General features: G+C 64.4%; 67 protein-coding genes (2 of these 67 running past the window's edge). 63 read left to right on the top strand and 4 right to left on the bottom strand.

The window, feature by feature from the left end:
- The 51 genes from ACX3PH_RS01450 to rplQ all read left to right on the top strand — a co-directional run.
- Window positions 1-2,984, top strand: the 3' portion of a protein-coding gene (locus ACX3PH_RS01450) for a DNA-directed RNA polymerase subunit beta' (protein WP_459088634.1). It extends 898 nt beyond the left edge of the window; 2,984 of the gene's 3,882 nt are visible here — the last part of the coding sequence; its start codon lies off the left edge, out of view; its stop codon occupies window positions 2,982-2,984.
- A gap of 231 nt (window positions 2,985-3,215) precedes the next feature.
- Complete coding sequence (locus ACX3PH_RS01445; protein WP_459088632.1) at window positions 3,216-4,106, top strand: endonuclease domain-containing protein; 891 nt, start codon at window positions 3,216-3,218, stop codon at window positions 4,104-4,106.
- A 224-nt stretch (window positions 4,107-4,330) separates the two neighbouring features.
- Window positions 4,331-6,004, top strand: a complete 1,674-nt coding sequence (locus ACX3PH_RS01440) for a GspE/PulE family protein (RefSeq protein WP_459088630.1) — start codon at window positions 4,331-4,333, stop codon at window positions 6,002-6,004.
- 3 nt (window positions 6,005-6,007) lie between these two features.
- Window positions 6,008-7,891 (top strand): type IV pilus twitching motility protein PilT, encoded by a 1,884-nt coding sequence (locus tag ACX3PH_RS01435; protein ID WP_459088628.1) that lies wholly within the window; start codon window positions 6,008-6,010, stop codon window positions 7,889-7,891.
- Window positions 7,891-9,120, top strand: coding sequence for a type II secretion system F family protein (locus ACX3PH_RS01430; protein WP_459088626.1), 1,230 nt, complete (start codon window positions 7,891-7,893; stop codon window positions 9,118-9,120). Before ACX3PH_RS01435 ends, ACX3PH_RS01430 begins: the two co-directional genes overlap by 1 nt.
- Window positions 9,121-9,279: 159 nt before the next feature.
- Entirely contained in the window at window positions 9,280-9,732 is a 453-nt protein-coding gene (locus tag ACX3PH_RS01425) for a type II secretion system protein (RefSeq protein WP_459088624.1), read from the top strand.
- A 95-nt stretch (window positions 9,733-9,827) separates the two neighbouring features.
- On the top strand, window positions 9,828-10,256 hold the full coding sequence (locus ACX3PH_RS01420; protein ID WP_459088622.1) for a type IV pilus modification PilV family protein: 429 nt from the start codon (window positions 9,828-9,830) through the stop codon (window positions 10,254-10,256).
- Window positions 10,253-10,873, top strand: a complete 621-nt coding sequence (locus tag ACX3PH_RS01415) for a PilW family protein (protein WP_459088620.1) — start codon at window positions 10,253-10,255, stop codon at window positions 10,871-10,873. The genes ACX3PH_RS01420 and ACX3PH_RS01415 overlap by 4 nt, the downstream gene beginning before the upstream one ends.
- 65 nt (window positions 10,874-10,938) lie before the next feature.
- Entirely contained in the window at window positions 10,939-12,345 is a 1,407-nt protein-coding gene (locus tag ACX3PH_RS01410) for a hypothetical protein (RefSeq protein ID WP_459088618.1), read from the top strand.
- The gene (locus ACX3PH_RS01405; RefSeq protein WP_459088616.1) at window positions 12,345-13,178 is read left to right on the top strand and encodes a prepilin peptidase; all 834 of its coding nucleotides are present in this window, start codon (window positions 12,345-12,347) and stop codon (window positions 13,176-13,178) included. Before ACX3PH_RS01410 ends, ACX3PH_RS01405 begins: the two co-directional genes overlap by 1 nt.
- Window positions 13,179-13,217: 39 nt before the next feature.
- A complete protein-coding gene (pilM, locus tag ACX3PH_RS01400) occupies window positions 13,218-14,264 on the top strand; it encodes a type IV pilus assembly protein PilM (protein WP_459088614.1) in 1,047 nt (348 codons plus the stop codon).
- A complete protein-coding gene (locus tag ACX3PH_RS01395) occupies window positions 14,261-14,998 on the top strand; it encodes a hypothetical protein (RefSeq protein ID WP_459088612.1) in 738 nt (245 codons plus the stop codon). Before pilM ends, ACX3PH_RS01395 begins: the two co-directional genes overlap by 4 nt.
- Before the next feature lie 2 nt (window positions 14,999-15,000).
- Complete coding sequence (locus tag ACX3PH_RS01390) at window positions 15,001-15,657, top strand: type IV pilus inner membrane component PilO (protein ID WP_459088610.1); 657 nt, start codon at window positions 15,001-15,003, stop codon at window positions 15,655-15,657.
- A gap of 84 nt (window positions 15,658-15,741) precedes the next feature.
- A complete protein-coding gene (locus ACX3PH_RS01385; RefSeq protein WP_459088608.1) occupies window positions 15,742-16,707 on the top strand; it encodes a hypothetical protein in 966 nt (321 codons plus the stop codon).
- Window positions 16,708-17,073: 366 nt separating this feature from the next.
- Window positions 17,074-17,448: a 30S ribosomal protein S12 gene (rpsL, locus tag ACX3PH_RS01380; RefSeq protein ID WP_459088606.1), complete on the top strand. Its 375-nt coding sequence runs from the start codon at window positions 17,074-17,076 to the stop codon at window positions 17,446-17,448.
- Entirely contained in the window at window positions 17,448-17,918 is a 471-nt protein-coding gene (rpsG, locus tag ACX3PH_RS01375; protein ID WP_459088604.1) for a 30S ribosomal protein S7, read from the top strand. Before rpsL ends, rpsG begins: the two co-directional genes overlap by 1 nt.
- A 143-nt stretch (window positions 17,919-18,061) precedes the next feature.
- Window positions 18,062-20,176, top strand: a complete 2,115-nt coding sequence (fusA, locus tag ACX3PH_RS01370; RefSeq protein ID WP_459088602.1) for an elongation factor G — start codon at window positions 18,062-18,064, stop codon at window positions 20,174-20,176.
- A 122-nt stretch (window positions 20,177-20,298) separates the two neighbouring features.
- A complete protein-coding gene (gene tuf, locus ACX3PH_RS01365; protein ID WP_459088600.1) occupies window positions 20,299-21,492 on the top strand; it encodes an elongation factor Tu in 1,194 nt (397 codons plus the stop codon).
- Between the two features lie 110 nt (window positions 21,493-21,602).
- Window positions 21,603-22,037 carry a hypothetical protein gene (locus ACX3PH_RS01360; protein ID WP_459088598.1) on the top strand — a complete coding sequence of 145 codons (435 nt, stop codon included), beginning with the start codon at window positions 21,603-21,605 and terminating at the stop codon, window positions 22,035-22,037.
- A gap of 8 nt (window positions 22,038-22,045) precedes the next feature.
- A complete protein-coding gene (locus ACX3PH_RS01355) occupies window positions 22,046-23,017 on the top strand; it encodes a DNA topoisomerase IB (RefSeq protein WP_459088596.1) in 972 nt (323 codons plus the stop codon).
- Window positions 23,018-23,089: 72 nt separating this feature from the next.
- A complete protein-coding gene (locus ACX3PH_RS01350) occupies window positions 23,090-23,302 on the top strand; it encodes an antitoxin (protein ID WP_459088594.1) in 213 nt (70 codons plus the stop codon).
- 286 nt (window positions 23,303-23,588) lie between these two features.
- Window positions 23,589-24,539 (top strand): hypothetical protein, encoded by a 951-nt coding sequence (locus tag ACX3PH_RS01345; protein WP_459088592.1) that lies wholly within the window; start codon window positions 23,589-23,591, stop codon window positions 24,537-24,539.
- A 478-nt stretch (window positions 24,540-25,017) separates the two neighbouring features.
- Window positions 25,018-25,326 carry a 30S ribosomal protein S10 gene (gene rpsJ, locus ACX3PH_RS01340; RefSeq protein WP_147783478.1) on the top strand — a complete coding sequence of 103 codons (309 nt, stop codon included), beginning with the start codon at window positions 25,018-25,020 and terminating at the stop codon, window positions 25,324-25,326.
- A gap of 8 nt (window positions 25,327-25,334) precedes the next feature.
- Window positions 25,335-25,985: a 50S ribosomal protein L3 gene (rplC, locus tag ACX3PH_RS01335; protein WP_459088589.1), complete on the top strand. Its 651-nt coding sequence runs from the start codon at window positions 25,335-25,337 to the stop codon at window positions 25,983-25,985.
- Between the two features lie 4 nt (window positions 25,986-25,989).
- Entirely contained in the window at window positions 25,990-26,643 is a 654-nt protein-coding gene (rplD, locus tag ACX3PH_RS01330) for a 50S ribosomal protein L4 (RefSeq protein ID WP_459088587.1), read from the top strand.
- Complete coding sequence (gene rplW / locus ACX3PH_RS01325; RefSeq protein WP_459088585.1) at window positions 26,640-26,945, top strand: 50S ribosomal protein L23; 306 nt, start codon at window positions 26,640-26,642, stop codon at window positions 26,943-26,945. The genes rplD and rplW overlap by 4 nt, the downstream gene beginning before the upstream one ends.
- Before the next feature lie 16 nt (window positions 26,946-26,961).
- Complete coding sequence (gene rplB / locus ACX3PH_RS01320) at window positions 26,962-27,798, top strand: 50S ribosomal protein L2 (RefSeq protein WP_459088583.1); 837 nt, start codon at window positions 26,962-26,964, stop codon at window positions 27,796-27,798.
- 15 nt (window positions 27,799-27,813) lie between these two features.
- Window positions 27,814-28,095 (top strand): 30S ribosomal protein S19, encoded by a 282-nt coding sequence (gene rpsS / locus ACX3PH_RS01315; protein ID WP_459088581.1) that lies wholly within the window; start codon window positions 27,814-27,816, stop codon window positions 28,093-28,095.
- A 26-nt stretch (window positions 28,096-28,121) separates the two neighbouring features.
- Entirely contained in the window at window positions 28,122-28,520 is a 399-nt protein-coding gene (gene rplV / locus ACX3PH_RS01310; protein WP_459088579.1) for a 50S ribosomal protein L22, read from the top strand.
- The gene (gene rpsC / locus ACX3PH_RS01305) at window positions 28,520-29,305 is read left to right on the top strand and encodes a 30S ribosomal protein S3 (protein WP_459088577.1); all 786 of its coding nucleotides are present in this window, start codon (window positions 28,520-28,522) and stop codon (window positions 29,303-29,305) included. The genes rplV and rpsC overlap by 1 nt, the downstream gene beginning before the upstream one ends.
- A 2-nt stretch (window positions 29,306-29,307) precedes the next feature.
- Window positions 29,308-29,727, top strand: coding sequence for a 50S ribosomal protein L16 (gene rplP, locus ACX3PH_RS01300; RefSeq protein ID WP_459088575.1), 420 nt, complete (start codon window positions 29,308-29,310; stop codon window positions 29,725-29,727).
- Window positions 29,727-30,086: a 50S ribosomal protein L29 gene (gene rpmC, locus ACX3PH_RS01295; RefSeq protein ID WP_459088573.1), complete on the top strand. Its 360-nt coding sequence runs from the start codon at window positions 29,727-29,729 to the stop codon at window positions 30,084-30,086. The genes rplP and rpmC overlap by 1 nt, the downstream gene beginning before the upstream one ends.
- Window positions 30,086-30,394 (top strand): 30S ribosomal protein S17, encoded by a 309-nt coding sequence (gene rpsQ / locus ACX3PH_RS01290; protein ID WP_459088571.1) that lies wholly within the window; start codon window positions 30,086-30,088, stop codon window positions 30,392-30,394. Before rpmC ends, rpsQ begins: the two co-directional genes overlap by 1 nt.
- Window positions 30,395-30,425: 31 nt before the next feature.
- Window positions 30,426-30,794 (top strand): 50S ribosomal protein L14, encoded by a 369-nt coding sequence (rplN, locus tag ACX3PH_RS01285; RefSeq protein ID WP_459088569.1) that lies wholly within the window; start codon window positions 30,426-30,428, stop codon window positions 30,792-30,794.
- A 2-nt stretch (window positions 30,795-30,796) separates the two neighbouring features.
- Window positions 30,797-31,156 carry a 50S ribosomal protein L24 gene (rplX, locus tag ACX3PH_RS01280; protein WP_459088567.1) on the top strand — a complete coding sequence of 120 codons (360 nt, stop codon included), beginning with the start codon at window positions 30,797-30,799 and terminating at the stop codon, window positions 31,154-31,156.
- On the top strand, window positions 31,156-31,746 hold the full coding sequence (gene rplE / locus ACX3PH_RS01275) for a 50S ribosomal protein L5 (RefSeq protein ID WP_459088565.1): 591 nt from the start codon (window positions 31,156-31,158) through the stop codon (window positions 31,744-31,746). The genes rplX and rplE overlap by 1 nt, the downstream gene beginning before the upstream one ends.
- A gap of 82 nt (window positions 31,747-31,828) precedes the next feature.
- Window positions 31,829-32,227, top strand: coding sequence for a 30S ribosomal protein S8 (gene rpsH, locus ACX3PH_RS01270; protein WP_459088563.1), 399 nt, complete (start codon window positions 31,829-31,831; stop codon window positions 32,225-32,227).
- 6 nt (window positions 32,228-32,233) lie between these two features.
- Window positions 32,234-32,770, top strand: coding sequence for a 50S ribosomal protein L6 (gene rplF / locus ACX3PH_RS01265; RefSeq protein WP_459088561.1), 537 nt, complete (start codon window positions 32,234-32,236; stop codon window positions 32,768-32,770).
- Window positions 32,771-32,772: 2 nt separating this feature from the next.
- Window positions 32,773-33,144: a 50S ribosomal protein L18 gene (gene rplR, locus ACX3PH_RS01260; protein ID WP_459088559.1), complete on the top strand. Its 372-nt coding sequence runs from the start codon at window positions 32,773-32,775 to the stop codon at window positions 33,142-33,144.
- Window positions 33,141-33,854 carry a 30S ribosomal protein S5 gene (gene rpsE / locus ACX3PH_RS01255; RefSeq protein ID WP_459088557.1) on the top strand — a complete coding sequence of 238 codons (714 nt, stop codon included), beginning with the start codon at window positions 33,141-33,143 and terminating at the stop codon, window positions 33,852-33,854. The genes rplR and rpsE overlap by 4 nt, the downstream gene beginning before the upstream one ends.
- A complete protein-coding gene (gene rpmD, locus ACX3PH_RS01250; RefSeq protein WP_459088555.1) occupies window positions 33,854-34,036 on the top strand; it encodes a 50S ribosomal protein L30 in 183 nt (60 codons plus the stop codon). Before rpsE ends, rpmD begins: the two co-directional genes overlap by 1 nt.
- Window positions 34,036-34,869, top strand: coding sequence for a 50S ribosomal protein L15 (rplO, locus tag ACX3PH_RS01245; RefSeq protein ID WP_459088553.1), 834 nt, complete (start codon window positions 34,036-34,038; stop codon window positions 34,867-34,869). Before rpmD ends, rplO begins: the two co-directional genes overlap by 1 nt.
- 63 nt (window positions 34,870-34,932) lie before the next feature.
- Entirely contained in the window at window positions 34,933-36,255 is a 1,323-nt protein-coding gene (gene secY, locus ACX3PH_RS01240; protein WP_459088551.1) for a preprotein translocase subunit SecY, read from the top strand.
- Window positions 36,252-36,851 (top strand): adenylate kinase, encoded by a 600-nt coding sequence (locus tag ACX3PH_RS01235; RefSeq protein ID WP_459088549.1) that lies wholly within the window; start codon window positions 36,252-36,254, stop codon window positions 36,849-36,851. Before secY ends, ACX3PH_RS01235 begins: the two co-directional genes overlap by 4 nt.
- A 14-nt stretch (window positions 36,852-36,865) precedes the next feature.
- Window positions 36,866-37,714, top strand: coding sequence for a type I methionyl aminopeptidase (map, locus tag ACX3PH_RS01230; protein WP_459088547.1), 849 nt, complete (start codon window positions 36,866-36,868; stop codon window positions 37,712-37,714).
- Window positions 37,715-37,911: 197 nt separating this feature from the next.
- Entirely contained in the window at window positions 37,912-38,133 is a 222-nt protein-coding gene (infA, locus tag ACX3PH_RS01225; RefSeq protein WP_022883252.1) for a translation initiation factor IF-1, read from the top strand.
- 80 nt (window positions 38,134-38,213) lie between these two features.
- Window positions 38,214-38,330, top strand: coding sequence for a 50S ribosomal protein L36 (rpmJ, locus tag ACX3PH_RS01220; protein ID WP_459088539.1), 117 nt, complete (start codon window positions 38,214-38,216; stop codon window positions 38,328-38,330).
- A gap of 142 nt (window positions 38,331-38,472) precedes the next feature.
- A complete protein-coding gene (gene rpsM, locus ACX3PH_RS01215; protein WP_459088537.1) occupies window positions 38,473-38,847 on the top strand; it encodes a 30S ribosomal protein S13 in 375 nt (124 codons plus the stop codon).
- A 45-nt stretch (window positions 38,848-38,892) separates the two neighbouring features.
- The gene (gene rpsK, locus ACX3PH_RS01210; protein WP_141880968.1) at window positions 38,893-39,291 is read left to right on the top strand and encodes a 30S ribosomal protein S11; all 399 of its coding nucleotides are present in this window, start codon (window positions 38,893-38,895) and stop codon (window positions 39,289-39,291) included.
- Window positions 39,292-39,513: 222 nt separating this feature from the next.
- Complete coding sequence (locus tag ACX3PH_RS01205; protein WP_459088534.1) at window positions 39,514-40,506, top strand: DNA-directed RNA polymerase subunit alpha; 993 nt, start codon at window positions 39,514-39,516, stop codon at window positions 40,504-40,506.
- 51 nt (window positions 40,507-40,557) lie between these two features.
- On the top strand, window positions 40,558-41,154 hold the full coding sequence (gene rplQ, locus ACX3PH_RS01200) for a 50S ribosomal protein L17 (RefSeq protein ID WP_459088532.1): 597 nt from the start codon (window positions 40,558-40,560) through the stop codon (window positions 41,152-41,154).
- A gap of 63 nt (window positions 41,155-41,217) precedes the next feature.
- Here rplQ and ACX3PH_RS01195 read toward each other — a convergent pair whose 3' ends face one another.
- The 3 genes from ACX3PH_RS01195 to ACX3PH_RS01185 are packed head-to-tail and all read right to left on the bottom strand — an operon-like array spanning window position 41,218 to window position 44,683.
- The gene (locus ACX3PH_RS01195; protein ID WP_459088530.1) at window positions 41,218-41,829 is read right to left on the bottom strand and encodes a bifunctional 4-hydroxy-2-oxoglutarate aldolase/2-dehydro-3-deoxy-phosphogluconate aldolase; all 612 of its coding nucleotides are present in this window, start codon (window positions 41,827-41,829) and stop codon (window positions 41,218-41,220) included.
- Window positions 41,829-42,743 (bottom strand): sugar kinase, encoded by a 915-nt coding sequence (locus tag ACX3PH_RS01190; protein ID WP_459088528.1) that lies wholly within the window; start codon window positions 42,741-42,743, stop codon window positions 41,829-41,831. Before ACX3PH_RS01190 ends, ACX3PH_RS01195 begins: the two co-directional genes overlap by 1 nt.
- A 20-nt stretch (window positions 42,744-42,763) precedes the next feature.
- A complete protein-coding gene (locus ACX3PH_RS01185) occupies window positions 42,764-44,683 on the bottom strand; it encodes an acyltransferase family protein (RefSeq protein ID WP_459088526.1) in 1,920 nt (639 codons plus the stop codon).
- 150 nt (window positions 44,684-44,833) lie between these two features.
- On the opposite strand from ACX3PH_RS01185, the gene truA reads away from it, so the two are divergent.
- The 4 genes from truA (at window position 44,834) to glmM (ending at window position 48,287) form a co-directional block, all read left to right on the top strand.
- Window positions 44,834-45,763, top strand: coding sequence for a tRNA pseudouridine(38-40) synthase TruA (truA, locus tag ACX3PH_RS01180; RefSeq protein ID WP_459088524.1), 930 nt, complete (start codon window positions 44,834-44,836; stop codon window positions 45,761-45,763).
- A gap of 159 nt (window positions 45,764-45,922) precedes the next feature.
- On the top strand, window positions 45,923-46,369 hold the full coding sequence (rplM, locus tag ACX3PH_RS01175) for a 50S ribosomal protein L13 (protein ID WP_459088522.1): 447 nt from the start codon (window positions 45,923-45,925) through the stop codon (window positions 46,367-46,369).
- A gap of 32 nt (window positions 46,370-46,401) precedes the next feature.
- On the top strand, window positions 46,402-46,896 hold the full coding sequence (rpsI, locus tag ACX3PH_RS01170) for a 30S ribosomal protein S9 (RefSeq protein ID WP_459088520.1): 495 nt from the start codon (window positions 46,402-46,404) through the stop codon (window positions 46,894-46,896).
- A gap of 29 nt (window positions 46,897-46,925) precedes the next feature.
- Window positions 46,926-48,287, top strand: coding sequence for a phosphoglucosamine mutase (gene glmM, locus ACX3PH_RS01165; protein WP_459088518.1), 1,362 nt, complete (start codon window positions 46,926-46,928; stop codon window positions 48,285-48,287).
- A gap of 6 nt (window positions 48,288-48,293) precedes the next feature.
- On the opposite strand, the gene coaA is transcribed toward glmM, so the two are convergent.
- Window positions 48,294-49,241, bottom strand: coding sequence for a type I pantothenate kinase (gene coaA / locus ACX3PH_RS01160; protein WP_459088516.1), 948 nt, complete (start codon window positions 49,239-49,241; stop codon window positions 48,294-48,296).
- Window positions 49,242-49,306: 65 nt separating this feature from the next.
- On the opposite strand from coaA, the gene glmS reads away from it, so the two are divergent.
- From glmS to ACX3PH_RS01120, 8 genes are all read left to right on the top strand, one after another.
- Complete coding sequence (gene glmS / locus ACX3PH_RS01155; protein WP_459088514.1) at window positions 49,307-51,163, top strand: glutamine--fructose-6-phosphate transaminase (isomerizing); 1,857 nt, start codon at window positions 49,307-49,309, stop codon at window positions 51,161-51,163.
- Window positions 51,164-51,263: 100 nt separating this feature from the next.
- Window positions 51,264-51,635, top strand: a complete 372-nt coding sequence (locus ACX3PH_RS01150) for a holo-ACP synthase (protein ID WP_459088512.1) — start codon at window positions 51,264-51,266, stop codon at window positions 51,633-51,635.
- Window positions 51,632-52,744, top strand: a complete 1,113-nt coding sequence (gene alr, locus ACX3PH_RS01145) for an alanine racemase (protein ID WP_459088510.1) — start codon at window positions 51,632-51,634, stop codon at window positions 52,742-52,744. The genes ACX3PH_RS01150 and alr overlap by 4 nt, the downstream gene beginning before the upstream one ends.
- The gene (gene tsaE, locus ACX3PH_RS01140) at window positions 52,741-53,241 is read left to right on the top strand and encodes a tRNA (adenosine(37)-N6)-threonylcarbamoyltransferase complex ATPase subunit type 1 TsaE (RefSeq protein WP_459088508.1); all 501 of its coding nucleotides are present in this window, start codon (window positions 52,741-52,743) and stop codon (window positions 53,239-53,241) included. The genes alr and tsaE overlap by 4 nt, the downstream gene beginning before the upstream one ends.
- Window positions 53,241-53,873 (top strand): tRNA (adenosine(37)-N6)-threonylcarbamoyltransferase complex dimerization subunit type 1 TsaB, encoded by a 633-nt coding sequence (gene tsaB / locus ACX3PH_RS01135; protein ID WP_459088506.1) that lies wholly within the window; start codon window positions 53,241-53,243, stop codon window positions 53,871-53,873. The genes tsaE and tsaB overlap by 1 nt, the downstream gene beginning before the upstream one ends.
- Entirely contained in the window at window positions 53,873-54,367 is a 495-nt protein-coding gene (gene rimI, locus ACX3PH_RS01130; protein WP_459088504.1) for a ribosomal protein S18-alanine N-acetyltransferase, read from the top strand. The genes tsaB and rimI overlap by 1 nt, the downstream gene beginning before the upstream one ends.
- On the top strand, window positions 54,364-55,416 hold the full coding sequence (tsaD, locus tag ACX3PH_RS01125) for a tRNA (adenosine(37)-N6)-threonylcarbamoyltransferase complex transferase subunit TsaD (protein ID WP_459088502.1): 1,053 nt from the start codon (window positions 54,364-54,366) through the stop codon (window positions 55,414-55,416). Before rimI ends, tsaD begins: the two co-directional genes overlap by 4 nt.
- Window positions 55,417-55,537: 121 nt before the next feature.
- Window positions 55,538-55,542: the 5' end (the start) of a DUF4190 domain-containing protein gene (locus tag ACX3PH_RS01120; protein ID WP_459088500.1), read on the top strand. It continues 388 nt past the right edge of the window; the window shows 5 of its 393 coding nt (coding positions 1-5); the start codon lies at window positions 55,538-55,540; its stop codon lies beyond the right edge, outside the window.

The following is a 55,542-nucleotide window of genomic DNA, read 5'->3' as shown; positions in this document are numbered from 1 at the left end:
ACTCGTTCCTGCAGACCGGCAACTCGCCGGCCGCCATGGTTCTCGAGGTCGTTCCGGTGATCCCGCCGGAGCTTCGCCCGATGGTCCAGTTGGACGGTGGCCGTTTCGCGACCTCCGACCTCAACGACCTCTACCGTCGTGTGATCAACCGCAACAACCGCCTCCGTCGCCTGCTTGACCTCGGTGCCCCCGAGATCATCGTCAACAACGAGAAGCGGATGCTGCAGGAGGCCGTCGACGCACTGTTCGACAACGGTCGCCGTGGTCGTCCGGTCACCGGTACGGGTAACCGTGCGCTGAAGTCCCTGAGCGACATGCTCAAGGGCAAGCAGGGCCGGTTCCGCCAGAACCTGCTCGGAAAGCGCGTCGACTACTCCGGCCGCTCGGTCATCATCGTCGGTCCGCAGCTGAAGCTGCACCAGTGTGGTCTGCCCAAGCAGATGGCGCTGGAGCTGTTCAAGCCGTTCGTGATCAAGCGCCTGATCGACCTGAGCCACGCCCAGAACATCAAGAGCGCCAAGCGCATGGTCGAGCGCAGCCGTCCCCAGGTCTGGGATGTGCTGGAGGAGATCATCCGTGAGCGTCCGGTGCTGCTGAACCGCGCACCCACCCTTCACCGCCTGGGCATCCAGGCCTTCGAGCCTCAGCTCGTCGAGGGTAAGGCCATCCAGCTTCACCCGCTGGTGTGTGCCGCGTTCAACGCCGACTTCGACGGTGACCAGATGGCAGTGCACCTGCCGCTGTCCGTCGAGGCGCAGGCTGAGGCGCGCATCCTGATGCTCGCGTCGAACAACATCCTGAAGCCGTCCGACGGCCGCCCGGTCACCCTGCCAACGCAGGACATGATCATCGGCCTGCACCACCTGACCACCCTCAAGGAGGGTGTGGAAGGTGAAGGCCGTGCGTTCTCGTCGGTCGCCGAGGCGATCCTCGCGTTCGACCAGAAGTCGCTCGACCTGAACGCAAAGGTTCGCATCCGCCTGAGCGGGCTGACCTTCGCCGAGGGTGCCACCCCGGAGAACTTCGTGGAGGGTGTTCCCTACCTCCTCGAGACGACCCTGGGCCGTGCGCTGTTCAACGAGACGCTGCCAGCCGACTACCCGTACATCGAGGCGGTGGCCGACAAGGGCCAGCTCTCGGCGATCGTCAACGACCTCGCCGAGCGTTACCCCAAGGTCGAGGTCGCCGCGACGCTTGACCGCGTCAAGGATTCCGGTTTCCACTGGGCAACCCGCTCCGGTGTCACCGTTGCCCTCTCCGATGTGCTGACACCGCCTAACAAGCGCCAGATCATCGAGGGTTACGAGAAGCAGGCGTCCAAGGTTCAGTCCCAGTACGAGAAGGGCCTCACCACCGACGCCGAGCGTCGCCAGGAGCTCATCGAGATCTGGAACAAGGCAACGGCCGAAGTCGCCAAGGCGATGGAAGACAACATGCCGGAGAACAACAACATCAACCGGATGGTCACCTCTGGTGCCCGCGGTAACTGGATGCAGGTTCGCCAGATCGCCGGTATGCGTGGGCTCGTGTCTGACCCCAAGGGTGAGATCATCCCCCGACCGATCATCTCGAGCTACCGCGAAGGCCTCTCGGTTGCCGAGTACTTCATCGCAACCCACGGTGCTCGCAAGGGCCTGGCCGACACGGCGCTTCGTACGGCCGACTCCGGATACCTGACGCGTCGCCTGGTCGACGTCTCGCAGGATGTCATCATCCGCGAGGACGACTGTGGCACCTCGCGCGGTCTCGACCTCCTGGTCGCGTCCCCGGATGCCAACGGTGTGCTGATCCCGGATGCCAACGTCGAGAACTCGCTCTACGCCCGCAGCCTCGCAGAGGACGCGGTCGACTCCAAGGGCAAGGTTGTCGCGCCGGCCGGCGCCGACGTCGGTGACGTGCTCATCCAGCAGTTGATCGCTGGTGGCATCACGCACGCGAAGGTCCGTTCGGTACTCACCTGTGAGTCCGCGGTCGGCGTGTGCGCGACCTGCTACGGCCGTTCGCTGGCCACCGGCAAGCTCGTCGACATCGGTGAGGCCGTCGGTATCATCGCGGCCCAGTCGATCGGTGAGCCGGGAACGCAGCTGACGATGCGTACCTTCCACACCGGTGGTGTGGCATCCGCCGATGACATCACCCAGGGTCTGCCGCGTGTCACCGAGCTGTTCGAGGCTCGCACCCCGAAGGGTGCGTCCCCGATCGCCGAGGCCGCCGGAAAGATCACCATCGAAGACACCGATCGCAGCCGCAAGCTGATCCTCACGCCGGACAACGGTGACGAGCCGATCGCGTATCCGGTGCTGAAGCGCGCCACCCTCCTCATCGAGGATGGCGAGCACGTCGAGCTCGGCCAGCAGCTGCACGTCGGTGCCATCGACCCGAAGGAAGTTCTTCGTGTCCGCGGTGTCCGTGCCGTGCAGCAGCACCTGGTCGAGGGTGTGCAGGGCGTCTACCGCTCGCAGGGTGTGCCGATCCACGACAAGCACATCGAGGTCATCGTTCGCCAGATGCTTCGCAAGGTCACCGTCGTCGACCACGGCGACACCGGCCTGCTGCCGGGTGAGCTGGTGGACCGCCAGCGATACAACGAACTCAACCGCGGTGCGCTGACCGAGGGTCGCAAGACCGCTTCGGCCCGCCAGGAGGTCATGGGTATCACCAAGGCGTCCCTCGCGACCGAGTCGTGGCTGTCGGCTGCGTCCTTCCAGGAGACCACCCGGGTTCTGACCCAGGCGGCCATGGAGGGCAAGTCCGACCCGCTGATGGGCCTGAAGGAGAACGTCATCATCGGAAAGCTGATCCCGGCTGGTACTGGCCTCGCCAAGTACCGCAACGTGTCGGTTGAGGCCACCGAGGAGGCGAAGGCTGAGCGCTACCCGAACCGCATCTTCACGGATGAGGGCGGATTCAGCGAGGCCGACCTGAGCTTCGTCGACTTCGACAGCTTCAGCTCGGACGACTTCCAGCCCGGCACGTATAACTAACGTTCCGCTGGTCGGGCTCGTCGAGCGTTGTACTGAGCTTGTCGAAGTGACCGCGTAAAGAAGGCCCCCGCTCCGGCGGGGGCCTTCTGCCGTTCAACCCCTTCCGTGAGAGCCCCCAGATCGGGCTTTCGGATGCTCGTAGAGCCCGATCTGGGGGATCTCACCTCCCCATTGCCCCGTGCTTGTGGAGGGATTCTGCGAGCCTCCTCGCAAGATCGGCATCATGGGGCGGTGACCCCTCGCATCCACTTGCCCCCTGAACTGAGGGGCGCACCGTTCACCGTCGCGCAGGGTGCCGCCGCCGGGCTGTCTCCCGATCGGCTCCGCGGTCGTGACCTGTACCGCCCGTTCTACGGAGTGAGATCGGCTGCGGACAGCATGACTATCCTCGACCGTTGTCGAGCGTATGAGCCGCGGATGCCGCAGCACGCATTTTTCTGCTCGGTCACTGCGGCGCTGCTCTACGGAGTGCCGTTGCCTCACCGCCTGGAGCAGTCTTCCGTGGTGCATGTCGGAGTGCCTCGAGTCAAGCATCCGCCTCGGGGTCACGGTGTGCTCGGCCATCGGCTCAGTGTGTGCAGCGACGACGTGCGCAGCTGGTGTGGGTTGAGGGTTGCTGCGCCAGAGCAGGTGTGGTGCCAACTCGGCGAGCTGCTCTTGCTTCCCGACCTGGTAGCTGCCGGTGATTTCCTCATTCGCCGTGACCTTCCGCTGACCACGCACGGCACGCTGCGCGAGGCTGTGCGCCAGTTTGCCGGTCGTCGCGGTAAACCAAAGCTCCGGGTCGCCGTTAAGTTGCTGAACGATCGCTCTGAGTCGCGCCGAGAGTCTCACCTGAGGGTGATCCTGGTGCAGGCGCGCATCCCGGGTCTCGAAGTGAACTGGCCGATCACCACCACCGGCGGTTACCACTACCGCGCCGACCTCGCTTTTCCTCAGAAGAAGATGGTCATTGAGTACCAGAGCAGATACCACGGTGACGAGGTGCAGCGCCGTAAGGACATGACCCGTCGCGCACGACTTGAGGCGGACGGCTGGTACGTCATGGAGGTTAACGCCGATGACCTGAGAGACCCTGCAGAACTGGTGCACCGCATCCGCCACGTGCTGGCAGCGCGCTGAGATCCGCCAGATAGAGCTTCCGGATGACCATTCAGCCCGTTCTGAGGGATCTCACTCAAGAAGCAGTGGACAGTGCGCGGTGTGTCGCACGCCAACGACCCCCGATACTGGGTATGGCAATGCGGGCGCAGCTAGGGTAACTTGACACTCTCAGGGAATAGTCAAGAAACCCGATGCCGCTGTTGCCTGAGGTTTACTGGGGGCTTTAATAGCAGGGGGCTGCATTGTCATCTCTAACCGAGATTCTTATCATCCGTGGCGCCATGCCGATCACCGCGATGGACAACATTGTCGACGGTTGGAAGGGGGACGAGGCGTCAGTCCGGCAGCTCGTCGAGAATGGCACGATTTCTGCCATCGACTTCGCGTCTGCGAAGGCTGCCCAGCAGGGTCTCCCATTCGTCGAGCTGACCGAATACCCGGTCGACCGTGTTGCGGTCTCCCTGGTGCCTGCGGCCATCTGCCGTCGCCATGAGGTGCTGCCGATCGCATCCATTGGCAACACGCTGACTCTTGCCGTTGTCGACCCGGGCAACGTCTTCGCCGTAGATGACGTTCGCGCTGCCGTGCGGATGCAGGTCACCATGGTTGTCGCCGAGCGCAAGGACCTGCTGGCCGCCATCGACCGCTACCACCGCGCTGACGGCGAGCTGAGCTCGCTGACTACGGCGATCGAGGAGGAGAGCACCAGCACCGGTCAGGAGGTGACGCTCGCCGAGAACGAGCCGGGCGTCGATGACGCCCCGATCGTGCGGTTCGTGAACCTGCTGATCAGCCAGGGCATTCAGGACAAGGCATCGGACATCCACATCGAGCCGGGCCAGCACGACATGGGCGTGCGCTACCGAATCGATGGCGTGCTGCACGAGATGCAGCGGGCGCCGAAGGCCATCCAGAATGGCGTGATCTCCCGCCTGAAGATCATGAGCGACATCGACATCGCCGAGCGTCGCAAGCCGCAGGACGGCCGGCTCTCGGTTAACCACGGTGGCCGCCAAATCGACCTCCGCGTCGCCACCCTCCCCACCGTGTGGGGCGAGAAGGTGGTCATGCGTATTCTCGACAACTCGAATACGACGCTGAGCCTGACCGACCTGAACATGCTCGACAACAACCTGGCGATCTACCGCAAGTCGTTCACCAAGCCGAACGGCATGATCCTGGTGACCGGGCCGACCGGTTCCGGTAAGTCGACGACCCTGTACACGACGCTGCACGCGGTGGCCAAGCCTGAGGTCAACGTCATCACCGTCGAGGACCCGGTCGAGTACCGGATGGCCGGCATCAACCAGGTGCAGGTCAACCCCAAGGCCGGGCTCACCTTCGCCAGCGCCCTCCGCTCCATCCTGCGTTCCGACCCGGATGTCGTGCTCATCGGTGAGATCCGCGACCAGGAGACGGCGCAGATCGCGATCGAGGCCTCCCTGACCGGGCACCTCGTGCTTTCCACGCTTCACACCAACAACGCGCCCGCAGCGATCACCCGTCTGATCGAGATGGACATCGAGCCGTTCCTGGTCGGTTCCGCGCTCGACGCGGTGGTCGCGCAGCGCCTGGCTCGCCGCCTCTGCGATCGCTGTAAGGAGCCGTACCAGAGCACGGTGGAGGGCCTCGCCCAGCTCGGGTTCTTCATCGACCCGACGCAGCCCGCCCCGACCCTGCATCAGCCGGTCGGCTGCAACCACTGCTCGAACACCGGATACCGCGGCCGTATCGCACTCCACGAGGTCATGGCCGTGACCGAGGACATCGAGCGCCTGGCGGTTGCACGCGCATCCAGCATCGAAATTTCGAAGGTGGCGGTCCAGCAGGGCATGGCAACGTTGCGCCAGGACGGCTGGACGAAGGCTTTGCTCGGCCATACGGCTGTCGAAGAGATCTTGAGGGTTGTGGTTTAGCAGATGAGTGAGAACGTGTTCGACCTGTCCGTCGACATCGATGCGGGTGTGAACCCGACCGAGCCGAGCTACGAGCCAACCGCCTACCTCCCGTCCAGCGTGCCGAACCAGCCGACGGTCCCGCTCGCGGAGAAGGAAGCACCACTTCCGCCGGCCCCTCCGGCTCCGCCCGCGCCTCCGCCTGCCGCCGAATTCCTCCCGACCGCTGTGCAGCCGCAGACGGTCGAGGTGCCTTCGCCGCCTCCGGTTTCGGATGCTGTCAGCCAGGCCCTATGGAACGCGCCACCCCCACAGGCGGCGCCGGAAAACGTGGCACCACAAAGCGCCACCCCTGCACCAGCGCCGGCTGTGGACGCGGCTTCGCTTCAGCAGGCACCACCGCCCGAGCCTCCAGTTGCGCAGCCGGTTGCCTCAATGGCCACCATGGCCCCGCCCACCGGGTCGCCGGTCACCTCTGGCCCGGTTGCTCGGTCGTTCGATTCCTACCAGCCGGTGGCGGATCCGGTGAACCCGCAGCCACCCGTCGCCGATGCGCCAGCCCCCGAGCACGCAACCTACAATGCCACGCCTACCCCCGAGGAAGCACCCGCGGTTTCGTACGCCGAACCTGTAGTTCAGCCGAAAACGGAGGCACCGTCTATGTCATCACCCGCAGGGCTCACTCCCGCAGAGTTTCCACCGCCGCAGCCGTCGCCTCCCAGTAACACCCCGACGCCTTTCGAGTCCCGTCGTGATGCGAACCTGAACCCGGACCCCGACCTCGATGAGGCACTGCAGAAGGTGTTGATGACGAGCGGCTCCGACCTTCACATCACTGCGGATGCCCCGCCGATGATCCGCGTGGATGGCGCCTTGAAGCCGATCGTCGGCGCCAGCATCTGGAGCGCGGAGAAGGTCACTTCAGCTCTGCTCAGCATCCTGACGCCCTCCCAGAAGGAGCGCTTCGACGAAGCACTCGAGTTCGACTTCGCCTACACGCTGTCGGCCAACGCGCGCTTCCGGGTGAACTTCTACTGGCAGCGCAACAACATGGGGGCGGCATTCCGCCTGATCCCGACCGAGATCAAGAGTCTCCGGGACCTTGGAGTTCCTGAGGTGATCGGCAACTTCGCCAAGCTCGCCCGGGGCCTCGTGTTGGTCACCGGTCCGACCGGGTCCGGCAAGTCGACCACGCTTGCCGGGCTCATCGACGTCGTCAACCGAAACCGAGCCGACCACATCATGACCGTGGAAGATCCGATCGAGTTCCTCCACAGCAACCACAAGGCGCTCGTCAACCAGCGCGAGGTCGGCCATGACACGCACAGTTTCGCTGCCGCGCTGAAGCACGTGCTGCGTCAGGACCCTGACGTGATCCTGGTGGGCGAGCTGCGCGACCTGGAAACGATTTCGGTTGCATTGACGGCTGCTGAAACCGGCCACCTGGTGTTTGCGACCCTGCACACCCAGGATGCCCCGCAGACCATCGACCGCATCATCGACGTGTACCCGCCGCACCAGCAGGGCCAGGTGCGCGCGCAACTCGCCGCCACCTTGCAGGGTGTCGTGTGTCAGACGCTGGTGAAGCGCGCGAGCGGTCAGGGCCGCGTTGTGGCCACTGAGGTGCTGGTCGGCACGCACGCCGTCGCGAACCTGATCCGCGAAGGAAAGACCTACCAGGTGCATTCAGCCATGCAGGCCGGCCGCGACCTGGGAATGCACACCATGGACCAGCACTTGGCCGACCTGGTCAACTCCGGGCAGATCACCTATGACGCTGCCGTGGAGAAGGCGCACGACCTGGAGGTGCTGAAGCGCCTGGTGACCCGCACGGACGCGCCTTCCCTCGGCGGTGCCATGTCTGACGGTGTCAACTACGGCGACCGCTACTCGGATGCGCAGTTCTGATGGCTGCCGTTAAAGAGTTCGACTACCGTGCGCGCGATGCAGCAGGCAAGGTTGTCAAGGGCCGCCTCGAGGCTGCCAGTGAGAGTGCGGTCCTGAACAAGTTGCGCACGATGGGAGTCGCCCCGATTTCAGTGGCTGAGGCGGGCACAGGCACCGGTCTTCGAAAAGAGATCTCGATACCCGGGATGCAGAAGCAGGTGTCGCTCAAGGATCTCGCGATCATGTCCCGCCAGATGGCGACGATGACCTCGTCAGGCCTGTCGCTGATTCGCACTTTGACCATCCTCGCCGATCAGACCGAGAACAAGATTCTCGGAAAGACCCTGGACACCGTGCGCTCCGAGGTCGAAGCAGGTTTGTCGCTGTCTGCGGCCATGGGCCGGCAGCAGAAGGTCTTCCCGCCGCTGATGGTGAACCTGGTCCGGGCAGGGGAGACCGGGGGTTTCCTCGAGAGCACGCTGGTCTCCATTGCTGAGAACTACGAGAACGAGGTCAAGCTGAAGGCGACGATCAAGTCCGCCTTGACCTACCCCATCGCCGTTCTGGTCATGGCTGTCGTCGCGGTGATCGGCATGCTGATCTTCATCGTGCCCATCTTCGAGAAGATGTTCGCCGACCTGGGCGGTGAGCTGCCGCTTCCCACCCAGATGCTGGTGGTCCTGTCGAAGAACATGATCTGGCTGGGCCCGTTGTTGCTGATCGGCAGCATCGCGTTCAATGTCTGGTGGCGCGCCAACAAGAACGAGGAGAAGGTGCGCAAGGTCGTCGACCCGCTGCGACTGAAGATTCCGGTGTTCGGAGCGTTGTTCACCAAGGTTGCTATCGCGCGCTTCACCCGCAACTTCGCGACCATGATGGGTGCCGGTGTGCCGATTCTGCAGTCGCTGAGCATCGTGGGTGAGACATCCGGCAACTACGTCATTGAACAGGCGCTGAAGAAGGTTGCCGACTCGGTTCGGTCCGGCAAATCGATTGCGGGTCCGCTTGCTCTCGAGCCGGTGTTCCCCTCGATGGTGACGCAGATGATCGCGGTCGGCGAAGACTCCGGTGCGCTGGAGACCATGCTGGGAAAGATTGCCGACTTCTACGACCAGGAGGTCGAGTCGACGGCAGAGCAGCTCACCGCCCTCATCGAGCCCTTGATGATCGGCTTCATCGGCCTCGTCATCGGCGGGATGATCGTCGCTCTCTATCTGCCGATCTTCACCATCTTCGAACAGGTGCAGTAGGACCGATTCTCCCGCCCCCACAACTGGGGGTGTGTTGCGCGCGGGGAACCCCCCTTGGGGGCTGCAAATGGAGCAACAGGCAAGGCATAATTGCCGCAGGGGGTCAGTTTCATTGGGGGCCACCTGTCCGAATCTCCTTTACGACAGGAAGAATAAATCATGATCACATCCATCCACGCAGCCATGGCGAAGAAGCGTGAGGACATCGAGAACGATGAACAGGGTTTCACCCTGATCGAGCTCCTCGTCGTCATCCTCATCATCGGCATCCTCGCCGCGATCGCCATTCCGGTGTTCCTCGGCCAGCAGGACCAGGCCAAGGACTCGGCAGCCAAGAGTGACGTTGCAAACGCTAAAGTCGCGCTCATCTCGTATGCAACGGACAACAACGGCAACTATGCAGGCGCCACCCCAGCCACGTTGAAGCCCTTCGGGTTTGTGACGAGCACGGCTGCACCCATTGCGATTACGCCGGCCGTGCTGGATAAGACCGGTGTCTTCTGCCTGGCATCCACCTCCGACACCGGCAAGGTCTTCGGTGTGGACAACAACACGAGCAAGGTCGAAGAAGGCACGTGCTCTGCGGCCGGCGTGTTCACGCCAAAGCCCTAGCAGACTAGGTCGTCAAGTGTGGGGCGTCGCGGCGCGGCGCCCCACATTGCTCTACTCACCCGAAGAACGACGATCTGAGAGGGGGTCTCGGTCGTATGGACAACCAGCGATTCCACACGATCAGCGATACCCCGCGCTCGGATGCCGGTTTCGGCCTGATCGAAATCATCGTCTCCATCTTCCTTCTCGGGCTGCTGTCGATCTCGGCGCTTCCGTTGCTCATTACCGCGATGAAGGCGTCCCAGGTGACCACCACTGTCACCACGGCCATCCAGCTCGTCAGCCAGGACATCGACCGGGTTCGCGCCCTGGCGCTCCCCACCTGCGCACAGGTGCAGGCACTCGGCGGAACCGGAGCAGACGTCGCCGGCCCCGCCGGTGTCACCTATCGCCCGAGCATCACCGTCGAAACCTGCCCGGCAGCCTTCCCCGGAGTGGTGCGGGTCACTGCGAAAGTGACCAACGCCGTCAGCGGCGCTGCACTCGCCTCGGCTGTCACCAACGTGATGGTGGAATCCCCGTGAAGCGCCTGCTCGACTCGAGCGACCGGGGCATGACGCTCATCGAGCTCCTCGTCTACTCGATCCTCTCTCTGCTGGTGCTCAGCATCGTCGGCGGCCTGCTGATCAGCTCGCTGAATGCGCAGGGCGTGGTGACCGACTCATCCGCCTCGACCAATGGCGGCGCGCTCGTCGCAGATTCGGTTGCCACCGGCGTGCGCAGCTCCATCGACCTGCGGGCGGTTCCCGGGGATCCCAGCATCCTCCTGGTGCACCGGCTCGACGACGCCCTCGCCACGCCACCCACCACCCACTGTGAGGCTTGGTACTTCGGCGATGGCGAGGTCAGGACCACCCGCTATGCCGCGAGCAGCGCAGTAGCTCCCGCCACCGATTCCATGGTCCCGGCGTGGATCGAAGGCAAGGCGGGTGCTTTCTCCAACTGGATTCTGCTCGGTACGGATGCCACTCTCACCGCAGACTCCAGTGGCACCCCGGTACCCGTGTTCGTGGCCACCGGAACCACGCAGGTGGAGGTGGCCCTTCAAATGTCCGTCGGTCGGGGTAGTACCGTGCTGGTGGAAACCACGGCGGTCAGCCGCCAGAAAGTCCCGACGGGAGTGACAGAGAGATGTTTCTAGACAAATTGCGGCCACGGCACCCTGGGAACGAAGACGGAAGCACTCTGATCGCTGTCATCGGGGTCATGGCTGTGCTCGCCCTCGTCGCCGTCACCGTCACTGTGAGCGCTACACAATCACTCGGGGTCTCAAGCTCCGCTCGGGCATCCGTGCAGGGCCTCGCCTCAGCAGAAGCAGGCATGGACGTGGGAACGGTCGGCCTCCGTACCCCAGGCGCCTGTGCCGCCGTTGCCGGGGTGTTCACGTCACCGGCCGGCACGACCCCTCGCTACACGGCCACGGTCGAGTACAAGACGGCTGCCGGGTGGAACGCCGGCTGTCCGACCGCCACCGCGACCCAGGTGCGGGTCACCTCCACCGGCTACGCCCAGGCGAAAGGTGCGGCAGGGGTATCGGCCGGCGATGAAGAAGTCGTGCAATCCGTGTTCGCCTATGAACCGGTTTACACCAACGTGCCGATCGTCGGATCCGCCGTCTACGCGCACACCATGACCGGCATCCTGAAGTCATTCAACCTGACCTCGGAGGACAACAGTGTCGCGACCTCGGTGACGATCAAGAACGGTGATGTCACCTGCAGCAACAACGCGGTCATCGGTGGCGACCTCATCATGGGGAACGGCAACGCGGACCTGCAGAAGTGCAAGGTCACCGGCAAGGTGCACATCAACGGCAACCTGCTGGCCGAGAACTCGAGCGACATAGCCAAGGACATCAGTGTCACCGGCAACGCAACCGTGAGGAACAGCGTGCTGGGTGGCGACATGCGCGCCGGTGGCGTCGCGACGTCCATCGGCAACACCCTGACGAAGCCCGGGGCGATCGTGCAGTCCGGGGCAACCGTGGCACCACCCCAGATTCCCGAATGGTCTGACGTCCCCAGCGCCGCAGCCCACTGGAGCGCGCAGGGCTACAACGTCGTGAACTGGACCGGCCCGTGCACCATCGACAAGACCACGACGCAGTGGACCAACCTGTCGAGCTACACCCACAACACCGTTATCAACTTCATGACCAAGTGCGCGACGTCCCCGGTCGTCACCCTCAACAACTTCGACACGATCCCGCTCAACGCTGACCTGGTTTTCCTGGGGCACGAGTTCCGTTTCGACAAGCTGGGTTTCGCATCCTCGATAGAGCGGAAGATAGCCGTGATTGTGCCCGACGATGTGGCCGACCTGGCGCCCACCTGCACGCCACCGACCGGGCTCACCGGAAATATCACGCTGACCAACGAGACCGACTTCTCACCGAAAGTTGCGGCGATGATCTACACGCCGTGCAAGGTCACCAGCGAGCGAGACGGGTTCCAGGGCCAGATGTACGGCGGAGAGGTCGAGTTCAAGCAGCAGGCGAAACTCATCTTCAAGCAGGTGGGAATCCCCGGCATCGACCTCACCGGCGGACTGACGGAGGCGGTCAAGACCGGCATGAAGCTGGGCGATCGCCTCACCTTCCGCGAGAACCCCTGATGGTCGTCGGGGTGTTTGCGGGCGCAGCCGGATGGATGGGCCTGCTCATTGGCTCGTTCCTCAACGTGGTTGTCTGGCGGTTACCGCGGGGAGAGTCGCTGAGCCGGCCACCGAGCGCCTGCCCGAAGTGCGGCCATGAGATTCGATGGCGGGACAACATTCCCGTCGTCTCCTGGCTTGTGCTGGGTGGCAAGTGCCGCGACTGCTCGCAAGCCATCTCGGCGCGGTATCCCCTGGTCGAGCTCGGCGTTGCAGGGTTCTTCGCCGCCGTCGCCTGGTGGGTGATGAGCGGGGGAGCCATCTCGGCCTCGGCGAGCGGGCTTGATGCCGCGACGATGATCACCCTGGTCGCATTCCTGTACCTGGCCGCCATCTCGGTCGCGCTGACGCTGATCGACCTCGATGTGCACAAGCTGCCCAACAAGATCGTGCTGCCTGCCTACGTGGTCGGCGCGACGCTGCTCGCCGCGGCGAGCCTGTTCGTAGCGGACTATGACAGCATGCTGCGTGCGGCAATCGGCTGCGCAGCAATGTTCCTCGCCTACCTGCTGATGGCGCTGGCCTACCCGAACGGAATGGGGTTGGGCGACGTCAAGCTCGCGGGCGTGCTCGGCCTGTTCCTCGCCTGGCTGGGCTGGGGCCCGCTGGCGGTCGGTGCGTTCGCCGCCTTCGTGCTCGGCGGCGTATTCTCGATCATCCTGCTGGTGCTTCGCCGCGCCGACCGCAAGTCCGGCATCCCGTTCGGGCCGTGGATGCTCGCCGGTGCATGGGTGGGAATTTTCTGGGGGGACATTATTTCCTCCGGATATCTGGCATTGTTTGGTCTGGGGTAATCAGCGGATGCTGACAGCACGGGGGAAGAAGGAAAAATCGTGGCCAAGGGGATAGTCGGCATCGATATCGGAAACGATTCGATTCGCGCGGTCGAGGTAATGGATGCGGCAAGCAGCCATCCGACGGTGGCGCGCTTTCATGAAGTTCCGCTCCCAGAGGGCGCAGCCCGAAGCGGCGACGTCATCGAAGTGCACACAGTGGCCGCGGCACTCAAGCGGTTGTGGCTCGATGGCGGGTTCAAGAGTAAGGATGTCGTGCTCGGCATGGGCAACCAGCGGGTGCTCGCTCGAGATCTGACCGTTCCGAAGGTTCCGATGAAGCAGTTGCGGGAATCCCTGCCGTTCCAGGTGCAGGATATGCTGCCGGTGCCTGTGGCTGAAGCGATTCTCGACTTCTACCCGATCGCCGAGGGAACCAGTGAGGGTGGCCCGGTGGTACACGGTCTGCTCGTCGCCGCCGTGAAAGAGGCAGTACTGGCGAACGTGACAGCAGCCCAGCTGGCGGGTTTGAACCCGGTCGAGGTCGACCTCATTCCGTTCGCCCTCACTCGTGCCCACATGCGAGGGCAGGCCACCGCAGGCACCGTGGCGTTGATTGATGTCGGTGCGACCACGACAAATGTCATCATTGCCACCAATGGTGTGCCCCAGTTCGTGCGCATTATTCCGGCCGGCGGTGACGAGATCACCAAGGCGCTGATGTCACGACTGGACATGACGAATGCGACTGCCGAGAAAGCCAAGCGAGTGCTCGGCATCATCACGACCGGGGTTGCGCCGGAGCATCGGCCGGCCGTCGAGGTCATCCATGAGGTCACCGGCCAGCTTCTCAACGGGCTGCGCAACACACTCAACTACTATGTCAACGCTCGCCAAGACGAGACCATCGGGCGAATCGTCCTGACCGGAGGCGGCTCGAAGCTGCCCGGATTCGAGTCTGCCCTAGGCGAACTGACCAGGGTGCCGGTCAGTTCGGATGACGCCTTTGGCGGGGTCAAGATGATGCGCTCCACAGAGAAGAACGAATCGGTCAGCCGCGGTGCGATGACCATTGCGCTCGGCCTCGCGTTGGGAAGCAAAGCATGAGCACTCGGAGCAACACCGCAGGGATCATCGTTGGCGGCGAGCCGCGAATCGACTTTCTGCCGCCAGAGATCAAGGCCGCGAAGCAGGCCCGCAAGTCACGGCGGGTGCTGCTCGCCCTCGTGGTGCTCGTCATGGTGCTCTGTGCCGGGGGATACGTCTTCGCGACCACCCTTGCCCTGCAGAGCCAGGAACGCCTCGCCGCAGAGCAGTCGAGGACCCAGGAACTGCTGCAGGAGCAGCTGAAGTATTCGGACGCACGGGCAGCAGCGAACCAGCTCGCGGTTGTCGAGGATGCACGCCTGGTTGGGTCTGCAGCCGAAGTGCTCTGGCGCGAATACCTGGCGGCCGTCCAGGGCACGGTGCCCGCCGGCGTCTCCATCACCACCTTCACCGTCGACTCAGTGTCGGCCTTCGAGGTGCCGCCAGAACTCACCGTTCCGCTGCAGACGAAACGAGTGGCCAGCCTGTCGCTCAGCGCAGCCAGCCCCGGCCTCGCCGAGATCGACCAGTGGATGGTGGCTCTTCGCGGGCTGCGCGGATATGCCGACTCCACGGTCACCTCGATCACGTTGCAGGAAGGCGTCTACATGGCCAACGTCGTGCTCAACGTCAACGCGGATGCGTTCGAGAGGCGGTTCTTCGAAGAAGTGCCGGAAGAGACCACCCCAGCAGAGGGCGAAGATGACGCTGCCCCCAGTGCTGATGGCGAACCCGCCACAGAAGAGGAGGAGTGACCATGTCAACAAGCAGATTGTGGAGCTTGGGGGCAATAGTGCTCATTGCTGCTTTGCTGGTCGGATCCTGGCTGTTCGGCATCTCGCCGAAGCTCACCGAGGCGAGCGCGGCGAACACCGACAGGGAGGCCGTCGAAGTGCAGAACGCGGTGCATGAGGCCACCCTCGTCGCGCTCGAGGAGCAGTTCGAAGACATGGACCAGCTCGAGGAGCAGTTGGCGGCACTCCAGGTGGCAGTGCCCAACGCTGCGGCGTTGCCCGACCTCATCAGCCAGCTCAACGCGAAGGCCATCGCGCACGGCGTCATCATTACCTCGATCACCGTCACCGATCCCATTGCCTATGTTCCCTCAGAGGAAGCGCCGACTGATCCGGAACTCACCGCCGCGGCGAACAGCGTCACCAGTGACAACTTTCTCGGGATCTCTGTGAACATGACGGTCACGGGCACGTATGCGCAGGCCATGAACTTCGTTGCCGATGTTCAGGCAGGTGAACGCCTATTCCTGGTCCACGACCTGAGCCTTACCGAAGGCATCATGTCCGCTGACTCGCCAGTCATTCTCAACACAACAGGTCAGGTGTTCGTCTTGCTGGAGCCCAGCCAGATTCCGGCACCGCCCGCAACCGAGACGGAAGCACCCGCAGCAGCCGGATAGCTGACGAAATGTCCCTCGTTCGAGTGGCATTGCTACAGTGGTCCCACTGCACCGATGGCCGTTTCGGCCCGTGAGGAGTTTTCTGTGAGCGACCCAACCCGACCTAGAGACAACGACGAGGTGGCAAACGGTACCGCGAGCCCCGCAGCTGAAGAAGCAACTGCCGAACGCGAGGCATCGGCATCCGGTGAAGAGGAAACCCCGGTTTTCGATAGTGTCGCCACCGAGCATCCGGAAGTTCAGGATGCCGCGCCAGACCTGGTCGAGCCTGCCCCGGCCGCCGAGCCCGCCGTTGGTGCAACGCCTGAGGTCGACGAGAAGCCGGTTCCCCTGGTCGAGCCGGCCACTCCGCAGCCGACCCCCGTTGTGCGCGAGACGGCCGCCCCCGAGCAGGAGGCGCCGCTCGAGACCACGGAGGCCGCGGGATATGACGAGCACATCGACGAGCCGCGCACTGTCGAGGCTCAGCCGGTAGTCGCGGCGTCGCGACCCCAGACGATTTACGTGGCTGCGCCGGTTGCCCCGAAGGCCAAGGGCAACCGCGGGTTCGGTCTGCTCTTCGCATTCCTGGGGACATTAGTGTTCGCGGTCCTGTTGGCGGCGGTGATCGCGCTGATCATGCTGCTCGTCCGGCCGCAGAACGCCTTCGGAGGGTCCATTCTCGGGTTTATCAGCAGCAGTGCCTTCTGGGTTCCGGTCGCGGTGTTCTTCGTGATGTTCGTGATGTTCGCGCTAGTGGTGAATCGCGGCAGCTGGGTGGCCTGGGTACTCTCGAGCTTCCTTCTCGCTGTGGCCGTCTACTTCCTATCGATCGGGATTATTCTCCTGCTCGAAGGACTCTTCGGCATGACGCCCACAGAAGCCAACCAGGCCTTCAGCCAGCTGGCCCTGAGCGCGCCCCTCATCGTCGCCGCCATCCTGGCCCGTGAAGTCACCATCTGGTTTGGTGCCCCCATCGCCTCCCGCGGCCGCAAGGTCAAGGAGCGCAACCTCGAAGCCCGTGCCGCATACGAGCGTGAACTCGACAACCAGCCCCTCGGTTTCTCCTAGCCTCCAGGCTGGTCGAGCCCTTAAGCGGGGTCGAGCTTGCCGAGACGCCATTTGACCGCCGCCACCCCAGCGGATAGTATTTTCCGGTGTGCGCTTTGTTGTGCGATCACGCCGTGCCCAAAACACGGAGGATCGCCTGTAATCGGCACCAACCGGAATTGGGTCTGAACTCCTGGCCGAAGGGCTGAGTATTCGAACTGCGATATCTGACGATTCGCGGGGGCCCCCACGGCATACCCACCTCACCAAAATCAGAGTCCTTCTGTGCTGTTGGTGGGTCCACAGGCACTCGGTCCGGACATCCGGATCGAGAGTCAAATGCAGCAGTAACTGTCACCGTGCAGTCAATTCAAGGAGTTACAAGTAGTGCCAACTATTCAGCAGTTGGTCCGCAAGGGTCGCACTCCCAAGGTGGTCAACACCAAGGCGCCAGCCCTTAAGGCCAACCCCCAGCAGCGCGGTGTTTGCACCCGCGTCTACACGACCACCCCGAAGAAGCCGAACTCGGCTCTCCGCAAGGTCGCCCGTGTCAAGCTCTCCAACGGCACCGAGGTCACCGCCTACATCCCCGGTGAAGGCCACAACCTGCAGGAGCACTCGATGGTGCTGGTTCGCGGCGGTCGTGTGAAAGACCTCCCCGGTGTCCGCTACAAGATCGTCCGCGGCGCTCTCGACACCCAGGCTGTCAAGAACCGCAAGCAGGCTCGCAGCCGTTACGGCGCGAAGATGGAGAAGAAGTAATGCCTCGCAAGGGACCAGCACCCAAGCGCCCCGTGGTCAGCGACCCTGTATACGGCGCCCCCATCGTCAGCCAGCTCGTCAACAAGATCCTGCTCGACGGCAAGAAGGCGCTCGCTGAGCGCATCGTCTACGACGCACTCGAGGCCGTTGCGGCCAAGAATGGTCAGGATGCCGTCGTCACCTTGAAGAAGGCACTCGACAACGTCCGCCCCACCCTCGAGGTCCGCTCCCGCCGTGTCGGTGGATCGACCTACCAGGTGCCGGTCGAGGTCAAGCCGCACCGCGCGAACACCCTCGCGCTGCGCTGGCTCACCACCTACGCCAAGGGTCGCCGCGAGAAGACGATGACCGAGCGTCTCACCAACGAGATCCTCGACGCGTCTAACGGCCTGGGCGCCGCAGTCAAGCGCCGCGAAGACACCCACAAGATGGCTGACGCCAACAAGGCCTTCGCGCACTACCGCTGGTAACCCGTTCTAGCTGGTCGAGCTTGTCGAGACCGTCCTACGCAGGCACGCTCCCCGAGCATCCGCTTGTCGCAGGGCCGGATCTCGACAAGCTCGATCAGCGGGGTTCACAATCATTCACTCACCAAAAACTTCGGAGGAACCACGTGGCACAGGAAGTGCTCACCGACCTGAACAAGGTCCGCAACATCGGCATCATGGCTCACATCGATGCCGGCAAGACGACGACCACTGAGCGCATCCTGTTCTACACGGGCGTCAACCACAAGATCGGTGAGACCCACGACGGCGCCTCGACGACGGACTGGATGGAGCAGGAGCAGGAGCGTGGCATCACCATCACGTCCGCTGCCGTGACCTGTTTCTGGAACAAGAACCAGATCAACATCATCGACACCCCGGGCCACGTCGACTTCACCGTCGAGGTGGAGCGTTCGCTCCGCGTGCTCGACGGTGCGGTTGCCGTGTTCGACGGCAAGGAGGGCGTTGAGCCCCAGTCCGAGACCGTCTGGCGCCAGGCCGACAAGTACAACGTGCCCCGCATCTGTTTCGTCAACAAGATGGACAAGATGGGTGCCGACTTCTACTTCACCGTCGACACCATCATCAAGCGCCTCGGTGCGAAGCCGCTGGTTCTTCAGCTGCCCATCGGCGAGGAGTCCGGCTTCGAGGGTGTCGTCGACCTGGTCGAGATGCGTGCACTCACCTGGCGCGGTGACTCCAAGGGTGACGTCGAGATGGGCGCCAAGTACGCCATCGAGGAGATCCCGGAAGACCTCAAGGAGAAGGCTGCGGAGTACCGCACCGCCCTGCTCGAGGTTGTCGCCGAAACCGATGACGCCCTGATGGAGCGCTACTTCGGTGGCGAAGAGCTCACCGTGGCCGAGATCAAGGCAGCCATCCGCAAGCTCACCGTCAACAGCGAGATCTACCCGGTGCTGTGCGGTTCGGCGTTCAAGAACCGCGGCGTCCAGCCGATGCTGGATGCTGTCATCGACTACCTGCCGAACCCGCTCGACGTCGGTGCCATCGACGCCCGCGACCCGCGCGACGAAGACAAGGTCATCGAGCGCCACCCCGACGCCAAGGAGCCGTTCGCGGCTCTCGCGTTCAAGGTTGCCGTCCACCCGTTCTTCGGCCGGCTCACCTACATCCGCGTCTACTCCGGACACCTTGACAGTGGTGGCCAGGTCGTGAACTCGACCAAGGGGAAGAAGGAGCGCATCGGCAAGATCTTCCAGATGTACGCCAACAAGGAGAACCCTGTTGACAGCGTCACCGCTGGGCACATCTACGCCGTCATCGGGCTCAAGGACACCACGACCGGCGACACCCTGTGCGACCCCAACAGCCAGGTCGTCCTCGAGTCGATGACCTTCCCCGAGCCGGTCATCGAGGTGGCCATCGAGCCGAAGACCAAGGCCGACCAGGAAAAGCTGGGAACAGCCATCCAGAAGCTGGCCGAGGAAGACCCGACGTTCCGCACCGAGCAGAACCAGGACACCGGCCAGACGGTTATCAAGGGAATGGGTGAGCTTCACCTCGACATCCTGGTCGACCGGATGAAGCGCGAGTTCAACGTCGAAGCCAACGTGGGCAAGCCCCAGGTGGCCTACCGCGAGACGATTCGCCGCATCGTGGACAAGCACGACTACACCCACAAGAAGCAGACCGGTGGATCCGGCCAGTTCGCCAAGGTGCAGATCTCGCTCGAGCCGCTGGATGTTGAAGGCGACAAGATCTACGAGTTCGAGAACAAGGTCACCGGTGGCCGCGTTCCGCGCGAGTACATCGGTTCTGTCGACCAGGGGTTCCAGTCCGCCATGGCAGTCGGCGTCCTTGCCGGCTACCCCCTGGTCGGCGTCAAGGGAATCCTTCTCGATGGTGCAGCCCACGACGTCGACTCCTCGGAGATGGCGTTCAAGCTGGCCGGTTCGATGGCGTTCAAGGAAGCGGCCCGCAAGGCCAACCCCGTGCTGCTCGAGCCGCTCATGGCCGTCGAGGTCCGCACCCCTGAGGAATACATGGGTGACGTCATCGGTGACCTGAACTCCCGTCGTGGTCAGATCCAGTCCATGGAAGACGCGACCGGCGTGAAGGTCATCCGGGCCAACGTTCCGCTGTCCGAGATGTTCGGCTACGTGGGCGACCTGAGGTCGAAGACCTCCGGCCGTGCCGTGTACTCGATGTCGTTCGACAGCTACTCCGAAGTCCCGAAGGCTGTCGCCGACGAGATCATCCAGAAGAACAAGGGCGAATAGTACCGGGGTAATCCCCATGTACTAGCGTCCCCGCTGTATCCCGTAACATAAATACACACTCCAACCCAAGGGCATCCGGTTACCATCGGATGCACTAAACGATCGTCCTGAGGAGGACCACTGTGGCTAAGGCCAAGTTCGAGCGGTCGAAGCCGCACGTAAACATCGGAACCATCGGTCACGTCGACCACGGAAAGACCACGCTGACGGCCGCCATCTCGAAGGTGCTTGCAGACAAGTACCCCTCGGCGACCAACGTCAAGCGCGACTTCGCCACGATCGACTCCGCACCGGAAGAGCGCCAGCGCGGCATCACGATCAACATCTCGCACGTCGAGTACGAGACCCCGAAGCGTCACTACGCTCACGTCGACGCCCCTGGTCACGCCGACTACATCAAGAACATGATCACCGGTGCTGCTCAGATGGATGGCGCAATCCTCGTGGTTGCCGCTACCGACGGCCCGATGGCGCAGACCCGCGAGCACGTTCTGCTGGCCCGCCAGGTTGGTGTTCCGTACCTGCTGGTGGCGCTGAACAAGTCCGACATGGTTGAGGACGAAGAGATCCTGGAGCTCGTCGAGCTCGAGGTTCGCGAACTGCTCTCCAGCCAGGAGTTCGACGGCGACAACGCCCCCGTTGTTCGCGTGTCAGGCCTTAAGGCACTTGAAGGCGAAGAGAAGTGGGTCAACTCGGTTCTGGAGCTCATGGAAGCCGTTGACAACAACGTTCCTGACCCGATTCGCGACAAGGACAAGCCGTTCCTGATGCCGATCGAGGACGTCTTCACGATCACCGGTCGTGGAACAGTCGTCACCGGCCGCGCCGAGCGTGGAACCCTCCCGATCAACTCCGAGGTCGAGATCGTCGGCATCCGCCCGACGCAGAAGACCATCGTCACGGGTATTGAGATGTTCCACAAGCAGCTCGACGAGGCGTGGGCCGGCGAGAACTGTGGTCTGCTCCTTCGTGGCACCAAGCGCGAAGACGTCGAGCGCGGCCAGGTTGTCGTCAAGCCGGGTTCGGTTACCCCTCACACCAACTTTGAGGGCACCGCCTACATCCTGTCCAAGGATGAGGGTGGGCGCCACAACCCGTTCTACGCGAACTACCGCCCGCAGTTCTACTTCCGCACCACGGACGTCACCGGCGTCATCACGTTGCCTGAGGGCACCGAGATGGTCATGCCCGGCGACACCACCGAAATGACCGTTGAGCTGATCCAGCCCATCGCCATGGAAGAAGGCCTCGGCTTCGCAATCCGTGAAGGTGGCCGCACCGTCGGCGCCGGCAAGGTAGTCAAGGTTCTCAAGTAACAACTTCTGCACGAAGGGGTCGGGCCGAAAGGCTCGGCCCCTTCGTCGTTAAGGCGTCACTCAGAGCGCCCCGCCGACTATCCTGTGCAGCAGAACAACAAAGGAGCAAGATGACCGGTCGAGCCATCGCCGAAACCGTTGTGGCGCTCCTTGTCGCCCTGGTGCTCACCATCGTCGGAATCGCCCTCCTCGACCTCGTCGACGGTGCGGATGCCACGACCGCCTTCTTCGATACGTCTCCCCGTCTCGTGTTCGGCGTGCTCTGGCCGGTGCTGGCGCTCTGGACCCTGCTGGTACTGATCGGCAATCTGCGCAACCGGCTCCGAGCATCCGGAATAAAGTTCCTGACCGGCGTTGTGAGCACCATCGTCGCCTGCGTTCTCACTGCGGTGGGCTGGCTGGTGTTCTCACTGGTCGGGGGCGGCTGGGGGTTGTTCCTGTTCGCCATCACCCTGGTGCCGACGGTGTTCTTCTTCGTTGCCGCCGTCATCTCGCTGCTGGTCACCCACCTGGGCTTCTTCCGCTCCAGTCCCACGCGAGCCTGAACGCGCCGATGCCGAGGCTCCGCCGAACCGACCTCTCCACTGCTGGAGTGCGCCGGGTCAGGTCCGGGCGGGGCTTCAGCTATCGCGACCAGAACGGGAACACGGTGACGGATGAGGCGCTGCGCGAGCGGATCGCGCACCTGGCGATCCCCCCGGCCTGGACGGATGTCTGGATCTGCCCGTACCCGAACGGCCACATCCAGGCCACCGGTGTGGACGCGGCTGGGCGTCGTCAGTACCTCTATCACCCGACTTGGCGGGAGCAGAAGGACCGGCTGAAGTTCGACCGCTCCCTGTCGCTTGCCGAGTCCCTGCCGGTCGCGCGGAGGCAGGTGACGATGGACCTGCGGGGCCCGGAACCGACGAAGACCCGCGCGCTGGCTGCGGCATTCCGGATGCTCGACACCGCCAACCTGCGGGTCGGTTCCGAGCAATACGCCGAGGCCAACGGCAGCTTCGGGCTGTGCACGCTCCGAGGCTCACACGCGACAGTCTCCGGCGATGACGTGGTGCTCGAGTTCCCATCGAAGAGCGGGCAGGAGTGGTCGTCCGTCGTCAGCGACCCGGACCTGGCGTCAGTGGTTCGGGGGCTCAAGCGTCGGGGCGGGCGTGCCCGCCTGCTGGCGTTCCGCGACGACGGTGGCAACTGGCATCCGCTGACCCCCGCCGACATCAACGACTACGTGCGGGAGCGCACCGGCGGTGACTTCACGTCGAAGGACTTCCGCACGCTCGCGGGCACAGCGGCGGCCGCTGTGAGTCTGGCCAGGCACGACCCGGAGCGCACCAAGACCGGGCGAACGCGCGCTGTCGCCGAGGCGATGCGGGATGCGGCAGAGGTACTCGGCAACACCCCGGCGATCGCCCGCAAGAGCTACGTCGATCCGCGCATCGTCGACCTCTACAACGCGGGTACCACGATCGACCCGGCCCGCACGGCTTCCGTCGAGTCGGAGTTGCGCAACCTGTTATTCACCTGAACATCTGCAGTGGGCGACCGGTAGGCGACGTATCGTGATCGGCAACGCAGTTCGCGAGCAAAGGAGTTCACCATGGCCGGATTCGACGACGTGACCAAGAAGGCGCAGGAGTTCCTGGCTGACGACCGGGTGAAGGATGCGCTGAACAGCGAGCAGGCTGAAGACGTGAGCGACAAGCTACTCGACGGCGCCAAGGATGCGGTCAACAAGGTCACCGGCGACAAGTTCGAGCAGCAGGTGGATGACGCCCGGGACAACGCCGACAAGCGCGTAGGCAACAACTAGCCCGCCCCACCGCCCTCCGCCGACGGCGCGCCCGCCCCGCCGTCCCGTCCCGCCGTCCCGTCCCGCCGCCGCATCCCGTCCCGCCCCCTCGCGCGCACGCCGCCCGGGCCACCGCCGACGATTGTGCCCGTTCCGGAGAGATGCACCCGTTCCGCCGGGCACTTCTCTCCGGAACGGGCACATTCGGGAAGTCGCTTTCCTCCCTCACAGGTGCGTCCCGCCCGGAAAAGTCCGCCGAAACGGCAACCGATGAACCGGCGGAATGGATGCTTGGCACATTCGTGTCATGAACAATGCCTTTCAGAAGCCCAATGGACTCATCCTCGTAGGCGATCTCGCTCGCGCAGGGGAGGACGATCGACCGCTCCGCGTGGCGTATCGGCATAAGGAGCTGTCGAGGATCCGCAGGGGCGCGTATGTACCCACAGACCTCACAGGCGACGCGACTCGTGACGAGCGGTACAGCCTGAGAATCGCTGCGGTGGTCGGCACACGGCGCAGCCCGGTTGTGGTCTCGCACTATTCAGCTGCCCGGCTCTGGCAGCTGCCGATCGTGAACAGGTGGCCCCACGAAGTTCATGTCACAGTCGAGCCCCAATCGGGTCGGCGATCCAAGAACGGTGTCATTGTGCACCGCGGCGGACTCAGTTCGGGTGAGATTGTCATCGGCGATGCTGCACTGACGACCAGCTTGGTCCGCACTCTGACGGATTTGGCCAGGGTGGCCCGATTTCGCGATGCGGTGGCTGCGATTGATCACGCTCTCCACAAGGGATTGGTCACGAAGGATGATCTGTTGTCAGCGATGGCACATCAAGATCTGGTCTCGGGGCAGCGTCGTGCCTTTCGCGCCATCGAGTTCGCGTCTCCGTTGGCGAAGCTTCCAGGGGAGTCTTTCAGCCGGGTACTGATTCACGAACTCGGTTTTCCTGCACCCGAACTCCAGCATGAGTTTCCCCGCAGTATTGGCGGTCGGCATTTCGCAGATTTCTGGTGGGAAGGCATCCGTCTCCTCGGCGAGTTCGATGGCAAAGACAAGTATCTGAAGCCCGAGTACACGCAGGGTCGAACAGCAACGGAAGTTTTCTGGGCGGAGAAACAGCGTGAAAATGAACTCGGCGAGCACGACGTGCAACTCCGGCGATGGGTGTGGCGTGATCTCGAGCTCGTTCAACCGTTCATCGACCGACTGGAGTCTGCAGGATTGCGTCGCGTCAGCATCCGTTCGCAGCATTAGTGTCCGTTCCGGAGAGATGTGCCCGGCGGAACGGGTGCATCTCTCCGGAACGGGCACTTTCAGGGGGATCCGCTCGTTGAGAGGCCCGACGGCGGGCGAGATGTGTGTGCGCTGGGCGCGACACGCCGAAGCGCGACACGCCCGGGTTGCAGCACGTCAAACTCTGTGACAGACTCTTCTAGTTCAACATTTCCACCGGGTGAAAATTCTCCCGGCCGGGATCACTGCCAGGCAGTGCATAGGTTCGATGCTCACAAGCATTGCCTAGGCCGCGGGTAGCAGAACAAAGCTTAACCAACCACCTCAGATTCACGCGGTTACGCGTGCGTCCAGCGAGGGCTCCGGCTCCCGCGCGGTGGCGGGTACGGCGTCGGATGAACATCCGGCGATTGACATCAAAACAGTGGTGCGACAGCAGAAGTGTTTCGCAGCGTGCATTCCAACGGATGCATTCGGTACTAAAGAGAGAGAGTCAGACATGGCGGGACAAAAGATCCGCATCCGACTTAAGTCGTATGACCACGAGGTCATCGACAGCTCGGCGCGCAAGATCGTAGACACGGTCACCCGTGCGGGCGCGACCGTGGTTGGTCCGGTGCCCCTTCCGACTGAGAAGAACGTGATCGTCGTGATCCGCTCTCCTCACAAGTACAAGGACAGCCGCGAGCACTTCGAGAAGCGCACCCATAAGCGTCTGATCGACATCATCGACCCGACGCCGAAGGCTGTCGACTCGCTGATGCGTCTCGACCTGCCGGCAGACGTCAACATCGAGATCAAGCTGTAAGGAATCCCATGTCTACAACTACGACCAGTAAAGGTCTGCTGGGCACCAAGCTCGGCATGACCCAGGTCTGGGATGCAAACAACAAGCTCATCCCGGTTACCGTCATCCAGATCACCCCGAACGTTGTCACCCAGGTGCGCACGCCCGAGGTTGACGGCTACAGCGCGATCCAGATCGCCTACGGCCAGATCGACCCGCGCAAGGCGAACAAGCCGGCTACTGGACACTTCGACAAGGCCGGCGTCACGCCGCGCCGCCACCTCACCGAGGTTCGCACCACGGATGCCGGCGAGTACACGCTCGGCCAGGAGCTCGCCGTCGACGTGTTCGAGGCAGGCAAGAAGGTCGACGTCGTCGGCACCAGCAAGGGCAAGGGCTTCGCCGGCGTCATGAAGCGCCACAACTTCCACGGAGTCGGCGCATCCCACGGTGCCCACCGCAACCACCGCAAGCCGGGTTCCATCGGCGCATCCTCGACCCCCAGCCGCGTCTTCAGGGGTATGAAGATGGCCGGCCGTATGGGTGGCGACCGTGTCACCGTGCAGGGCCTCCAGGTTCACTCGGTCGACCTGGAGAAGGGCCTGCTGCTCGTCAAGGGCGCAGTTCCCGGAGCTCGCGGCCGCATCGTTTTCGTTCGCAACGCAGTGAAGGGGGCCTAGTTCCATGGCTACCGCAATTGACGTCATCGACGCGAAGGGCAAGAAGGTCGGCTCGGTCGACCTTCCCGCAGAGACCTTCGACGTGCAGACCAACGTCCCACTCATTCACCAGGTCGTCGTCGCGCAGCGCGCGGCGGCTCGCCAGGGCACGCACAGCACCAAGGGCCGGGGCGAAGTCTCCGGTGCTGGTCGCAAGCCGTTCAAGCAGAAGGGGACCGGTCGCGCTCGTCAGGGTTCGATCCGCGCTCCCCAGATGACCGGTGGTGGCATCGTCCACGGGCCGACGCCGCGTGACTACGCGCAGCGCACCCCCAAGAAGATGATCGCCGCAGCACTTCGCGGTGCACTCTCCGACCGCGCACGCGGCGGACGCATCCACGTCGTCGACTCGCTCTCCGTTGGAGACGTTCCCTCGACCAAGGCCATCGTGTCGCTGCTCGAGGGCATCGCCACGAGCAAGCACGTACTGATCGTCCTGGAGCGCAGCGACGAACTCAGCTACAAGAGCGTCCGGAACATCCCGACCGTTCACGTGCTTCCCTACGACCAGCTCAACGCCTACGACGTGCTCGTGAGCGATGACATCGTCTTCACCAAGGGTGCTTTCGACGCGTTTGTCGCGCGCAAGGCCGACAAGAAGGAAGAGGTCAGCGCATGACCGCCGCCACCAGCTACAAGGACCCGCGCGACGTCATCCTGTCGCCGGTCGTCTCTGAGAAGAGCTACGGGTTGATCGACCAGGGCAAGTACACCTTCGAGGTGGACCCCCGCGCGAACAAGACCGAGATCAAGCTCGCCATCGAGAAGATCTTCAACGTCAAGGTCGCGTCCATCAACACGTTGAACAAGGTCGGCAAGACCCGCCGCACCAAGTTCGGCATCGGCCGCCGCAAAGACACCAAGCGTGCGATCGTCACGCTCAAGTCCGGTTCCATCGACATCTTCACGGCTGTCGGCTAGGGAGCAGAGGAAACTAATGGCTATTCGTAAGTACAAGCCCACGACTCCAGGTCGTCGCGGTTCTTCGGTTGCAGACTTTGCCGAGATCACGCGTTCGACCCCGGAGAAGTCGCTGTTGCGCCCGCTGCCGAAAACCGGTGGCCGCAACAACGCCGGCCGCATCACCACCCGTCACATCGGTGGTGGGCACAAGCGCCAGTACCGCGTCATCGACTTCCGTCGCAACGACAAGGACGGCGTCAACGCCAAGGTTGCTCACATCGAGTACGACCCGAACCGCACGGCTCGGATCGCACTGCTCCACTATGTCGACGGCACCAAGCGGTACATCATCGCGCCGGAGAAGCTGAAGCAGGGCGACGTCGTCGAGTCGGGCGCATCGGCCGACATCAAGCCGGGCAACAACCTTCCGCTGAAGAACATCCCGGTCGGTACCGTCATCCACGCGATCGAGCTGAAGCCGGGCGGGGGCGCGAAGATTGCGCGCTCTGCCGGGTCATCCGTTCGCCTGGTCGCCAAGGAGGGCGTCTACGCGCAGCTGCGCATGCCGTCCGGCGAGATCCGCAACGTGGATGCTCGTTGCCGCGCGACGATCGGCGAGGTCGGCAATGCCGAGCAGTCGAACATCAACTGGGGCAAGGCCGGCCGCATGCGCTGGAAGGGCGTCCGCCCGACAGTGCGTGGTGTCGTCATGAACCCGGTCGACCACCCGCACGGTGGTGGTGAGGGCAAGACCTCCGGTGGACGTCACCCGGTCACCCCCTGGGGCAAAAAAGAAGGCCGCACCCGTCACCAGAACAAAGAGAGCGACCAGCTCATCGTTCGCCGCCGCAACGCCGGCAAGAAGCGCTAGTAGGAGAGTCAGAAGATGCCACGCAGTCTTAAGAAGGGCCCCTTCGTTGATGACCACCTGTTTCGCAAGGTGGCCAAGGCGAACGAAGCCAACAACAAAAACGTGATCAAGACCTGGTCGCGCCGCTCGATGATCGTCCCGGCATTCCTGGGCCACACCATCGCGGTGCACGACGGTCGCAAGCACATCCCGGTGTTCATCACCGAAACCATGGTTGGGCACAAGCTCGGAGAGTTTGCTCCCACCCGCACCTTCCGTGGACACGTGAAGGACGACAAGAAGGGTCGCCGCCGCTAACCGCGGTGGCGCAAGGAGGTAGAGAAATGGTGGAGTCGATCGCACGCGTGCGACACATCCGCGTGACCCCCATGAAGGCTCGTCGCGTTGTCAACATGATCCGCGGCAAGCAGGCTCAGGAGGCCCTGGCCATCCTGAAGTTCGCCCCGCAGGGTGCGAGCGAGCCGGTGTACAAGCTGGTCGCATCAGCCATCGCCAATGCGCGAGTCAAGGCGGATGCCGCTAACACCTTCCTGGATGAGCAGGACCTGTTCGTCTCATCCGCATACGTCGACGAGGGTACGACCCTGAAGCGGTTCCAGCCGCGTGCTCAGGGCCGTGCGTTCCAGATCCTCAAGCGCACCAGCCACATCACCGTGGTCCTGGCCACGCCTGATGAGACCGACGCCCCCCAGAAGACGACTGCGAAGGCAGGAAAGAAGTAATGGGCCAGAAAGTAAATCCCTACGGTTTCCGTCTGGGAATCACCACCGACCACGCGTCGCGCTGGTTCTCCGACAGCACCAAGGTCGGTCAGCGTTACAGCGACTACGTGGCAGAGGATGTCCGTATCCGCGAGATGCTGAAGACATCCCTTGACCGCGCCGGCGTGGCGCGTATCGAGATCGAGCGCACCCGCGACCGCGTCCGTGTCGACATTCACACCGCCCGTCCGGGCATCGTGATCGGTCGTCGTGGAGCCGAGGCTGAGCGCATCCGCACCGACCTGGAGAAGCTGACCTCCAAGCAGATCCAGCTGAACATCCTCGAGGTGAAGAACCCCGAGGCTGAGGCTCAGCTGGTCGCGCAGGGGATCGCCGAGCAGCTTTCCGCTCGTGTGGCGTTCCGCCGCGCAATGCGCAAGGGTCTGCAGGGCGCCCAGCGTGCCGGCGCCAAGGGCGTTCGCATCCAGGTCTCCGGTCGCCTCGGCGGCGCGGAGATGAGCCGTTCCGAGTTCTACCGTGAGGGTCGGGTTCCGCTGCACACGCTGCGCGCCAACATCGACTACGGCTTCTACGAGGCCCGCACGACGTTCGGACGCATCGGTGTCAAGGTCTGGATCTACAAGGGCGACATCACCAACAAGGAACTTGCTCGCGAGCAGGCAAACGCCAAGTCTTCGCGCCCTGAGCGTCGCGGTGGCGACGACCGTCCCCGCCGGGGTGCCGGTGCAGGTGCCGCGCCGAAGGCCGAAGCCGCTCCAGTAGCAGCAGTAGGAGCAGAGGGCTAGTCATGTTGATTCCACGTAAGGTCAAGCACCGCAAGCAGCACCACCCGAGCCGTACCGGTCACGCGACCGGTGGCACGAAGGTGTCGTTCGGTGAGTATGGCATCCAGGCCATCACCCCCGCCTATGTGACGAACCGGCAGATCGAGGCAGCTCGTATCGCCATGACCCGTCACATCAAGCGTGGTGGAAAGGTGTGGATCAACATCTACCCGGACCGCCCGCTGACCAAGAAGCCTGCCGAAACCCGCATGGGTTCCGGTAAGGGTTCGCCCGAGTGGTGGATCGCCAACGTCAAGCCGGGTCGCGTGCTCTTCGAGCTCGCCGGCGTTGACGAGACGGTCGCCCGCGAGGCACTCACCCGTGCCATCCACAAGCTTCCATTGAAGGCGCGCATCATCAAGCGCGAGGAGGGCGACGCATAATGGCGATCGGATCCAAGGAGCTCGCACCAGACGAACTCGACACTTTTGAAGACGATCGACTCGTCGACGAACTGAAGAAGGCCAAAGAGGAACTCTTCAACCTGCGCTTCCAGTCGGCCACCGGCCAGCTGGAGAGCCACGGACGCCTGCGCGCTGTCAAGCGCGACATCGCCCGCATCTACACGGTCATCCGTGAGCGCGAGCTGGGCATCCGGGCGACGCCCGCGCCGATTGAAGCCACTCCGAAGGCCACCAAGAAGACCAAGGCCAAGGCGTCCGACGCTCCAGCGTCGGAGGTCGAGCCTGCCGAGACCGCGGCGAGCAACGATTCCGCGACAAAGACCGAGGAGGCCAAGTAATGGCTAAGACCGATACTGCGAAGACCGCAGCACCAGTCGCCGACGAAGCCAAGCTCGTCCGCGGCTACCGCAAGACCGAGCGTGGTTACGTCGTCAGCGACAAGATGGACAAGACTATCGTCGTCGAGGTCGAGGACCGCGTGAAGCACCCGCTGTACGGCAAGGTCATCCGCCGCACCGAGAAGCGCAAGGTGCACGACGAGACCAACTCGGCCGGCATCGGCGACCTGGTTGTCATCAGTGAGACCCGCCCGCTGAGTGCATCAAAGCGTTGGCGCCTCGTCGAAATTCTCGAGAAGGCCAAGTAAGCCCCCGGGCTTGCTCTGAAAGGTAGAAGAGATGCTTCAGCAGGAATCCAGAGTCAAGGTCGCCGACAACACCGGCGCCAAGACGCTGCTCACGATTCGCGTTCTCGGCGGCTCCGGCCGTCGCTATGCCGGTTTGGGTGACGTCATCGTCGCCACGGTGAAGGACGCCATCCCGGGCGGCAACGTGAAGAAGGGTGACATCGTCAAGGCTGTCATCGTTCGGACCAAGAAAGAGACCCGTCGTCCCGACGGCTCATACATCAAGTTTGACGAGAATGCAGCGGTCATCCTGAAGGGCGACGGTGACCCCCGTGGCACCCGCATCTTCGGGCCGGTCGGTCGTGAACTCCGTGACAAGAAGTTCATGAAGATCATCTCGCTGGCACCGGAGGTTATTTAGTCATGGCGAACATCAAGAAGGGCGACGTCGTCCAGCTGATCAGCGGCCGCAGCCAGGCTCGCGGTGGCGACCGAGGCAAGCAGGGCCGTGTGCTCGAGGTGTTTGTTGACAAGAACAAGGTCATCGTCGAGGGCATCAACTACGTCACCAAGCACAGCCGTGTCGGCCAGTCGCAGCGGGGCACGAAGACCGGTGGCATCGAGACGTTCGAGGCTCCCGTTCACATCTCCAATGTCGCCCTGGTTGACCCAGAGACCAAGAAGCCGACCCGCGTCGGCTTCCGCAACGAGGTAGTGGAGAAGGACGGCGTTTCCAAGACCGTCCGCGTCCGCTACGCCAAGAAGTCAGGTAAGGACCTGTAATGACTGACACAGCAACTGTGACGACTGGCAAAATCCAGCCGCGCCTCAAGCTGAAGTACCGCAACGAGATTGCGGCACAACTGAAGAAGGACTTCGAGTTCACCAACGTGCACCAGGTGCCCGGCATCGTCAAGGTTGTCGTGAACACCGGTGTCGGTGAGGCTGCCCGCGACGGCAAGATCATCGATGGCGCCGTCAAGGACCTCACCGCGATCACCGGCCAGAAGCCGCAGGTCACTGCTGCTCGCAAGTCGATCGCCCAGTTCAAGCTGCGTGAGGGCCAGCCGATCGGCGCACACGTCACGCTTCGCGGCGACCGCGCCTGGGAGTTCCTCGACCGCCTGATCACGCTCGCGCTTCCGCGTATCCGTGACTTCCGGGGCTTGAGCGACAAGCAGTTCGACGGCCACGGCAACTACACCTTCGGCCTCAACGAGCAGTCGATGTTCCACGAGATCGACCAGGACAAGATCGACCGCGTGCGCGGCTTCGACATCACCATCGTGACCACCGCGAAGAACGACGCGGAAGGACGCGCGCTGCTCAAGGCGCTCGGCTTCCCGTTCCGCAACGCAGAGAACACTCCCTAGCATTACCAACGCTCCACCGATCGACCAGGTCGGCATTCGTGCACCGGATGTCGAAACCAATCGAGATTAGGAAACAAACCACATGACAATGACAGATCCGGTCGCAGACTTGCTGACCAGACTGCGCAACGCGAATTCGGCGTACCACGAGACCGTGTCGATGCCGAACAGCAAGCTCAAGTCCCACATCGCCCAGATCCTCAAGTCTGAGGGTTACATCGGCGACTGGAAGGTTGAGGATGCCCGCGTTGGCACCACGCTCACCATCGACCTGAAGTACGGCCCGAACCGCGAGCGCTCCATTGCGGGCATCAAGCGCGTTTCGAAGCCCGGCCTTCGCGTCTACGCAAAGTCGACGGAGATCCCCCGCGTTCTCGGTGGACTCGGCGTCGCTATCCTCTCGACCTCGTCTGGCCTCCTCACGGACCGCCAGGCCTCTAAGAAGGGCGTGGGTGGGGAAGTCCTCGCCTACGTGTGGTAATCCGTCATGTCACGTATTGGAAGACTTCCGATCGACATCCCGGCTGGTGTCGACATCAAGGTTGACGGTTCAGCCGTCACCGTCAAGGGCCCGAAGGGTGAGCTGTCGCTCACCGTCGCAAGCCCCATCGAGGTGAAGGTCGAGGACAGCCAGGTTCTGGTCACCCGCCCGGACGATGAGCGCGAATCGCGTTCGCTGCACGGTCTGACCCGCACCCTGATCCACAACCAGATCATCGGTGTCACCGAGGGCTATTCCAAGGGCCTCGAGATCGTCGGAACCGGTTATCGCGTGGCGGCGAAGGGCAACTCGCTCGAGTTCGCCCTCGGCTTCTCCCACTCGATCACGGTCGATCCCCCCGCAGGCATCTCCTTTGCCGTTGAAGGCAACACCAAGCTGACGGTGCACGGCATCGACAAGCAGGCTGTCGGAGAGGCCGCCGCAAACATTCGCAAGCTGCGCAAGCCAGAGCCCTACAAGGGCAAGGGCGTTCGCTATGCAGGCGAGGTAGTCCGCCGCAAGGCCGGAAAGAGTGGTAAATAATCATGGCTCTCGGAACTAGAGGTAAGAGCAAGTCTGCTGCCAAGGCTCGCAGGCACGCACGCCTTCGCAAGAAGGTTGTCGGCACCGAGGCGCGTCCGCGCCTGGTCGTCACCCGCTCGGCTCGTCACGTCTTCGTGCAGGTCGTCGATGACAGCAAGGGACACACCCTCGCGTCGGCGTCGACCATGGAGACCGACCTGCGCGGACTCGACGGCGACAAGACCGCAAAGGCACGCAAGGTGGGCGAGCTCGTCGCCGAGCGCGCCAAGGCCGCCGGCGTAGCCGACGTCGTATTTGACCGTGGTGGTAGCCGTTACGCAGGACGCGTTGCGGCGATCGCCGAGGGAGCTCGAGAGGGTGGATTGAACCTGTGAGCGACGAAACAACTAACAAGGAGAAGGCTGTGGCTGAAGTTGCTGAAGTCGTAGCGCCGGTGGAAACCGCCGCAGCGACCGAGCCCGCCAAGAACGAGCCTCGTGAGGCCCGTCGTGGTGGACGCGAGCGCAACCCGAACCAGCAGCGTGGGAGCCGCGACTCTGACAAGAGCCAGTTCCTCGAACGCGTTGTGACCATCAACCGCGTCTCCAAGGTCGTGAAGGGTGGTCGTCGCTTCAGCTTCACCGCCCTCGTGGTCGTCGGTGACGGTAACGGCATGGTCGGCGTTGGCTACGGCAAGGCACGTGAAGTGCCTACCGCGATCTCGAAGGGCGTCGAAGAGGCGAAGAAGAACTTCTTCCGCGTTCCCCGCGTCGGCAAGTCCATCCCGCACCCGGTGCAGGGTGAGGCCGCTGCAGGCGTCGTCCTCCTTCGCCCGGCTGCTGCCGGTACCGGTGTTATCGCCGGTGGTCCGGTTCGCGCCGTACTCGAGTGCGCCGGAATCCACGACGTGCTGAGCAAGTCGCTTGGTTCTTCCAACACGATCAACATCGTTCACGCCACGGTCACCGCATTGAAGGCGCTCGAAGAGCCGTCCGCAGTTGCTGCCCGCCGTGGTCTTCCGATCGAGGATGTCGTTCCGGAGCAGATCCTGCGCATCCAGGCCGCGACGGCCAAGGCCGACGCCACAGCGAAGGCAGGTATCTGATGGCTCGCCTGAAGGTAACCCAGATCAAGTCCAAAATCAGTGAAAAGCAAAACCAGCGCGACACCCTGCGCAGCTTGGGACTCAAGCGCATCGGCGATTCCGTCGTCAGGGAAGACAACTCGCAGAACCGCGGGTACGTCAACACGGTCGCTCACCTGGTGAAGGTCGAGGAGATTGACTAATGGCTGACGAAAAGAAGCCAACGAAGGCGACCGCCGAGAAGGCGGATGCCCCGAAGAAGGCTCCAGCGAAGGCTGCTGCCGCCAAGGCAGAGTCCAAGGCTCCGGCCAAGGCTGCCGCTGACAAGGCCCCGGCCAAGGCCGCTGCCGCTAAGGCTCCGGCCAAGGCCGCTGCCGCTAAGGCTCCGGCCAAGACCGAGACCAAGGCTCCCGCAGCCAAGGCTCCGGCGAAGGCTGCTGCCGCGAAGACCGAGACGAAGGCGCCAGCGAAGGCTGCTGCTGCCAAGTCTGAGACCAAGGCTGCTGCAGCCAAGGCGGATGACTCGGCTGCGGCCCCCAAGAAGACTGCAGCCAAGGCTCCGGCCAAGAAGGCCCCCAAGGCCGAGGTCGAAGCTCGCCCGCAGGTGCTGAAGATGCACCACCTGCGTCCGGCGCCTGGCGCCAAGACCGCCAAGACCCGCGTCGGTCGTGGTGAAGCGTCCAAGGGCAAGACTGCCGGCCGTGGAACCAAGGGAACCAAGGCCCGCTACCAGGTGCGTATCGGGTTCGAGGGTGGCCAGATGCCGCTGCACATGCGTACCCCGAAGCTGCGCGGGTTCAAGAACCCGTTCCGCGTCGAGTACCAGGTTGTCAACCTCGAGAAGCTCGGCGAGCTCTACCCCTCCGGTGGCGACGTCACCGTCAGCGACCTGGTCGCCAAGGGTGCGGTTCGCAAGAACGAAAAGGTCAAGGTTCTTGGCTCAGGTGAGATTGCGGTTAAGCTGAACGTTGCAGTAGACAAGGTCTCCGGCTCAGCTGAGTCGAAGATCGTCGCAGCGGGCGGCTCCGTCAAGTAGTCGTTCGGGTGGCCCTGCAGAGGGCCACCCGGTTGGCTCACCCGAAATACACCAGGAGGCCTCGTGTTCAGAGCAATCGCGCGTATTTTTCGCACGCCCGATCTTCGCCGCAAAATCGGCTTCACGATCGGCATCATCGCGTTGTTCCGGCTGGGGTCCTTCATCCCCACGCCGTTCATCGACTACGGCAACGTGCAGTCGTGCCTCGCTGGCGGACAGGGCGCATCCGGCCTCTATGAGCTGGTAAACCTCTTCAGCGGCGGCGCGCTCCTGCAGCTCTCCGTCTTCGCGCTGGGCATCATGCCCTACATCACCGCGTCGATCATCGTGCAACTGCTGCGCGTGGTCATCCCACACTTCGACGCCCTGTACAAGGAAGGTCAGGCCGGCCAGTCCACCCTGACCCAGTACACGCGCTACCTGACCATCGCACTCGCGGTGCTCCAGTCGACCACCCTGGTCACCGTCGCCCGCAGCGGAACGCTGTTCGGGGCATCCGGTGCAGCCGAGTGTTCCGCACTCATCACCAACGAGGCCTGGTACGCCATCCTGCTCATGGTCATCACCATGACCGCGGGAACCGGCCTCATCATGTGGATGGGCGAGCTCATCACCGAGCGCGGCATCGGCAACGGCATGTCGCTGCTGATCTTCATCTCGATCGCCGCAACCTTCCCGACCGCCCTCTGGGGAATCGCGGAGTCGCGCAACTTCGAGACCTTCCTCATGGTGCTCGCCGTGGGAATCGGGATCATGTTCGCCGTCGTCTTCGTCGAGCAGTCGCAGCGCCGCATTCCGGTGCAATACGCGAAGCGGATGGTCGGCCGACGTACCTACGGTGGCAACAACACCTACATCCCGATCAAGGTCAACATGGCCGGCGTCATCCCGGTCATCTTCGCCTCGTCGCTGCTCTACCTGCCCGCACTGGTTGCCCAGTTCAACCAGCCGGCAACCGGTGAGCTTCCGGCGCCGTGGGTCACCTGGGTCACCGAGAACCTGACCTCGGGCGACAGCGCGCTGTATATGCTCGTCTACTTCCTGCTCAACGTCGGCTTCACCTACTTCTACGTCGCCATCACCTTCAACCCGGAGGAAGTGGCAGACAACATGAAGAAGTACGGCGGATTCATTCCGGGCATCCGTGCGGGTCGTCCGACCGCCGAGTACCTCGACTATGTGCTGACCCGCATCACCCTTCCAGGCTCGCTGTACCTCGGTATCGTCGCCCTGATCCCACTGTTCGCACTTGCGATGGTCGGCGCCAACATGAACTTCCCGTTCGGTGGAGCCAGCATCCTGATCATCGTCGGTGTCGGACTTGAGACGGTGAAACAGATCGACTCCCAGCTCCAGCAACGCCACTACGAGGGACTCCTTCGTTGAGCCGGCTGTTGATTGTCGGGCCACCCGGCGCAGGTAAGGGAACCCAGGCGGCACGGCTCACGGAGAACTACGGCATTCCGGCCATCGCCACCGGTGACATCTTCCGCTACAACATCAAGAACGAGACGCCGCTCGGTGTCGAGGTCAAAGCCATCGTCGACGCCGGCGACTACGTCCCAGACAGCCTGACCAACGCCCTGGTCAGCAGCCGCCTGGACGAGGAGGATGCCCGTGACGGGTTCCTGCTCGACGGCTACCCGCGCACCCTCGATCAGGTGGGGTTCCTCGACAGGCTGCTGGCCGCCAAGGGACAAAGCCTCGATGCGGTGATCCAGTTGGTTGCAGACACGGATGCCGTGGTCGCCCGACTGCGTCGCCGCGCGATCGAACAGGGCCGGGTCGACGACTCGGAAGAGGCGATCCGCCACCGCCAGGATGTCTACGCCCGCGAGACCATGCCGCTGATCGCCGTCTATCGCGACCGCGACCTGCTCATCGAGGTCGACGGCCTGGGGGAGATCGACGACGTGAGCCAGCGCATCGCCGTCGCCCTCGCCGCTCGTGGAGTTCACCCGGTCGCCCGGGAAGCCCAGTAGGCCGAGCTATCCCTGTGAGCCTGCGCAAGAGCATTTACAAGTCACCGGCCCAGCTTCGGCTGATGGTCGCCCCCGGCCTGCTCACCGCTCAGGCGCTGGACGCGGTTCGTGCAGCAATCCGTCCCGGTGTCACCACGGGTGAACTGGATGCCATTGCCGAGAAGGTCATTCGTGATGGCGGGGGAGAGCCGAACTTCGCGCTGGTGCCCGGTTACCGGCACACGGTCTGTGCATCCGTCAATGAGGACGTGGTGCACGGTATTCCCGGCGACCGCGTTCTCCAGTCCGGCGACATCGTGTCCATCGACTGCGGAGCCCAGGTGGACGGCTGGAACGGAGACGCCGCATTCACCGTGGTTCTTCCCGATGCCGACCGCCCCGAACTGGTCGCGCAACGGGAGCTTCTGTCCGAAGTGACCGAGGGTTCACTGTGGCGGGGGATCGCCGCCCTGGCACAGGCGCGTCACCTGAACGAAGTCGGGGAGGCGATCGAGGAGTACATCGAGTCGCACCCGTCCCGTGCAGACGGAACGGTCTTCGGCATCCTGGAGGACTACGTCGGCCACGGCATCGGCCGGTCGATGCACGAAGCACCGCCGGTGTTCAACTATCGCGTGCGCGAGCGGGGTCCGGCAGTGAAGCCCGGACTGGCCGTCGCGATCGAGCCGATGGTCACCCTGGGTGGCATCGACACGTTCACCCGGGAAGACGACTGGACGGTGGCGACCAGCGACGGAACATCCGCCTCCCACTGGGAGCACTCGGTTGCGGTGCACGCCGACGGCATCTGGGTGCTGACCTCACACGACGGTGGCGCGTCCGAGCTCGCGCCCCTCGGCGTGATCCCGGTTCCCATTCCCTAGGCAGGTTTCGATACGGCCGCGGGCGGCCTACTCAACCCACAGGGGTGCGGATCGAATTCGCGAAACGCCGCAGAATAGCCTAGGATTGTCCCTTGGTGTCTTATGGCCGTTTCTGCGAGCCACTTCCCGGGTGACCGGGCTCGACACCACAATCCAACGCACGACCAGCAAACAATACATTTAGCGATGAAAAGGTTATGGCCAAAAAAGACGGTGTCATCGAGATCGAGGGCGCAGTAGTTGAAGCTCTGCCCAACGCGATGTTTCGCGTTGAGTTGACGAACGGCCATAAAGTTCTTGCTCACATTTCGGGGAAGATGCGGCAGCACTACATCCGCATCCTGCCCGAAGACCGTGTGATCGTGGAACTGAGCCCATACGACCTGACCAGGGGTCGGATCGTCTACCGCTACAAGTAGTGCCGTAACAAGCGCCTGCTGGAAAGTAACGGCCCGCAGCACACTGCGGGTACGAAGACAGCGAAAATCAAGGAAACACAATGAAGGTCAACCCCAGCGTCAAGCCGATCTGCGAGCACTGCAAGGTGATTCGTCGCAACGGCGTCGTCATGGTCATCTGCAAGTCCAACGCCCGCCACAAGCAGCGTCAGGGTTAATCCGCTCGCTGAGCGGACACAACTGAACACAGAAAATACAGAAAGCAACACCAGAACCGCGCGAGCGGGGACACCATCGGTTGGAGGCCGGTGTAGCGGTGTTGTGACAGACCTCCACTCATCATTTTGAGGAGAAGCCATCATGGCTCGTCTAGCAGGAGTAGACATCCCGCGCGATAAGCGCGTCGAAGTCGCACTTACCTACATCTACGGTGTTGGCCGCACGAAGTCGCTCAAAGCGCTTGCGGACACCGGAATCAGCGGCGAGATCCGCGTCAAGGATCTCACCGACGAACAGCTGATTGCCCTTCGCGATTACATCGAGGGCAACTACAAGGTTGAGGGTGACCTTCGCCGTGAGGTCGCTGCCGACATCCGCCGCAAGGTCGAGATCGGAAGCTACCAGGGCATCCGTCACCGTCGCGGCCTGCCCGTGCACGGACAGCGCACCAAGACCAACGCTCGCACCCGCAAGGGCCCGAAGCGCACCGTCGCCGGCAAGAAGAAGGCCCGATAGCAGCCATTCGGCTCGCATCGCCAAACACAGTCTTAGGAGAGAACATTGGCAGCACCAAAATCGGCCGCTCGCAAGCCGCGTCGCAAGGAAAAGAAGAACGTCGCCGTGGGCCAGGCCCACATCAAGTCGACCTTCAACAACACGATCGTCACCATCACCGACCCGACTGGTGCGGTCCTGAGCTGGTCGTCATCCGGCGTCGTCGGCTTCAAGGGCTCGCGCAAGTCCACCCCGTACGCCGCGCAGATGTCGGCTGAGTCCGCTGCACGTCAGGCGCAGGAGCACGGCGTCAAGAAGGTCGATGTCTTCGTCAAGGGACCGGGTTCAGGTCGCGAGACGGCGATCCGTTCACTTCAGGCAGCAGGCCTCGAGGTCGGCTCGATCAACGACGTCACCCCGCAGGCGCACAACGGTTGCCGCCCGCCGAAGCGCAGAAGGGTCTAAGGCGCCGTCAGGCGCAGACCCCTCTGCGGGTCGAGTAGCGAGCGCCAGCGAGCGTATCGAGACACCGGGTTCGAGCAAGTCGTACCGAGGTTTCGATACGGGCCTGGCGGCCCTACTCAATCCACAGATTTCGACCACAACTCAACATGAATACCAGCGGGCCAGCCACCCGTTGAAACGCCTAAGTGTCAAATAGCGGACACTTTGCCGAAAGGAATACACGTGCTCATTGCACAGCGTCCCACCCTGACCGAAGAGAACATCTCCGAGTTCCGTTCACGGTTCATCATCGAACCGCTGGAACCCGGATTCGGTTACACCCTCGGAAACTCCCTCCGTCGCACCCTCCTGTCGTCGATCCCCGGAGCCGCTGTCACCAGCATCCGCATCGACGGCGTGCTCCACGAGTTCAGCACCATCGCCGGCGTGAAAGAGGACGTCACCGAGATCATCCTGAACATCAAGGGCCTGGTCGTCTCAAGCGAGCACGACGAGCCGATCACCGCCTACCTGCGCAAGCAGGGTGCAGGGCAGGTCACCGCAGCCGACATCTCGGCTCCGGCGGGTGTTGAGATCCACAACCCGGAACTGCTCATCGCCACCCTGAACGACAAGGCGAAGTTCGAGCTCGAGCTGACCATCGAGCGTGGCCGCGGCTACGTGTCGGCGACGCAGAACCGCAACGAGTACAGCGAGGCCGGCCAGGTTCCGATCGACTCGATCTACTCGCCCGTGCTGAAGGTGACCTACCGCGTCGAGGCGACTCGTGCCGGTGAGCGCACCGACTTCGACCGCCTGGTGGTGGATGTCGAGACCAAGTCGGCGATCACCCCTCGCGACGCGATCGCATCCGCCGGCAAGACCCTGGTCGAGCTGTTCGGCCTGGCGCGCGAGCTCAACTCGGCAGCTGAAGGTATCGAGATCGGCCCGGCTCCGGTCGATGCTGTTCTCTCCACCGAGCTCAGCATGCCGATCGAAGACCTCGACCTCTCTGTGCGCAGCTACAACTGCCTCAAGCGCGAGGGCATCAACAACGTCAGTGAACTGGTCGCCCTCTCGGAGACGCAGCTCATGAACATCCGCAACTTCGGTCAGAAGTCGGTGGATGAGGTGAAGGACAAGCTGGTGGAGATGGGCCTGTCGCTGAAGGACACCGTTCCCGGGTTCGATGGCGCGCACTTCTACAGCTACGACGACGCCGACGAGAGCAACTAGGTCCGTCGCTCGCGACTGGCTGAGACCACTTTGATTCTGGAGATTTAGAAAATGCCAAAGCCCACAAAGGGTGCCCGCCTCGGAGGAGGCCCGGCCCACGAACGCCTGATGCTGCGCAACCTCGCCGCATCGCTGTTCACCCACAAGTCGATCAAGACCACCGAGATGCGTGCCAAGCGCCTGCGCCCGGTCGCCGAGCGAATGATCACCTTCGCCAAGCGCGGAGACCTGCACTCTCGCCGCCGCGTACTCGGCATGATCAGCGACAAGACTGTCGTGCACGAACTCTTCACCGAGATCGCGCCGCTGGTCGCTGACCGCCAGGGCGGCTACACCCGCATCACGAAGCTCGGCTTCCGCAAGGGCGACAACGCGTCGATGGTGCAGATGGAGCTCGTTCTCGAGCCGGTCAACGCCAAGCCGAAGGCGAAGGCGACCACCAAGGCGGAGAAGCCGGCGAAGGCCGCTCCTGTCGAGGAGACTGTTGCCGAGGTCGCGGATGACGTGACCACGGAGCCGGAGGCCACCGAGGTTCCCGTCGAGAACACGGCTGAGCCGGTTGACGAGGCTTCGGTCGAGGCTGCGGATGCTGCTGCACAGGAAGCGCAGGGCGCGAACCCTCCCGTCCAGGGGCAGGGCAAGAAGTAGTCCACTAAGACTCTGGTTCGGGCTCCGCTGAGAAGCGGGGCCCGAACTGCGTTAACGCAGGCGCTAGCGGCGAGCGAGTGCGGCGAGGCGGGGAAGCTGTTCGGGGTCGCCGAGCGCTGAGCCGACAGCCACGACGTGCGCGCCGCCGGCGAGGAAATCCTCGGCGTTGGACGCATCCATCCCTCCGGTGGCCACGAACTTCGCACCCGGGAACGGCCCGGCCATCATGCCGAACCATCGGGGGCCGAGTAGCGCTGCCGGAAACGCCTTCAGCCAGGTGAGCCCGTCTTTCATGGCCGCCTGCACTTCCGAGGCCGTCGCGACGCCAGGCAGTGGCGGCATGCCGGCTTCGAACGACGCATGGGAGACCGTCAGGTCGTAGCCGGGGCTCACCGTGAAGGCGGCGCCTGCCATCCGTGCCTGCCTCACGTGGTCGAGGCTGACGACGGTTCCGGCGCCGACCGGCTTGCCGATCGCCTCCCCGGCTTCGACGACCGCGCGTAGCGCATCGACGTCTTCGTGGGACTGGATCGGTACTTCGACGCAATCGATTCCTAATTCCCAAGCCTGTTGCGCCAGGGCAACACTCTTCTCGGCGCCGAAGCCGCGCAGGATCGCCATCAGTCGCTGGCCCTCGAATAGTTCCGCCAGTTGTGCGTTGGAGATCGTGGTCATCAGTTTTCCCTCTCGTCCAGGTGGTTGTCGGCGACGTAGTCACTCAGCGACCTCAGCACCAATGCGGCCCGCTGGTGGCCGGCGGTCAGGCGGTCGAACGCTTCCCGTCCGTCGAGGTCGGCGGCCAGGTACCCGGCGGCGAAGGCATCACCGGCGCCGACGGCTTCGATGACGTCGACTTTCAGCGCGGGCACGAAGAGTTCGCCGGTGGGGGAGTACTCGGTCGCGCCGACATCCGAATCCTTGATCACCAGCCGGCTGGGCGCGTGAAGAATGGAGCGGACCTCGTCCGGGGTGCGCGTTCCCCACAGGGTTTCCGCCTCGTCGAGGCCGACGAAGACCACGTCCGCGCGCTGGGCCAGCCGATGCAGTCGCGGCGCAGCTTCGGCCACGCTCCACAGCGCCGGCCGGTAATTGACGTCGAAGCTCACCAGTGTGCTGGTCTCCTCGAGACGATCGAGCACGGAGTCGATGAGCGCGCTGCAGCTCGCGGACAGGGCCGGTGTGATGCCCGAAACGTGCACGAGTTTCGCCTCCAGCAGTGGAACCTGGTCCAGGATGCCGGGGTCGAGTGTCGATGCGGCCGAACCTCGGCGGTAGTACAGCACGCCATCGCCCGGGTTCTTGAAATACACGCCGGTGGGGGCGTCGCCGCTGACCTCCACCATGCTGGTGTCCACTCCGCGCGCCCGAATCATCGCGACGAGCCGGCGCCCGAGGGCGTCATCACCGACGCGACTCACCCAGGAGGCTTCGTGGCCGAGTGCGGCCAGGTGCGTGGCGACATTGGACTCTGCGCCCCCGATGTCGAGCCGGAACGCATCCGCTGCCTCCAACGACTCGTTGGTCGCCGGCGTCACCAACACCATGGTCTCGCCGATGGTGATGACGCGGTGCTTGGCGTGGGACGGCATCCATCAACTATCTCACTTGCTCACGTGGGCAGCGGTGCCAGCCCATAGTCGCGGGGGCCGAGCAGCGGGGGAAGCTCAGAGAGGCGTTGAAGGGCATCGCGTACCGCACCCACGTAGACCCGTCCTCCCGCATCCCCCGGGTGGATCTGGTCGCGCGCGAGCAGTTGAAGCTGGCCGGAGATGGAGTCGCGCCAATTCGCCAACTCGACCGCCCGGTACTGTTGCGCGAAGTCGGAGAGGTTCGCGTTGACCCCTTCGGTCCACCACCGTGGCGCGAAGACGTTCACGAGCACCAGTTGGTGATCGGTGCCGGCCAACTCCCGAAGACGCGCGAGTGCGGCCACGTCGATCGGGCCGTTGGTGCCCAGCCCGATGACGACGGTTGGACGAAGGGTGCCAGCGGCGAGCATCGATTCAACGATTTGCGGTGCCTGGGACAGTTGCCGGGACACCGTAGCGTCGATCTGGATGCCCGGGAACGCGTTCTGCAGTTCGGTTGCCGACGCGAGCATCACGGAGTCGCCGATCGCGGTGATCTGGTCTCCGCCGGGGAGGCCGGCGGGCGCGCTCTCCTCCGGAGCCTCGGCCGCGGCATCCGTTGGCGGCGTCTGCCGCTCGACCGCCTGCTGCCCGGCCTCGATCTGGGTCTGGGCCGCCCCCTTGCCCGGATCGGCCACGATGCCGGCCACGGTGGTCGCGCTGCCGGCGAGAACCAGCATGCCGACTATCGCCACCCCGACGGCGCGCATGCCCGACCGGTTCCATTGCGAGGCGAAGCCGGCGAACGATGCCCGGAAGCCGTTCCGCCGGATCGGCTGCTCCACGAACCGGTACGAGATGGCCGCAGCCACCACGGTGATGACGGCGGCGATGCCTCCGAGCATCCAGCCGCCACCGCCCACTCTGGGCATCGTCGGCAGCACGCCGACGACGAGGACGAACACCGGCCAATGCCACAGGTACAGGCCGTAGGAGCGCTCGCCGATCCAGCGAAGCGGCTGGATGTCGAGGGCACGCCCGAGATACGAGCCGGGGACGATGGAACCCAGGATGGCCAGCGCGCTGAGGAGTGCGACGACCGCCAGGCCGCCCTGATAGGCGAGTGCGCCATCCGCTGCCAACAGGAAGGAGGCGACGATGAGTGCCGCGACCGCAGCCAGGCCGACCAGCGGGAGCACGACCTTCGGCGCACGACGCCACTCGGATGACTGCCGCGACCAGCCGGCTCCCAGGAGCGCGAGCACCGCGCCAAGGGTGAGGCCGAAGCTGTGGGTGTCGGTGCCGTAGTAGACGCGCGTCGCATCCGCCCCCGGCGCGAAGAGGATGGTCATGCCCACAGCGGATGCCACGGCCGCCACGGCCACGATCGTCACCCGGACCCAGCGGCGCCGGGTGAGCAGCAGGAGCAGCACGGCCAGGGGCCAGAGCAGGTAGAACTGCTCCTCGACGGCGAGCGACCAGAGGTTGCGAAGGAGCTCCGGGGTCGTCTCGTCGAAGTAGCTGCGGTCTGCAGCGATGGCGAGCCAGTTGCCGCTGAACGTTGCCGCTCCCAGCACTTGTTGCCCGAGCCCGACCAGCAGGTCGGAGCCGATCATCCACGCTGCGGTACAGCAGGTCAGCAGCAGGACGCCGAGAGCGGGAAGCAGCCGCCGCGCACGGCGGCGCCAGAAGTTGCCGAGAGCGATCCGGCCGTTCTTCGCGTGCTCGCTGAGCAGCAGGCTGGTGATCAGGAACCCGCTGATCACGAAGAAGATGTCGACGCCGAGGAACCCGCCGGGCAACGCGCCCGGCGTCAGGTGGAACAGGATGACGGTGATGACGGCGATCGCCCGCAGGCCGTCGAGCCCGGCGTACCGCGGCGTGGACGTGGGCGTGTGTGGGGTCTGCGAAATCGTCGCGGGCGTCGCGACGCGTTCAGGGGCAGAGGTCGTTGCAGCCATAGGAGTGTCTATCGATCGTCCTCTGAAGGATGCCGGTGGGTCAAACCCGACAACTGCTCGCTCATGAAAGTGCCCGTTCCGGAGGGAAGTGCCCCGCGGAACGGGCACTTTCCTCCGGAACGGGCACTATGGCGCGAATAGACTCGGGGCGTGCACGACGACGCGACCACCCGCATCCGCCTGGATGTGGCCTACGACGGCACCGACTTCTACGGCTGGACCAGGCAGCCCGGCATGCGGACCGTCCAGGGCGAGATCGAGGCGGCGTTCGGCGTGATCTTCAGGCGCCACCCGCCGATCCCCACGATGGTCGTTGCCGGGCGAACGGATGCCGGTGTGCACGCGACCGGGCAGGTCGCCCACGTAGACCTCACCCCCGACCAGCTGGAAAGCCTAGCCCGTCCCCGGCGCGGCAAGCTGGCCGGGCGGGTGTTCGACGGTCCGGCTTCGCTGGGGCGCCGGGTCAACGGCATCGCCGGGCTGAACAGCGACGTCCATGTGTCCCGCTCGGTTCTCGCACCCGACGGCTTCGATGCTCGTTTCTCCGCGGTGTGGCGCCGCTACCAGTACCGCATCGCCGACAACCTGGCGCCCCGGAACCCGATCGAACGCCGTCACACGGTCTGGTACCCGGCCGTGCTCGACGTCGACCTGATGAACCAGGCCGCCGCATCCCTCCTCGGACTGCACGATTGGGCAGCCTTCTGCAAACCGCGCGAGGGCGCCACCACCATCCGAACCCTGCAGCAGTTCAGCTGGTCGCGGCAGCCGGACGGGGTGCTGGTCGCCGAGGTGAAGGCTGACGCGTTCTGCCACAGCATGGTGCGCTCGCTGGTCGGTGCCTGTGTCGCCGTCGGCCAGGGCAACGTTCCTGCCGAACGCCTGGTCGGCATCCGCGACGAACAGCTCCGCGGAAGCGAGTTCAAGGTGATGCCGGCGAAGGGCCTCACCATGGTCGAAGTCGGGTATCCAGCGGATGATGGACTCGCCGCCCGCGCCGACCAGACCAGGGCGAGAAGGCAGGCTGACGAGGCGCCACCGATGCTGATTCCCAGGGCGGCAACCAGTTTGACCGACTGAGCACGCGTGAGCTACAGTTGATCCTTGGTGTCAGCGTCTCCGTGCGCGGCATCCGATCATGAGCCCTCCACCGGCACCGTTCCCCCAACACTCTGTTGCGGAACGACCATCGGAGCGGGATTCACGAACATCTCATTTCGATCAGAAAGCAGCTTTACTGTGACGCGCACCTTTTCCCCCAAGCCCGAGGATGTCCAGCGCGACTGGGTCATCATCGACGCAACCGACGTAGTGCTCGGTCGTCTGGCCAGCCACGCGGCGACCTTGCTTCGCGGCAAGCACAAGCCGACCTTCGCCCCCCACATGGACATGGGCGACTTCGTCATCATCATCAACGCCGAGAAGGTTGCCCTCACCGGCTCCAAGCTCGCGCAGAAGAAGGCCTACCGCCACTCCGGTTACCCGGGCGGGCTCACGGCCACCACCTACTCCGAGATGCTCGAGAAGCACCCGACGCGTGCCGTCGAGAAGGCCATCCGTGGCATGCTTCCGAAGAACTCCATTGGTCGGGCGCAGCTCACCAAGCTCAAGGTCTACGCAGGCGCCGAGCACCCCCACGCTGCCCAGCAGCCCAAGACCTACACCCTCGGCCAGGTCGCGCAGTAGCGCGCGCCAGTACAAGCAAGGATTCCCACAACATGGCGAAGATTTCAGACTCCATCGACACCACCGCGCTGGCCCCGGAAAGCTATTCGACCGAGACGCCGGCATCGGAGGCCCCCGCGGCACCGCGTGCAGTGCTCAACGTCCCCGGCGCCGCAGTCGGCCGCCGCAAGCAGGCCATCGCCCGCGTGCGTATCAAGCCGGGCACCGGCACCTTCACCGTCAACGGTCGTGAGTTCGTGGAGTACTTCCCGAACAAGCTGCACCAGCAGCTGATCAACGACCCGTTCAAGGTTCTCGACCTCCTGGGAAGCTACGACGTGATCGCGAAGATCACCGGTGGCGGCCCCTCCGGCCAGGCCGGCGCACTGCGCCTCGCGATCGCCCGTTCGCTGAACGAGATCGACCGCGAGAACAACCGTCCCGCCCTCAAGAAGGCCGGCTTCCTGACTCGTGACGCCCGCGTCATCGAGCGCAAGAAGGCTGGTCTCAAGAAGGCCCGCAAGGCGTCGCAGTTCTCGAAGCGCTAAGCAACGCGCGGTAGCGGGCTGCTGCTGTAATGGGGCGTTTGTTCGGAACCGACGGGGTCCGCGGTCTCGCAAATCGAGACGTCACCGTTGAGCTTGCCCTCGGGCTTGCCCAGGCGGCTGCAGTTGTGCTCGGAAAAGGGCGATTCGCGGACGGCCGCCGGGCATCCGGTCGCCGGCCCATCGCGGTGGTCGCTCGCGACCCCCGGATCTCGGGCGAGTTCATCTCGGCGGCGGTTGCTGCCGGGCTGTCGAGTTCCGGTGTTGATGTGCTCGACGCCGGTGTCATCCCGACGCCGGCCGCCGCGTTCCTGATCGGCGACATCGGTGCCGATTTCGGTGTCATGATCTCGGCATCGCACAACCCGGCACCCGACAACGGCATCAAGTTCTTCGCGGTCGGTGGAACGAAACTGCCCGACATCGTCGAGGATCGCATCGAGGCGGCGCTCAGCAACGGAAAGCTGGCTCCGACCGGTGTCGAGGTCGGGCGCATCACCCGCTTCGCCGACGCCGAAGACCGCTACGTCCTCCACCTGCTGGCGACGCTTCCGCATCGGCTGGACGGCATCCACGTCGTGCTCGACTGCGCCAACGGTGCCGCCGCGGGTGTCTCGCCCCAGGTGTTCACGGATGCGGGTGCTCGCGTCACCGTGATCGGTGCCGACCCGGACGGCCTCAACATCAACGACGGGGTTGGGTCGACGCACCTGGACAACCTGGCGAAGGCCGTGCTGGAGCACGGAGCGGATGTCGGCATCGCCCACGACGGTGACGCCGACCGCTGCCTCGCTGTCGACCACCGCGGCAACCACGTGGACGGCGACCAGATCATGGCGATCCTCGCGGTCTCCATGAAAGAGCGCGGCATCCTCGCGAAGAACACACTGGTCACCACCGTGATGAGCAACCTCGGGCTGCGCCTGGCGATGGCCGAGCACGGCATCGAGATGCTTACCACCGCTGTCGGCGACCGTTACGTGCTTGAAGCGCTGGGTGAGCACGGCCTGAACCTGGGCGGCGAGCAGTCGGGCCACGTCATCATGAGCAACCACGCCACCACCGGTGACGGCATCCTCACCGGGTTGCACGTTCTCTCCGAGATGGCGCGAACCGGCAAGAGCCTCGCCGAACTGTGCGACATCATGACGGTGTATCCACAGGTCATGGTGAACGTCCGTGACGTCGACCACCACCGCATCCGCGAAGACGAGGTCATCGCCGCCGAAGTGGCCGCATGGGAGGAGAAGCTCGGCGACAGCGGGCGCATCCTGTTGCGGCCCTCCGGCACCGAGCCGATGGTCAGGGTCATGGTGGAGGCGGCTGAACTGGCGACCGCTGAGAGGGTGTCGGCCGAACTGGCCGAGCTGGTGCGCTCCCGCCTCGCGCTGTAACTGCTGTCAGATCTTGCGCAGCAGGATGCTGTGCACCGCATGCTGTGAGTTCTTGCGCAGCACGGCAGTGGCGCGCGACCGCGTGGGGCGGATGTTCTGGGTCAGGTTGGGCTCGTTGATGCGGCCCCAGATGTCCCGGGCGGTGCGCCGGGCATCCGCTTCACTGAGCGAGGCGTACCGGTGGAAGTACGATTCCGGGTTGGTGAACGCGCCGCGCTGGAGCTTCAGGAACCGCTCCTCGTACCAGGTGGCGATGTCTGAGGTGCGGGCGTCGACGTAGACGCTGAAGTCGAACAGGTCGCTGACCGCGAGACGGTGTTGCGTGGTGGGCGGCTGCAGCACGTTCAGGCCCTCCATGATGAGAATGTCGGGCTTGTGCACCACGACCTGGGCATCCGGGACGATGTCGTAGCTGAGGTGCGAGTAGAGCGGCGCGCGCACCTCTTCCACCCCGCTCTTCACGTTGCTGACGAACCGCAGGAGTGACCGCCGGTCGTAGGACTCGGGGAAGCCCTTCCGCTCCATCAGGCCGCGGCGCTCGAGTTCGGCGTTCGGGTACAGGAAACCGTCGGTGGTGACCAGTTCCACTCGGGGGGTGTGCTCCCAGCGGCCGAGGAGCTCGCGCAGCAGCCTGGCGATGGTCGACTTGCCCACGGCGACGGATCCGGCCACGCCGATCACGAAGGGCGTGCTGGGCGCCCGCTGGCCCAGGAACTCGCTGGTCGACTGGTGCAGCCGCTTCGCGCCAACGGCGTAAAGGTTGATGAGCCTGCTCAGCGGCAGGTAGACATCCGCCACCTCGTCGAGGTTGAGCACGTCGCCGAGGCCGCGGAGCCCGAGCACTTCGGCCGGGGTGAGCGGGGATTTCGTCGAGCCGGCGAGGGCAGCCCAATCGGCGCGCTCGATCTCGACGAACGGGGTTCCCGTTCCGTTGGCGGAGGTGGCTTCGGACACCCGAGAAAGCCTAGTCTGATGCCGGCTGGCGGGTGGCTCAGCCGGCGTACCGTAAAATCAGGCGCATGTGTGGAATTGTGGGTTATGTAGGCAACGCCAAGAGCATCGAAGTCCTCATGGGCGGCCTTCGACGCCTCGAGTATCGCGGGTACGACTCTGCCGGCGTCGCCGTCCTGGACGAGGATGGCAGCCTCGGCGTGCGCAAGCGCGCCGGGAAACTGCAGATGCTCACCGATGAGCTGGAGTCGAATCCGGTGCCCAACGGGTCGACCGGTATCGGCCACACGCGTTGGGCGACCCACGGCGGCCCCAACGACGAGAACGCCCACCCGCACCTCGGCGACAACGGCAGGCTCGCCCTCATTCACAACGGCATCATCGAGAACTTCGCCGAGCTCAAGCAGGAACTGCTGGCCGAGCACCCGGACACCGTCTTCAACAGCGAAACCGACTCTGAGGTCGCCGCCATCCTGGTCGGACTGGCCTATCAGGAGCATGGAGACCTGGCCACTGCGCTACGCACCGTGGTGTCGCGCCTGCACGGGGCGTTCACCCTGCTCGTCATGCACTGCGACCAGCCGGGTGTCGTTGTCGGCGCCCGCCGCAACTCCCCCCTGGTCATCGGGCTGGGTGACGGCGAGAACTTCCTGGGGTCGGATGTCGCCGCTTTCGTCGAGCACACACGGCGCGCCATGGAGATCGGTCAGGACCAGCTGGTCACCATCACGCCGGACTCCGTTGTTGTCACCGACTTCGACGGCAACACCGTCGAGGCGACAGAGTTCGAGGTCTCCTGGGACGCGTCAGCTGCGGAGAAGGGCGGCTGGTCCAGCTTCATGGCGAAGGAGATCAGCGAGGAACCGGAGGCGGTGGCCAAGACGCTGCTGGGTCGTTCCGTCGACGGGGTTGTGCACCTGAGCGAACTGGATGCGCTGGGCGAGGATGTGCTGAAGGGCGTCACCCGCATCGTCATCGTCGGCGCCGGTACCGCCAACTATTCCGGAATGCTGGCCAAGTACGCGATCGAGAAGTGGACTCGGATCCCGGTGGACGTCGAGCTCTCCCACGAGTTCCGCTACCGCGACCCGGTGCTGACGCCGACCACCCTGGTGGTCTCGATCAGCCAGTCCGGCGAAACCATGGACACCCTCATGGCGGTCAAGTACGCGGCGGCCAACGGCGCACGCACGATCTCGGTCTGCAACACCCAGGGCGCGACGATTCCGCGCGAATCGGACGCCGTCATTTACACCCATGCCGGCCCTGAGGTGGCCGTCGCCTCGACGAAGGCCTTTGTGGCGCAGGTTGTTGCGCTCTACCTGCTCGGCCTGCACCTTGCCGCCGTGCGCGGCACGCTGTCCGATGCGGAGGTTGCATCGATGCTGGTCGAGTTGCAGAACGTGCCTGCGCAGATGGACACCGTTCTCGAGCAGCGCGACTCGATCAAGCAGCTGGCCGGCTGGATGGCGGACACCCGTTCGGTGCTGTTCCTGGGTCGCAACGTCGGCTTCCCGGTGGCACTGGAGGGCGCCCTCAAGCTCAAGGAGATCGCCTACATCCACGCGGAGGGCTTTGCCGCCGGCGAGTTGAAGCACGGTCCGATCGCGCTCATCGAACCCGGTATTCCGGTGTTCGTCGTCGTGCCCAGCCCGCGGGATCCTGACTCGCTGCACAAGAAGGTCGTCTCGAACATCCAGGAGATCCGCGCTCGCGGCGCCAGGGTGCTGGTCATTGCCGAGCAGGGTGACGCATCCGTTCTTCCTTACGCGGATGTCGTGATCCCGCTTCCGCTGGCCGGCCCGCTGATCGAGCCGCTGCTCGCTGTCATTCCCCTGCAGATCTTTGCGCTGGAGCTTGCCGCGGCGAAGGGGCTCGACGTCGACCAGCCGAGGAACCTCGCCAAGTCAGTCACGGTCGAGTAGCGGTGGAGCTATGAAGATTGCGAAGCAATCTCGCGACCCCAGCTCCGGCGGAGCCTGCGACGCCGGTTTGTCAGCACAGTGCTCGAAGGAGCTCCGTTAAATGATCGTCGGCATCGGCGTCGACCTGGTGGATGTCCCGCGGTTCGAGCGGGCCGCGAGCCGGACGCCGCGGTTGCTCGACCGGCTGTTCGCCGAGAGCGAACAGCGCCCGGACGGTCGGACGCTCCCGGTGCGTTCTCTCGCCGCGCGCTTCGCGGCGAAGGAGGCACTCATCAAGGCGATCGGGGATTCGGATGGGGTGCGCTGGCATGACATCCGGATTATCTCGAACGACCTTCGCAACCCGTCGTTCGAGTTGGCCAATCGCGTGGCAGAGGTCGCGGATGAGCGCGGCATCGCCACTTTTCACCTGTCGATGAGCCACGATGCCGACCTCGCCATCGCGTACGTGATCGCTGAAGGAGCGGCATGAGCAGGCCACTGCGTGAGGCGCGCATCGATCTCGGGGCCATCTCGGCGAACGTCGAGACGCTCCGGAGAATCGCTGGAACCCCGTTCGCCATGGCCGTGGTCAAGGCCGACGGCTATGGGCACGGCGCCCTGCAATCGGCACGAGCCGCCCTGGAGGGCGGGGCGGACTGCATCGGGGTCGCTGACGCCTCCGAAGCGTTCGCCCTGCGCGCCGCGGGCCTGACCGCGCCGCTGCTGGCCTGGATCCACAGCCCGGAGAGCACCTTCGATGCCGAGTTGGCGGCAGGCATCCAATTGGGCGTCAGCTATGCCGAACAGCTGGAGCAGGTCGCGGCAGCCGGCGGTCGGGCATCCGCCCCCGCGCGCGTGCACCTGAAAGTCGACACCGGACTCGGCCGCAACGGCATGGTAGCCACCGAGTGGGAGCGGGTCTTCGAGGCGGCGGCCGAGCACGAGCGGCAGGGACGCATCCGCGTCGTCGGCCTGTTCAGCCACCTCTCCGGGACCAGTCGGGCGGATGACCTGGCTCAGGTCGCGACCTTCGAACGGGCCGCTGCAATGGCGAGGGAGGCCGGTCTCGCGGTGGACCGACTGCACCTCGCCGCGACAGCGGCCACCATCCGGGTGCCGGAGGCGCGATTCGACATGGTGCGGCTTGGCGTCGGCATCTACGGGCTCTCCCCGTTCGAAGACACCACGGCGACCGAGCTGGGGCTGCGACCGGCGATGGAGTTGAGCGCGTCGATCATCTCGGTGAAGCGGGTTCCCTCGGGCAGCCCGGTGTCGTACAACTACACCTATCGCACGACGCAGGAAAGCACCCTCGCCCTCGTGCCGCTCGGGTACGGCGACGGCATTTCGCGGCACGCCTCAGGCAAGGGGCCGGTAATGATCGGGGGCAAAGTGTACCCGGTCGCCGGACGCGTCGCCATGGACCAGCTGGTGGTCGACGTCGGCGACGATCCGGTGAAGGTCGGCGACCGCGCTGTGCTGTTCGGCGACCCCGCGACCGGTGCGCCGACGGCGGCCGACTGGGCGGTTGCCGCCGGGACGATCAACTACGAGATCGTCACGCGCATCGGCGGACGGGTGGAGCGGACCTGGCAGTGACCAGCATCACCATCGCAACCCCGGAGGAGATGGCGGAGCTCGGTGCCACCATCGCCACCGAATTGCGTGCCGGTGACGTGGTCGCCCTGAACGGTGAACTGGGCGCGGGCAAGACAACGCTCACGCGCGGGCTCGGTGAGGCGCTCGGCATCCGCGGCACAGTCACCAGTCCGACGTTCGTGCTGGCGCGCACCCATCCGCGGCTGTCCGGGGGAGCACCCCTGGTGCACGTCGATGCCTATCGGCTGGGTGATGCGGCCGAGCTTGACGACCTCGATATCGACTTCGACGCGTCAATCGTGGTGGTGGAGTGGGCGGCCGGCATGCTGGATGCGATCGCGGATGCGTGGCTGCAGGTGGACATCCGCCGCCCCATTGGCGGGCAGGAGACCGAAGACGGAGTCGAGCCGCGGGAGGTTCGGTTGACCGGTCACGGCGAACGTTGGAGCGCTGTCGGCTGGGCCGGCATCAATTGGGGCGGGAATAGGCTGGCCTGATGCTCCTCGCCATTGACACGTCAGCGGGCACCAGCGTTGCGGTCGTCGACCGCGACCGCGGGGTCATCGCCGAGTTGAGCGAGCCGGACACGCGCCGTCACGCCGAGGTCATCGGTGAGCTGATCAACGGATGCCTTCGCGATTCCGGGGTGACTGTGCCCGAGCTGTCCGGCATCGCCATCGGCATGGGCCCCGGCCCGTTTACCGGGCTCCGGGTCGGCATCGCGGCAGGCAACGCGTTCGCCCTCGGGGCAGGGAAGCCGCCAGTGCGCGTGGTGAGCCACGATGCCATCGCATTCGAGAGCTACCGTGCCGGGGCATCCGGGCCGTTGCTGGTGGTGACGGATGCCCGGCGCCGAGAGGTGTACTGGTCGGCGTACGACGGTGTCGACGACGCCGGAATACCGGTGCGGGTCGGGGAACCGGGCCTCGCGCGCCCCGACGATCTCACGGAGGCGGTACCCCGGTTCGGCAGCTTCGCCCGGCTGGATGCACAGGTCGTCTCCGCGGGTGCCCTCGGCATTCTGGCGGAGACCATGTTCTCCGCCGGCCGGCCATTCGCCGGCTCAGAGCCGCTCTACCTCCGGTCGCCGGACGTGACGGTGTCCAGCGGTCCGAAGAGGGTGAGCTGATGGCCTGGATGCTGCGCCGCGCAGGCGAGGACGACCTGAACGCGATCATGGCCATTGAGACGGCAACCTTCGAGGCGGATGCCTGGTCCACCGAATCGATGCGTGCCGAGTTGCGGAGCCCGCACACCTATTACCTCGTCGCCGTGAGGGTCGACGAGCCGGACGAGGTCGACGGCTATGCCGGGCTTCTCGCCCCGGTCGGCGCCGGGGATGCCGACATCCAGACCATCGCCGTCGCGGCATCGGCCAGGCGTCAGGGTCTTGGCCGTACCCTTATGCGGCAATTGATGACCGAAGCGCACCAGCGGGGTGCGGCTCGGCTCTTCCTCGACGTGCGGGCAGACAACCCCGGCGCCCAGAAGCTTTACAAGGCGCTCGGGTTCGAACCGATCGCCGTTCGTGCCGGCTACTACCAACCGGACAACGTGGATGCCGTGGTGATGCGGCACACGCTCCTGCCGCCGGCGCCACGATTGGCAGGTGGGTCGTCATGAGCGCGCTCGTCCTCGGCATCGAGACCAGCTGCGACGAGACCGGTGTCGGCATCGTTCGCGGCACGCAGCTGCTTGCCAACGTCATCGCGTCCTCCATGGACGAGCACGCGCGGTACGGCGGCGTCGTGCCCGAGATCGCGGCGCGAGCACACCTCGAAGCCCTCACGCCAACGCTGGGCGCCGCCCTCGCTGAGGCAGGAGTCACGCTGGAGGACCTCGACGCGATCGCCGTCACCAGCGGCCCAGGCCTGTCGGGCGCCCTCATGGTGGGGATCGGCGCGGCCAAGGCGCTGGCGGTGGCCCTCGACAAGCCCCTGTACGCCGTCAACCACCTGGTCGGCCACGTCGGCGCCGATGTGCTCCAAACGGATGTGACTGCTCGCCCGCTGGAATACCCCACCATCGCGCTGCTCGTCTCCGGCGGGCACACCTCCCTCCTGCACGTGCGCGACCTGATCGCCGACGTCGAATTGCTCGGCGAGACCATCGACGATGCGGCGGGCGAAGCGTTCGACAAGGTCGCCCGGCTGCTCGGGCTCCCGTACCCTGGCGGGCCGCAGATCGACCGCCTGGCCGCGACCGGCGACCCCACGGCCATCCGCTTTCCCCGCGGTCTGAGCAGACCTAAAGACCTCGAGAAGCATCGCTACGACTTCTCGTTCTCCGGGCTGAAGACCGCGGTGGCGCGCTGGGTGGAGCAGCACCAGGACGCCGGTGATGACATTCCATTGGCGGATGTCGCGGCCAGTTTTCGGGAGGCGGTCGTCGATGTGCTGCTCACCAAGGCGATCGCCGCCTGCCTCGACCGGGGCGTTCCGCGGTTGCTGCTCGGTGGTGGTGTGGTCGCGAACGCCCGCGTACGTGAGCTTGCCGAACAACGGTGCAGGGAGCACGGCATCGAGTTGCGGATCCCTCCGCTCTCGCTCTGCACAGACAACGGTGCCATGATCGCGGCGCTCGGTGCCCAGCTGATCGAGGCCGGGCATCCGCCGTCGTCCCTCGGGTTCGGTGCCGACTCGACTTTGCCGGTCACCACAGTGCAGGCTTGAACGCGGTGCAGGCGTGAACACGGTGCAGGCGTAACAGTCCGTCTCACGTTGACACTCCAATAGGGGTAGTGCCACGATTGGCAGCGCTGAATCGTTTTCACCAACCAAAGGAGCCAGCACCATGTC

The organism is Homoserinimonas sp. A520, from assembly GCF_054489245.1.
The sequence above is the reverse complement of the archived record's forward strand: the minus strand, read 5'-3'. Positions and strand labels throughout refer to the sequence as shown.

Coding starts and splice junctions, on each gene's coding strand:
- ACX3PH_RS01435 (WP_459088628.1), top strand. CDS start 6,008: ATGAGTGAGAACGTGTTCGACCTGTCCGTCGACATCGATGCGGGTGTG.
- ACX3PH_RS01430 (WP_459088626.1), top strand. CDS start 7,891: ATGGCTGCCGTTAAAGAGTTCGACTACCGTGCGCGCGATGCAGCAGGC.
- ACX3PH_RS01425 (WP_459088624.1), top strand. CDS start 9,280: ATGATCACATCCATCCACGCAGCCATGGCGAAGAAGCGTGAGGACATC.
- ACX3PH_RS01420 (WP_459088622.1), top strand. CDS start 9,828: ATGGACAACCAGCGATTCCACACGATCAGCGATACCCCGCGCTCGGAT.
- ACX3PH_RS01410 (WP_459088618.1), top strand. CDS start 10,939: ATGGCTGTGCTCGCCCTCGTCGCCGTCACCGTCACTGTGAGCGCTACA.
- ACX3PH_RS01405 (WP_459088616.1), top strand. CDS start 12,345: ATGGTCGTCGGGGTGTTTGCGGGCGCAGCCGGATGGATGGGCCTGCTC.
- ACX3PH_RS01395 (WP_459088612.1), top strand. CDS start 14,261: ATGAGCACTCGGAGCAACACCGCAGGGATCATCGTTGGCGGCGAGCCG.
- ACX3PH_RS01390 (WP_459088610.1), top strand. CDS start 15,001: ATGTCAACAAGCAGATTGTGGAGCTTGGGGGCAATAGTGCTCATTGCT.
- rpsG (WP_459088604.1), top strand. CDS start 17,448: ATGCCTCGCAAGGGACCAGCACCCAAGCGCCCCGTGGTCAGCGACCCT.
- ACX3PH_RS01360 (WP_459088598.1), top strand. CDS start 21,603: ATGACCGGTCGAGCCATCGCCGAAACCGTTGTGGCGCTCCTTGTCGCC.
- ACX3PH_RS01355 (WP_459088596.1), top strand. CDS start 22,046: ATGCCGAGGCTCCGCCGAACCGACCTCTCCACTGCTGGAGTGCGCCGG.
- ACX3PH_RS01350 (WP_459088594.1), top strand. CDS start 23,090: ATGGCCGGATTCGACGACGTGACCAAGAAGGCGCAGGAGTTCCTGGCT.
- ACX3PH_RS01345 (WP_459088592.1), top strand. CDS start 23,589: ATGAACAATGCCTTTCAGAAGCCCAATGGACTCATCCTCGTAGGCGAT.
- rpsJ (WP_147783478.1), top strand. CDS start 25,018: ATGGCGGGACAAAAGATCCGCATCCGACTTAAGTCGTATGACCACGAG.
- rplC (WP_459088589.1), top strand. CDS start 25,335: ATGTCTACAACTACGACCAGTAAAGGTCTGCTGGGCACCAAGCTCGGC.
- rplD (WP_459088587.1), top strand. CDS start 25,990: ATGGCTACCGCAATTGACGTCATCGACGCGAAGGGCAAGAAGGTCGGC.
- rplW (WP_459088585.1), top strand. CDS start 26,640: ATGACCGCCGCCACCAGCTACAAGGACCCGCGCGACGTCATCCTGTCG.
- rplB (WP_459088583.1), top strand. CDS start 26,962: ATGGCTATTCGTAAGTACAAGCCCACGACTCCAGGTCGTCGCGGTTCT.
- rpsS (WP_459088581.1), top strand. CDS start 27,814: ATGCCACGCAGTCTTAAGAAGGGCCCCTTCGTTGATGACCACCTGTTT.
- rplV (WP_459088579.1), top strand. CDS start 28,122: ATGGTGGAGTCGATCGCACGCGTGCGACACATCCGCGTGACCCCCATG.
- rpsC (WP_459088577.1), top strand. CDS start 28,520: ATGGGCCAGAAAGTAAATCCCTACGGTTTCCGTCTGGGAATCACCACC.
- rplP (WP_459088575.1), top strand. CDS start 29,308: ATGTTGATTCCACGTAAGGTCAAGCACCGCAAGCAGCACCACCCGAGC.
- rpmC (WP_459088573.1), top strand. CDS start 29,727: ATGGCGATCGGATCCAAGGAGCTCGCACCAGACGAACTCGACACTTTT.
- rpsQ (WP_459088571.1), top strand. CDS start 30,086: ATGGCTAAGACCGATACTGCGAAGACCGCAGCACCAGTCGCCGACGAA.
- rplN (WP_459088569.1), top strand. CDS start 30,426: ATGCTTCAGCAGGAATCCAGAGTCAAGGTCGCCGACAACACCGGCGCC.
- rplX (WP_459088567.1), top strand. CDS start 30,797: ATGGCGAACATCAAGAAGGGCGACGTCGTCCAGCTGATCAGCGGCCGC.
- rplE (WP_459088565.1), top strand. CDS start 31,156: ATGACTGACACAGCAACTGTGACGACTGGCAAAATCCAGCCGCGCCTC.
- rpsH (WP_459088563.1), top strand. CDS start 31,829: ATGACAATGACAGATCCGGTCGCAGACTTGCTGACCAGACTGCGCAAC.
- rplF (WP_459088561.1), top strand. CDS start 32,234: ATGTCACGTATTGGAAGACTTCCGATCGACATCCCGGCTGGTGTCGAC.
- rplR (WP_459088559.1), top strand. CDS start 32,773: ATGGCTCTCGGAACTAGAGGTAAGAGCAAGTCTGCTGCCAAGGCTCGC.
- rpmD (WP_459088555.1), top strand. CDS start 33,854: ATGGCTCGCCTGAAGGTAACCCAGATCAAGTCCAAAATCAGTGAAAAG.
- rplO (WP_459088553.1), top strand. CDS start 34,036: ATGGCTGACGAAAAGAAGCCAACGAAGGCGACCGCCGAGAAGGCGGAT.
- infA (WP_022883252.1), top strand. CDS start 37,912: ATGGCCAAAAAAGACGGTGTCATCGAGATCGAGGGCGCAGTAGTTGAA.
- rpmJ (WP_459088539.1), top strand. CDS start 38,214: ATGAAGGTCAACCCCAGCGTCAAGCCGATCTGCGAGCACTGCAAGGTG.
- rpsM (WP_459088537.1), top strand. CDS start 38,473: ATGGCTCGTCTAGCAGGAGTAGACATCCCGCGCGATAAGCGCGTCGAA.
- rplQ (WP_459088532.1), top strand. CDS start 40,558: ATGCCAAAGCCCACAAAGGGTGCCCGCCTCGGAGGAGGCCCGGCCCAC.
- ACX3PH_RS01195 (WP_459088530.1), bottom strand. CDS start 41,829: ATGACCACGATCTCCAACGCACAACTGGCGGAACTATTCGAGGGCCAG.
- ACX3PH_RS01190 (WP_459088528.1), bottom strand. CDS start 42,743: ATGCCGTCCCACGCCAAGCACCGCGTCATCACCATCGGCGAGACCATG.
- ACX3PH_RS01185 (WP_459088526.1), bottom strand. CDS start 44,683: ATGGCTGCAACGACCTCTGCCCCTGAACGCGTCGCGACGCCCGCGACG.
- rpsI (WP_459088520.1), top strand. CDS start 46,402: ATGGCGAAGATTTCAGACTCCATCGACACCACCGCGCTGGCCCCGGAA.
- glmM (WP_459088518.1), top strand. CDS start 46,926: ATGGGGCGTTTGTTCGGAACCGACGGGGTCCGCGGTCTCGCAAATCGA.
- glmS (WP_459088514.1), top strand. CDS start 49,307: ATGTGTGGAATTGTGGGTTATGTAGGCAACGCCAAGAGCATCGAAGTC.
- ACX3PH_RS01150 (WP_459088512.1), top strand. CDS start 51,264: ATGATCGTCGGCATCGGCGTCGACCTGGTGGATGTCCCGCGGTTCGAG.
- alr (WP_459088510.1), top strand. CDS start 51,632: ATGAGCAGGCCACTGCGTGAGGCGCGCATCGATCTCGGGGCCATCTCG.
- tsaB (WP_459088506.1), top strand. CDS start 53,241: ATGCTCCTCGCCATTGACACGTCAGCGGGCACCAGCGTTGCGGTCGTC.
- rimI (WP_459088504.1), top strand. CDS start 53,873: ATGGCCTGGATGCTGCGCCGCGCAGGCGAGGACGACCTGAACGCGATC.
- tsaD (WP_459088502.1), top strand. CDS start 54,364: ATGAGCGCGCTCGTCCTCGGCATCGAGACCAGCTGCGACGAGACCGGT.